58 protein-coding genes (1 of these 58 only partly in view) are annotated in these 54,726 nt (G+C 72.7%); 37 read left to right on the top strand and 21 right to left on the bottom strand.

Translation table 11 applies throughout. The annotated features are described in order from the left end of the window. The 3 genes from ABZ385_RS30340 to ABZ385_RS30330 all read right to left on the bottom strand — a co-directional run. A protein-coding gene (locus tag ABZ385_RS30340) for a COX15/CtaA family protein (protein WP_358583791.1) crosses the window boundary here: on the bottom strand, window positions 1–923 show its 5' portion. 100 nt of this gene lie to the left of the window's left edge; the window shows 923 of its 1,023 coding nt (coding positions 1–923); it begins with the start codon at window positions 921–923; the stop codon falls past the left edge of the window. Window positions 924–1,040: 117 nt separating this feature from the next. Further along, the gene (locus tag ABZ385_RS30335; protein ID WP_358583789.1) at window positions 1,041–1,811 is read right to left on the bottom strand and encodes an ABC transporter permease; all 771 of its coding nucleotides are present in this window, start codon (window positions 1,809–1,811) and stop codon (window positions 1,041–1,043) included. Next, the gene (locus tag ABZ385_RS30330) at window positions 1,808–2,731 is read right to left on the bottom strand and encodes an ABC transporter ATP-binding protein (RefSeq protein ID WP_358697623.1); all 924 of its coding nucleotides are present in this window, start codon (window positions 2,729–2,731) and stop codon (window positions 1,808–1,810) included. The genes ABZ385_RS30335 and ABZ385_RS30330 overlap by 4 nt, the downstream gene beginning before the upstream one ends. A 162-nt stretch (window positions 2,732–2,893) precedes the next feature. On the opposite strand from ABZ385_RS30330, the gene ABZ385_RS30325 reads away from it, so the two are divergent. From ABZ385_RS30325 to ABZ385_RS30290, 8 genes are all read left to right on the top strand, one after another. After that, window positions 2,894–3,634: a metalloregulator ArsR/SmtB family transcription factor gene (locus ABZ385_RS30325; RefSeq protein ID WP_358583785.1), complete on the top strand. Its 741-nt coding sequence runs from the start codon at window positions 2,894–2,896 to the stop codon at window positions 3,632–3,634. Beyond that, window positions 3,631–5,052: a Fe-S cluster assembly protein SufB gene (gene sufB / locus ABZ385_RS30320; protein ID WP_358583783.1), complete on the top strand. Its 1,422-nt coding sequence runs from the start codon at window positions 3,631–3,633 to the stop codon at window positions 5,050–5,052. Before ABZ385_RS30325 ends, sufB begins: the two co-directional genes overlap by 4 nt. A gap of 69 nt (window positions 5,053–5,121) precedes the next feature. Then, the gene (gene sufD / locus ABZ385_RS30315; RefSeq protein WP_358697625.1) at window positions 5,122–6,303 is read left to right on the top strand and encodes a Fe-S cluster assembly protein SufD; all 1,182 of its coding nucleotides are present in this window, start codon (window positions 5,122–5,124) and stop codon (window positions 6,301–6,303) included. Continuing rightward, a complete protein-coding gene (locus ABZ385_RS30310; protein ID WP_358583779.1) occupies window positions 6,300–6,617 on the top strand; it encodes a bifunctional 3-phenylpropionate/cinnamic acid dioxygenase ferredoxin subunit in 318 nt (105 codons plus the stop codon). Before sufD ends, ABZ385_RS30310 begins: the two co-directional genes overlap by 4 nt. A 7-nt stretch (window positions 6,618–6,624) precedes the next feature. Continuing rightward, on the top strand, window positions 6,625–7,389 hold the full coding sequence (gene sufC / locus ABZ385_RS30305) for a Fe-S cluster assembly ATPase SufC (protein ID WP_125512037.1): 765 nt from the start codon (window positions 6,625–6,627) through the stop codon (window positions 7,387–7,389). Further along, window positions 7,386–8,642: a cysteine desulfurase gene (locus ABZ385_RS30300; RefSeq protein WP_358583777.1), complete on the top strand. Its 1,257-nt coding sequence runs from the start codon at window positions 7,386–7,388 to the stop codon at window positions 8,640–8,642. The genes sufC and ABZ385_RS30300 overlap by 4 nt, the downstream gene beginning before the upstream one ends. A gap of 16 nt (window positions 8,643–8,658) precedes the next feature. After that, a complete protein-coding gene (sufU, locus tag ABZ385_RS30295; RefSeq protein WP_358583775.1) occupies window positions 8,659–9,150 on the top strand; it encodes a Fe-S cluster assembly sulfur transfer protein SufU in 492 nt (163 codons plus the stop codon). Continuing rightward, complete coding sequence (locus tag ABZ385_RS30290) at window positions 9,147–9,485, top strand: metal-sulfur cluster assembly factor (protein WP_030784222.1); 339 nt, start codon at window positions 9,147–9,149, stop codon at window positions 9,483–9,485. Before sufU ends, ABZ385_RS30290 begins: the two co-directional genes overlap by 4 nt. Before the next feature lie 52 nt (window positions 9,486–9,537). Here the strand turns inward: ABZ385_RS30290 and ABZ385_RS30285 are convergent, their stop codons facing one another. Continuing rightward, window positions 9,538–10,464 carry an oxidoreductase gene (locus tag ABZ385_RS30285; protein WP_358913917.1) on the bottom strand — a complete coding sequence of 309 codons (927 nt, stop codon included), beginning with the start codon at window positions 10,462–10,464 and terminating at the stop codon, window positions 9,538–9,540. A 345-nt stretch (window positions 10,465–10,809) separates the two neighbouring features. Here ABZ385_RS30285 and ABZ385_RS30280 point away from each other — a divergent pair, with 345 nt between their 5' ends. The 14 genes from ABZ385_RS30280 (at window position 10,810) to ABZ385_RS30215 (ending at window position 20,415) form a co-directional block, all read left to right on the top strand. Next, a complete protein-coding gene (locus ABZ385_RS30280) occupies window positions 10,810–11,130 on the top strand; it encodes a multidrug efflux SMR transporter (protein ID WP_358583771.1) in 321 nt (106 codons plus the stop codon). Further along, the gene (locus ABZ385_RS30275) at window positions 11,130–11,690 is read left to right on the top strand and encodes a TetR family transcriptional regulator (RefSeq protein ID WP_358913916.1); all 561 of its coding nucleotides are present in this window, start codon (window positions 11,130–11,132) and stop codon (window positions 11,688–11,690) included. Before ABZ385_RS30280 ends, ABZ385_RS30275 begins: the two co-directional genes overlap by 1 nt. A 43-nt stretch (window positions 11,691–11,733) precedes the next feature. Then, on the top strand, window positions 11,734–12,723 hold the full coding sequence (dapD, locus tag ABZ385_RS30270) for a 2,3,4,5-tetrahydropyridine-2,6-dicarboxylate N-succinyltransferase (protein WP_358583768.1): 990 nt from the start codon (window positions 11,734–11,736) through the stop codon (window positions 12,721–12,723). Between the two features lie 142 nt (window positions 12,724–12,865). Further along, complete coding sequence (locus ABZ385_RS30265) at window positions 12,866–13,474, top strand: hypothetical protein (protein WP_358913915.1); 609 nt, start codon at window positions 12,866–12,868, stop codon at window positions 13,472–13,474. Between the two features lie 139 nt (window positions 13,475–13,613). Continuing rightward, window positions 13,614–14,168 carry a SigE family RNA polymerase sigma factor gene (locus ABZ385_RS30260; RefSeq protein WP_358913923.1) on the top strand — a complete coding sequence of 185 codons (555 nt, stop codon included), beginning with the start codon at window positions 13,614–13,616 and terminating at the stop codon, window positions 14,166–14,168. Between the two features lie 2 nt (window positions 14,169–14,170). After that, entirely contained in the window at window positions 14,171–15,400 is a 1,230-nt protein-coding gene (locus tag ABZ385_RS30255; RefSeq protein WP_358913914.1) for a WD40 repeat domain-containing protein, read from the top strand. A gap of 108 nt (window positions 15,401–15,508) precedes the next feature. Beyond that, entirely contained in the window at window positions 15,509–15,685 is a 177-nt protein-coding gene (locus tag ABZ385_RS30250; protein ID WP_358913913.1) for a hypothetical protein, read from the top strand. After that, a complete protein-coding gene (locus ABZ385_RS30245) occupies window positions 15,682–16,359 on the top strand; it encodes a hypothetical protein (RefSeq protein WP_358913912.1) in 678 nt (225 codons plus the stop codon). The genes ABZ385_RS30250 and ABZ385_RS30245 overlap by 4 nt, the downstream gene beginning before the upstream one ends. 52 nt (window positions 16,360–16,411) lie before the next feature. Beyond that, window positions 16,412–16,834: a phage holin family protein gene (locus tag ABZ385_RS30240; protein WP_358586287.1), complete on the top strand. Its 423-nt coding sequence runs from the start codon at window positions 16,412–16,414 to the stop codon at window positions 16,832–16,834. Continuing rightward, window positions 16,831–17,466, top strand: coding sequence for a DUF3618 domain-containing protein (locus ABZ385_RS30235; protein WP_358586285.1), 636 nt, complete (start codon window positions 16,831–16,833; stop codon window positions 17,464–17,466). Before ABZ385_RS30240 ends, ABZ385_RS30235 begins: the two co-directional genes overlap by 4 nt. Next, a complete protein-coding gene (locus ABZ385_RS30230; RefSeq protein ID WP_358586283.1) occupies window positions 17,463–17,729 on the top strand; it encodes a DUF4235 domain-containing protein in 267 nt (88 codons plus the stop codon). The genes ABZ385_RS30235 and ABZ385_RS30230 overlap by 4 nt, the downstream gene beginning before the upstream one ends. Window positions 17,730–17,905: 176 nt before the next feature. After that, complete coding sequence (locus ABZ385_RS30225; RefSeq protein ID WP_358913911.1) at window positions 17,906–18,694, top strand: SGNH/GDSL hydrolase family protein; 789 nt, start codon at window positions 17,906–17,908, stop codon at window positions 18,692–18,694. A 105-nt stretch (window positions 18,695–18,799) separates the two neighbouring features. Further along, window positions 18,800–19,531: an antibiotic biosynthesis monooxygenase gene (locus ABZ385_RS30220; RefSeq protein WP_358586279.1), complete on the top strand. Its 732-nt coding sequence runs from the start codon at window positions 18,800–18,802 to the stop codon at window positions 19,529–19,531. Window positions 19,532–19,677: 146 nt separating this feature from the next. Continuing rightward, complete coding sequence (locus tag ABZ385_RS30215; RefSeq protein WP_358586277.1) at window positions 19,678–20,415, top strand: SRPBCC domain-containing protein; 738 nt, start codon at window positions 19,678–19,680, stop codon at window positions 20,413–20,415. 36 nt (window positions 20,416–20,451) lie between these two features. Here ABZ385_RS30215 and ABZ385_RS30210 read toward each other — a convergent pair whose 3' ends face one another. Beyond that, window positions 20,452–22,299, bottom strand: a complete 1,848-nt coding sequence (locus ABZ385_RS30210) for an endonuclease/exonuclease/phosphatase family protein (protein ID WP_358913910.1) — start codon at window positions 22,297–22,299, stop codon at window positions 20,452–20,454. A 282-nt stretch (window positions 22,300–22,581) separates the two neighbouring features. Here ABZ385_RS30210 and ABZ385_RS30205 point away from each other — a divergent pair, with 282 nt between their 5' ends. From ABZ385_RS30205 to ABZ385_RS30195, 3 genes are all read left to right on the top strand, one after another. Beyond that, window positions 22,582–24,048 (top strand): hypothetical protein, encoded by a 1,467-nt coding sequence (locus ABZ385_RS30205; protein ID WP_358586273.1) that lies wholly within the window; start codon window positions 22,582–22,584, stop codon window positions 24,046–24,048. A 171-nt stretch (window positions 24,049–24,219) separates the two neighbouring features. Then, on the top strand, window positions 24,220–25,698 hold the full coding sequence (locus tag ABZ385_RS30200; RefSeq protein WP_358913909.1) for an alkaline phosphatase PhoX: 1,479 nt from the start codon (window positions 24,220–24,222) through the stop codon (window positions 25,696–25,698). 406 nt (window positions 25,699–26,104) lie between these two features. Further along, entirely contained in the window at window positions 26,105–26,332 is a 228-nt protein-coding gene (locus tag ABZ385_RS30195; protein ID WP_358586269.1) for a CarD family transcriptional regulator, read from the top strand. Window positions 26,333–26,409: 77 nt separating this feature from the next. Here the strand turns inward: ABZ385_RS30195 and ABZ385_RS30190 are convergent, their stop codons facing one another. Next, window positions 26,410–27,618, bottom strand: a complete 1,209-nt coding sequence (locus ABZ385_RS30190) for a TerD family protein (RefSeq protein WP_358913922.1) — start codon at window positions 27,616–27,618, stop codon at window positions 26,410–26,412. Between the two features lie 88 nt (window positions 27,619–27,706). Continuing rightward, entirely contained in the window at window positions 27,707–28,516 is an 810-nt protein-coding gene (locus tag ABZ385_RS30185) for an NAD(P)-dependent oxidoreductase (RefSeq protein WP_358913908.1), read from the bottom strand. Window positions 28,517–28,803: 287 nt separating this feature from the next. Here ABZ385_RS30185 and ABZ385_RS30180 point away from each other — a divergent pair, with 287 nt between their 5' ends. Both ABZ385_RS30180 and ABZ385_RS30175 read left to right on the top strand, forming a co-directional pair. Next, window positions 28,804–29,769, top strand: coding sequence for a 5-dehydro-4-deoxyglucarate dehydratase (locus tag ABZ385_RS30180; RefSeq protein WP_358586265.1), 966 nt, complete (start codon window positions 28,804–28,806; stop codon window positions 29,767–29,769). Beyond that, complete coding sequence (locus ABZ385_RS30175; protein ID WP_358913907.1) at window positions 29,766–30,932, top strand: hypothetical protein; 1,167 nt, start codon at window positions 29,766–29,768, stop codon at window positions 30,930–30,932. Before ABZ385_RS30180 ends, ABZ385_RS30175 begins: the two co-directional genes overlap by 4 nt. 95 nt (window positions 30,933–31,027) lie before the next feature. On the opposite strand, the gene ABZ385_RS30170 is transcribed toward ABZ385_RS30175, so the two are convergent. Beyond that, window positions 31,028–32,230, bottom strand: coding sequence for an MFS transporter (locus tag ABZ385_RS30170; protein WP_358913906.1), 1,203 nt, complete (start codon window positions 32,228–32,230; stop codon window positions 31,028–31,030). A gap of 264 nt (window positions 32,231–32,494) precedes the next feature. Between ABZ385_RS30170 and ABZ385_RS30165 the strand changes: the two genes are divergently transcribed. Genes ABZ385_RS30165 through ABZ385_RS30155 form a run of 3 tightly spaced genes read left to right on the top strand, consistent with a single transcriptional unit; the run spans window position 32,495 to window position 34,379 of the window. Beyond that, complete coding sequence (locus tag ABZ385_RS30165) at window positions 32,495–33,226, top strand: CPBP family intramembrane glutamic endopeptidase (protein ID WP_358913905.1); 732 nt, start codon at window positions 32,495–32,497, stop codon at window positions 33,224–33,226. 35 nt (window positions 33,227–33,261) lie between these two features. Beyond that, complete coding sequence (locus ABZ385_RS30160; RefSeq protein WP_358913904.1) at window positions 33,262–33,603, top strand: PadR family transcriptional regulator; 342 nt, start codon at window positions 33,262–33,264, stop codon at window positions 33,601–33,603. After that, a complete protein-coding gene (locus ABZ385_RS30155) occupies window positions 33,600–34,379 on the top strand; it encodes a hypothetical protein (protein ID WP_358913903.1) in 780 nt (259 codons plus the stop codon). Before ABZ385_RS30160 ends, ABZ385_RS30155 begins: the two co-directional genes overlap by 4 nt. A gap of 275 nt (window positions 34,380–34,654) precedes the next feature. Here the strand turns inward: ABZ385_RS30155 and ABZ385_RS30150 are convergent, their stop codons facing one another. The 5 genes from ABZ385_RS30150 to ABZ385_RS30130 form a co-directional block, all read right to left on the bottom strand. Further along, the gene (locus ABZ385_RS30150; RefSeq protein ID WP_358913902.1) at window positions 34,655–36,103 is read right to left on the bottom strand and encodes a penicillin-binding transpeptidase domain-containing protein; all 1,449 of its coding nucleotides are present in this window, start codon (window positions 36,101–36,103) and stop codon (window positions 34,655–34,657) included. A 115-nt stretch (window positions 36,104–36,218) separates the two neighbouring features. Continuing rightward, window positions 36,219–36,890: a response regulator transcription factor gene (locus tag ABZ385_RS30145; protein ID WP_358913901.1), complete on the bottom strand. Its 672-nt coding sequence runs from the start codon at window positions 36,888–36,890 to the stop codon at window positions 36,219–36,221. Continuing rightward, window positions 36,887–38,143 (bottom strand): histidine kinase, encoded by a 1,257-nt coding sequence (locus ABZ385_RS30140; protein WP_358913900.1) that lies wholly within the window; start codon window positions 38,141–38,143, stop codon window positions 36,887–36,889. Before ABZ385_RS30140 ends, ABZ385_RS30145 begins: the two co-directional genes overlap by 4 nt. Beyond that, window positions 38,140–38,289: a hypothetical protein gene (locus ABZ385_RS30135; RefSeq protein WP_358913899.1), complete on the bottom strand. Its 150-nt coding sequence runs from the start codon at window positions 38,287–38,289 to the stop codon at window positions 38,140–38,142. The genes ABZ385_RS30140 and ABZ385_RS30135 overlap by 4 nt, the downstream gene beginning before the upstream one ends. Window positions 38,290–38,354: 65 nt before the next feature. Continuing rightward, window positions 38,355–39,128 (bottom strand): IclR family transcriptional regulator, encoded by a 774-nt coding sequence (locus tag ABZ385_RS30130; protein WP_358588126.1) that lies wholly within the window; start codon window positions 39,126–39,128, stop codon window positions 38,355–38,357. A 148-nt stretch (window positions 39,129–39,276) separates the two neighbouring features. Here ABZ385_RS30130 and ABZ385_RS30125 point away from each other — a divergent pair, with 148 nt between their 5' ends. Further along, on the top strand, window positions 39,277–40,809 hold the full coding sequence (locus ABZ385_RS30125) for an aldehyde dehydrogenase (NADP(+)) (RefSeq protein ID WP_358913898.1): 1,533 nt from the start codon (window positions 39,277–39,279) through the stop codon (window positions 40,807–40,809). Window positions 40,810–40,849: 40 nt separating this feature from the next. Here ABZ385_RS30125 and ABZ385_RS30120 read toward each other — a convergent pair whose 3' ends face one another. After that, window positions 40,850–42,016: a Gfo/Idh/MocA family oxidoreductase gene (locus ABZ385_RS30120; RefSeq protein ID WP_358913897.1), complete on the bottom strand. Its 1,167-nt coding sequence runs from the start codon at window positions 42,014–42,016 to the stop codon at window positions 40,850–40,852. A gap of 63 nt (window positions 42,017–42,079) precedes the next feature. Here ABZ385_RS30120 and ABZ385_RS30115 point away from each other — a divergent pair, with 63 nt between their 5' ends. From ABZ385_RS30115 to ABZ385_RS30105, 3 genes are all read left to right on the top strand, one after another. Beyond that, window positions 42,080–42,457, top strand: coding sequence for a helix-turn-helix domain-containing protein (locus ABZ385_RS30115; RefSeq protein WP_358913896.1), 378 nt, complete (start codon window positions 42,080–42,082; stop codon window positions 42,455–42,457). A gap of 102 nt (window positions 42,458–42,559) precedes the next feature. Continuing rightward, on the top strand, window positions 42,560–43,276 hold the full coding sequence (locus ABZ385_RS30110) for a DsbA family oxidoreductase (protein ID WP_358913895.1): 717 nt from the start codon (window positions 42,560–42,562) through the stop codon (window positions 43,274–43,276). A gap of 22 nt (window positions 43,277–43,298) precedes the next feature. After that, window positions 43,299–44,366, top strand: coding sequence for an aminotransferase class V-fold PLP-dependent enzyme (locus ABZ385_RS30105; protein WP_358913894.1), 1,068 nt, complete (start codon window positions 43,299–43,301; stop codon window positions 44,364–44,366). Window positions 44,367–44,896: 530 nt separating this feature from the next. Here ABZ385_RS30105 and ABZ385_RS30100 read toward each other — a convergent pair. Continuing rightward, entirely contained in the window at window positions 44,897–45,445 is a 549-nt protein-coding gene (locus ABZ385_RS30100; protein WP_358913893.1) for a MarR family winged helix-turn-helix transcriptional regulator, read from the bottom strand. Window positions 45,446–45,568: 123 nt separating this feature from the next. On the opposite strand from ABZ385_RS30100, the gene ABZ385_RS30095 reads away from it, so the two are divergent. Continuing rightward, a complete protein-coding gene (locus tag ABZ385_RS30095; RefSeq protein WP_358588143.1) occupies window positions 45,569–46,630 on the top strand; it encodes an alkene reductase in 1,062 nt (353 codons plus the stop codon). Between the two features lie 102 nt (window positions 46,631–46,732). Here the strand turns inward: ABZ385_RS30095 and thpD are convergent, their stop codons facing one another. The 6 genes from thpD to ABZ385_RS30065 form a co-directional block, all read right to left on the bottom strand. Continuing rightward, the gene (gene thpD, locus ABZ385_RS30090) at window positions 46,733–47,632 is read right to left on the bottom strand and encodes an ectoine hydroxylase (RefSeq protein ID WP_358588145.1); all 900 of its coding nucleotides are present in this window, start codon (window positions 47,630–47,632) and stop codon (window positions 46,733–46,735) included. A 73-nt stretch (window positions 47,633–47,705) separates the two neighbouring features. Continuing rightward, the gene (locus tag ABZ385_RS30085; protein ID WP_055536365.1) at window positions 47,706–48,110 is read right to left on the bottom strand and encodes an ectoine synthase; all 405 of its coding nucleotides are present in this window, start codon (window positions 48,108–48,110) and stop codon (window positions 47,706–47,708) included. Window positions 48,111–48,163: 53 nt separating this feature from the next. Further along, the gene (ectB, locus tag ABZ385_RS30080; RefSeq protein WP_358588148.1) at window positions 48,164–49,435 is read right to left on the bottom strand and encodes a diaminobutyrate--2-oxoglutarate transaminase; all 1,272 of its coding nucleotides are present in this window, start codon (window positions 49,433–49,435) and stop codon (window positions 48,164–48,166) included. Between the two features lie 80 nt (window positions 49,436–49,515). Continuing rightward, entirely contained in the window at window positions 49,516–50,067 is a 552-nt protein-coding gene (ectA, locus tag ABZ385_RS30075; protein WP_358588150.1) for a diaminobutyrate acetyltransferase, read from the bottom strand. A 353-nt stretch (window positions 50,068–50,420) separates the two neighbouring features. Further along, complete coding sequence (locus ABZ385_RS30070; protein ID WP_358913892.1) at window positions 50,421–50,945, bottom strand: DinB family protein; 525 nt, start codon at window positions 50,943–50,945, stop codon at window positions 50,421–50,423. A gap of 85 nt (window positions 50,946–51,030) precedes the next feature. Then, the gene (locus tag ABZ385_RS30065; RefSeq protein WP_358588157.1) at window positions 51,031–52,131 is read right to left on the bottom strand and encodes an aminotransferase class V-fold PLP-dependent enzyme; all 1,101 of its coding nucleotides are present in this window, start codon (window positions 52,129–52,131) and stop codon (window positions 51,031–51,033) included. A 133-nt stretch (window positions 52,132–52,264) separates the two neighbouring features. On the opposite strand from ABZ385_RS30065, the gene ABZ385_RS30060 reads away from it, so the two are divergent. Beyond that, window positions 52,265–53,359, top strand: a complete 1,095-nt coding sequence (locus tag ABZ385_RS30060) for an amidohydrolase family protein (RefSeq protein WP_358588155.1) — start codon at window positions 52,265–52,267, stop codon at window positions 53,357–53,359. A gap of 340 nt (window positions 53,360–53,699) precedes the next feature. Beyond that, entirely contained in the window at window positions 53,700–54,623 is a 924-nt protein-coding gene (locus ABZ385_RS30055; RefSeq protein ID WP_358913891.1) for an SCO1860 family LAETG-anchored protein, read from the top strand. Window positions 54,624–54,726: the final 103 nt, after the last annotated feature.

Raw genomic sequence — 54,726 nt, 5'->3', positions numbered from 1 at the left:
CACACCAGGCACGAGCCGAACATGTGCAGCCCGACGAGGATCTCCGGCAGGTCCGTGAAGTACTGGACGTAGCCGATGGCGCCCTGCGCGAGGAGGACCAGGAACAGGTCGCGGGTGCGGGCCAGCGGACCGTGCGGCGCGTCGACCGCCTTGAGGACGAACCACAGGGCGAACGTCAGCGTCACCACGATCCAGGCGAGGACCGCGTGCAGCTTGGTCACGCCCTCCCAGTCCAGGCCGACCGGGGCGAGGTTCATCCGCGGCACGTCGCTGGAGTCACCCGCGTGCGGCCCCGCGCCGGTCACGACCGTGCCGACCGCGATCAGCAGCACCGCCGCCGCCACCAGGAACCACACCAGCTGCGCCACGGCCTTGCCGACCAGCGGCCGCGGCTCGGTGTCGCCCTCGCGGGAGCGCTGCCACATGGTGGCGGCGACCGCGATCAGGGCGGTGGAGAGCAGGAAGTGCGCGGCGACCGTGTACGGGTTCAGGCCGACCAGGACGACGATGCCGCCGAGCACGGCGTTGCCCATGACCAGCCAGAACTGGGTCCAGCCGAGCAGGAGCAGGCCGCGCCGCACCGGCTTCTGCGCCCGGGCGGCGATGATCGCCCAGCCCACGGCCGCGCACAGCACGTACGTGAGCATGCGGTTGCCGAACTCGACGACGCCGTGGAAGCCCATCTCGCTGGTCGCGGTGAGGGAGTCCTGCGTGCACTTGGGCCAGGTGGGGCAGCCGAGCCCCGAGCCGGTCAGCCGGACGGCGCCGCCCGTGACCACGATGACGACGGTCATGGCGAGCGAGAGGAAGGCCGCCCGCTGGACGGTCCGCTGGGCGGGGGTCCAGCGCTCGGCGATGAAGGCGAGCGGGTTCCGCGCGGCTTGAGCGAGGTCGGCTCGGGTCACGTTTGGCACGCCCACCATCGTAGGGGGCCGCTTGTGCACGGCTTCACGAGGGGGACGTATCCGGCGTTCGGGCCGCGTGGCGCGCCGCTCCACGGGCTTTTCCCGCGTGCTGCCCCCGCGCGTTGCTCCCGTCCGCTACTCCCAGCGGAAGAACCTCGCCGCCGCGCCCAGACCGAGCACCGCCCACACCGCGAGGATCGCCAGGTCCGCCCACGGCAGGCCCGCGCCGTGCCGCAGCACGTCCCGCAGCCCGTCGGAGAGCGCCGCGATGGGCAGCAGCCCGAGCACCGTCTGGGCCGCGTCCGGGAACTTGTCGAGCGGCACGATCACCCCGCCGCCGACCAGCAGCAGCAGGAAGACGAGGTTCGCGGCGGCCAGCGTGGCCTCCGCCTTCAGGGTGCCCGCCATCAGCAGGCCGAGGCCCGAGAAGGCCGCCGTGCCGAACACCAGGAGCAGCAGCACCCACAGCGGGTTGCCGTGCGGCGACCAGCCGAGCGCGAAGGCGATGGCCGTGAGCAGCGCCACCTGGAGCACCTCGGTGACCAGCACGGAGAGCGTCTTGGCCGTCATCAGGCCCCAGCGGGGCAGCGGGGAGGCGCCGAGCCGCTTGAGCACGCCGTAGCGCCGCTCGAAGCCGGTCGCGATGGCCTGGCCGGTGAACGCCGTCGACATCACGGCGAGCGCGAGGATGCCGGGCGCGAGGAAGTCGACGGCCTCGCCGTCCCCCGTGTCCACGACGTCGACCGCGCTGAACAGCACGAGCAGCAGGGTCGGGATCACGACCGTCAGGAGCAGCTGCTCGCCGTTGCGCAGCAGCATCCTGGTCTCCAGCGCGGCCTGCGCGGCGATCATGCGCGGAAGCGGGGCACCGCCCGGCCTCGGCGTGTACGTTCCGGCGGCGCTCATCCGCGCAGCTCCTTACCCGTGAGCTCCAGGAAGACGTCTTCCAGGGTGTGGCGTTCGACCGAGATCCTGTCGGGCATCACCCCGTGCTGGGCGCACCAGGAGGTGACCGTGGCGAGCAGCTGCGGGTCGACCGTGCCGCTCACGCGGTAGGCGCCCGGGGTCAGCTCCGCCGCCGCCGAGTCCGGGGGCAGCGCCTTGAGGAGCGAGCCGACGTCGAGACCGGGGCGGCCGGTGAAGCGCAGGGTGTTCTCGGCGCCGCCCCGGCACAGCGCGTCGGGGCTGCCCTGCGCGATGACCCGGCCGGCGTCGATGATCGCGACGTCGTCGGAGAGCTCCTCGGCCTCGTCCATGTGGTGCGTGGTGAGGATGACGCTGACGCCGTCGCGGCGCAGATCGCGTACGAGGTCCCAGGTCGCCCGGCGGGCCTGCGGGTCGAGGCCCGCGGTCGGCTCGTCCAGGAAGACCAGGTCGGGCCGGCCGACGACGGCCATCGCGAGCGCGAGGCGCTGCTGCTGGCCGCCCGAGAGGCGCCGGTAGGTGGTGCGGCCGCACGAGCCGAGTCCCAGGCGCTCGATGAGGGCGTCCACGTCCAGGGGGTGGGCGTGCAGCTTGGCGACGTGGCGCAGCATCTCGTCGGCGCGGGCGCCGGAGTAGACGCCGCCCGACTGGAGCATCACGCCGAGGCGGGGCCGCAGCGCGGCGGCCTCGCGCACCGGGTCGAGGCCGAGGACGCGGACGGTTCCCGCGTCCGGCCTGCGGTATCCCTCGCACGTCTCGATCGTGGTGGTCTTGCCGGCGCCGTTGGGGCCGAGGACGGCGGTGATGCCCGCCCGGGCCGTCAGGTCGAGACCGTCGACCGCGGTCTTGGTTCCGTACCGCTTGACCAGACTCTCGATCTGGACGACGGGCTCTTCTCGCATGGTGGACCAGTCTAGGGACGGATCGCGGGCGGCGGGCGGGCGGGGCACCGGTCAGTGATCGTTTCCGCAGGTCAGCTTAGGTTTGCCTAAGTGATGCAGCGCACCACGCGGTGATCATGGCGCGGGTTGTCAGCCTCTGAGGAATTACGCAACAATGACGTTGTGAAAAACGTTGGCGAGGCTCCGCAGGAGGAACTCGCGACCGGTGAGCGGTCCACCCGCAACCGCGTCGCGCGCTCCATCCTGGACCACGGCCCCTCCACCGTCGCCGATCTCGCGAAGCGTCTCGGCCTGACCCAGGCCGCCGTCCGCAGGCACCTCGACGCCCTCGCCCATGAGAACGTCGTCGAGCCCCGTGAGCAGCGCGTCTACGGCGCCCGCACCCGCGGCCGCCCCGCCAAGGTCTTCGCGCTGACCGACTGCGGGCGCGACGCCTTCGACCAGTCGTACGACAAGCTGGCCGCGGACGCGCTCCGGTGGATCACCGAACAGCACGGCGAGGAAGCGGTCGTCGCGTTCGCCCGGGCGAGGATCACCGCCCAGGCCGAGACGTACCGGAACGCGATCGACGCCGCACCCGCCGAGCAGCGCACCGAGGCGCTGGCCAGGGCGCTGACCGCCGACGGGTACGCTGCCACGGCGCGCACCGCGCCGGTCGGCGAGCAGCTGTGCCAGCACCACTGCCCGGTCGCCCATGTCGCCGAGCAGTACCCGCAGCTGTGCGAGGCGGAGACAGAGATGTTCTCCGCGCTGCTCGGCACGCATGTGCAGCGCCTGGCCACCATCGCCCACGGGGACGGCGTCTGCACGACGTTCATCCCGCGCAGCGGCGGCAGCGGCGCCGGCACCACTCAGACCACCCCATCAGCATCAGCAAGTACGGCCGGGAGGAACCCCGCATGACGCTCCCCACGGAGACTGCCCACCCCGAACTCGAGGGTCTGGGCACGTATGAATACGGCTGGGCCGACTCCGACGTCGCCGGTGCCTCCGCCAGGCGCGGCATCAGCGAGGACGTCGTCCGGGACATCTCGGCCAAGAAGTCCGAGCCGGAGTGGATGACCAAGCTCCGCCTCAAGGGCCTGCGCCTGTTCGACAAGAAGCCCATGCCGAACTGGGGCTCGGACCTCTCGGGCATCGACTTCGACAACATCAAGTACTTCGTGCGCTCCACGGAGAAGCAGGCGGAGTCCTGGGAGGACCTGCCCGAGGACATCAAGAACACGTACGACAAGCTCGGCATCCCCGAGGCGGAGAAGCAGCGCCTCGTCTCCGGTGTCGCGGCCCAGTACGAGTCCGAGGTCGTCTACCACCAGATCCGTGAGGACCTGGAGGAGCAGGGCGTCATCTTCCTGGACACCGACACGGCGCTGAAGGAGCACCCGGAGCTCTTCAAGGAGTACTTCGGCACCGTCATCCCCGTCGGTGACAACAAGTTCGCGTCGCTGAACACCGCCGTGTGGTCCGGCGGCTCGTTCATCTACGTCCCCAAGGGCGTGCACGTCGACATCCCGCTCCAGGCCTACTTCCGCATCAACACGGAGAACATGGGCCAGTTCGAGCGGACGCTGATCATCGTCGACGAGGGTGCCTACGTCCACTACGTCGAGGGCTGCACCGCGCCGATCTACAAGTCGGACTCGCTGCACTCCGCCGTGGTCGAGATCATCGTGAAGAAGGGCGGCCGCTGCCGCTACACGACGATCCAGAACTGGTCGAACAACGTCTACAACCTGGTCACCAAGCGCGCCGTGGCCTACGAGGGCGCGACCATGGAGTGGATCGACGGCAACATCGGCTCCAAGGTGACGATGAAGTACCCGGCCGTCTACCTCATGGGCGAGCACGCCAAGGGCGAGACGCTGTCCATCGCCTTCGCGGGCGAGGGCCAGCACCAGGACGCCGGCTCCAAGATGGTCCACATGGCGCCGAACACGTCCTCCAACATCGTCTCCAAGTCGGTGGCGCGCGGCGGTGGCCGCACCTCGTACCGCGGTCTCGTGGAGATCGGTGAGGGCGCTCACGGCTCGAAGTCGAACGTGCTGTGCGACGCGCTGCTCGTCGACACGATCTCGCGCTCGGACACCTACCCCTACGTCGACGTCCGCGAGGACGACGTGTCGATGGGCCACGAGGCGACCGTCTCCAAGGTCTCCGACGACCAGCTCTTCTACCTGATGAGCCGCGGCCTGACGGAGTTCGAGGCCATGGCGATGATCGTGCGCGGCTTCGTCGAGCCGATCGCCAAGGAGCTGCCCATGGAGTACGCCCTGGAGCTCAACCGGCTGATCGAGCTGCAGATGGAAGGGTCGGTCGGCTGAGTCCGGCGACCATCCCCGCAGCGAGCAGACTTCTTACGCAGAGCGCAGAGAGAGAGCACGACGACAGCCATGGCTGAGGCCCAGAATTCCCCGGTGGGATCGACGACCGCCGGATCCATCGCGGTGGCCGCCGAGTCCACCGTCGCCACCCGCATGAGCGCCCCCCCGTCCTTCGACGTGGCGGACTTCCCGGTCCCCCACGGCCGCGAGGAGGAGTGGCGGTTCACGCCGCTGGAGCGGCTGCGCGGGCTGCACGACGGCACGGCGGTGGCCGACGGCGGTATCCGTGTCGAGGTGAGCGCCCCCGACGGCGTCACCCAGGAGACGGTGGGCCGGGACGACGCGCGCGTCGGCAGGGCGGGCACGCCCGTCGACCGCGTCGCCGCGCAGGCCTACTCCTCCTTCGAGAAGGCCTCGGTCGTGTCCGTCCCCAAGGAGACGGTGCTCACCGAGCCCATCCGGATCTCCGTGCACGGCGAGGGCGGCACCGCCTTCGCGCACCAGGTGATCGAGGTGGGCGCGTTCGCCGAGGCCCTCGTCGTCATCGACCACACCGGTGACGCCGTGCTCGCCGCCAACGTCGACTTCATCGTCGGCGACGGCGCCAAGCTCACCGTCGTCTCCGTCCAGGACTGGGACGACAAGGCGGTGCACGTCGCCCAGCACAACGCGCTGATCGGCCGCGACGCCTCCTTCAAGTCCGTCGTCGTCACCTTCGGCGGCGACCTGGTCCGCCTGCACCCGCGCGTCGCCTACGCGGGCACCGGCGGCGAGGCCGAGCTGTTCGGCCTGTACGTCACCGACGCGGGCCAGCACCAGGAGCACCGCCTCCTGGTCGACCACAACACCCCGCACTGCAAGTCGAACGTCGTCTACAAGGGCGCGCTCCAGGGCGACAGCGCCCACGCGGTGTGGATCGGCGACGTCCTCATCGAGGCCGCCGCCGAGGGCACGGACACCTACGAGCTGAACCGCAACCTCGTGCTGACCGACGGCGCCCGCGTGGACTCGGTCCCGAACCTGGAGATCGAGACCGGCGAGATCGTCGGCGCCGGCCACGCCTCGGCGACCGGCCGCTTCGACGACGAGCAGCTCTTCTACCTCCAGTCGCGCGGTATCTCGCAGGAGGACGCGCGCCGCCTGGTCGTGCGCGGCTTCTTCGCCGAGCTGGTCCAGCAGATCGGTTTGCCGGACATCGAGGAGCGCCTCCTCGCCAAGATCGAAGAGGAGCTGGAGGCGACGGTCGCATGACCTTCGTACGCGTCTGCGGACTGGGTGAGCTGACGGAGGACACCCCCAAGCGGGTGGAACTCGACGGCACGCCGGTCTCGGTCGTCCACACCGAGGGCGAGGTGTTCGCGATCCACGACATCTGCTCGCACGCGAACGTCTCCCTCTCCGAGGGCGAGGTGGAGGACTGCCAGATCGAGTGCTGGCTGCACGGCTCCGCGTTCGACCTCCGCACCGGCAAGCCGTCCGGTCTTCCCGCGACGCGCCCCGTCCCCGTATACCCCGTAAAGATCGAAGGGGACGACGTGCTCGTCTCCCTCTCCCAGGAGTCCTGAGGCACCCATGGCAACGCTTGAAATCAAGGACCTGCACGTCACCGTCGAGGCCGACAACTCCACCAAGGAGATCCTCAAGGGCGTCGACCTGACCGTGAAGCAGGGCGAGACCCACGCCATCATGGGCCCGAACGGCTCCGGCAAGTCGACCCTCGCCTACTCCATCGCGGGCCACCCCAAGTACACGATCACCCAGGGCAGCGTGACCCTCGACGGCGAGGACGTCCTGGAGATGTCCGTCGACGAGCGCGCCCGCGCCGGCATGTTCCTCGCCATGCAGTACCCGGTCGAGGTCCCCGGCGTCTCGGTCTCCAACTTCCTGCGTACGTCGGCGACGGCGATCCGCGGCGAGGCCCCCAAGCTGCGCACCTGGGTGAAGGAGGTCAAGTCCGCGATGGAGCAGCTCCAGATGGACCCGGCCTTCGCCGAGCGCAACGTGAACGAGGGCTTCTCCGGCGGTGAGAAGAAGCGCCACGAGATCCTCCAGATGGAGCTCCTCAAGCCGAAGATCGCGATCCTCGACGAGACGGACTCCGGTCTGGACGTCGACGCGCTGCGCCAGGTCTCGGACGGCGTCAACCGCGTCCGCGAGACCGGCGAGGTCGGCACCCTGCTGATCACGCACTACACGCGCATCCTGCGCTACATCAAGCCCGACTTCGTGCACGTCTTCGCGAACGGTCGCATCGCCGAGTCCGGCGGCGCCGAGCTCGCCGACAAGCTCGAGGCCGAGGGCTACGAGGCTTACACGAAGGGCGGCGCATCCGCGTGACACAGTTGCCGGGCCTCCTCGACACCGAGGCGATCCGCAAGGACTTCCCGATCCTGGATCGCACGATCCACGACGGCAAGAAGCTCGTGTACCTGGACAACGCGGCGACGTCCCAGACGCCGCGCCAGGTCCTCGACGTACTGAACGAGTACTACGAGCAGCACAACGCCAACGTCCACCGCGGCGTGCACGTCCTCGCCGAGGAGGCCACGGCGCTGTACGAGGGCGCCCGCGACAAGGTCGCGGCGTTCATCAACGCGCCCAGCCGCAACGAGGTGATCTTCACCAAGAACGCCTCCGAGTCGCTGAACCTCGTGGCCAACATGCTGGGCTGGGCCGATGAGCCCTACCGCGTGGACCACGAGACCGAGATCGTCATCACCGAGATGGAGCACCACTCCAACATCGTGCCGTGGCAGCTGCTCTCGCAGCGCACGGGCGCGAAGCTGAAGTGGTTCGGCCTCACCGACGACGGACGTCTCGACCTGTCGAACATCGACGAGATCATCACGGAGAAGACGAAGATCGTCTCCTTCGTGCTGGTGTCGAACATCCTGGGCACGCTCAACCCGGTCGAGGCGATCGTGCGCCGCGCCCAGGAGGTCGGCGCCCTCGTCCTCATCGACGCCTCGCAGGCCGCGCCGCACATGCCGCTGGACGTGCAGGCGCTCCAGGCCGACTTCGTGGCCTTCACCGGCCACAAGATGTGCGGGCCGACGGGCATCGGCGTGCTGTGGGGCCGCCAGGAGCTCCTGGAGGACCTGCCGCCGTTCCTCGGCGGCGGCGAGATGATCGAGACCGTGTCGATGAACTCGTCGACGTACGCTCCCGCGCCGCACAAGTTCGAGGCGGGCACGCCCCCGGTCTCCCAGGCCGTGGGCCTGGGCGCGGCCGTGGACTACCTCTCGGCCATCGGCATGGACAAGATCGCCGCGCATGAGCACGCGATCACCGAGTACGCGGTCAAGCGCCTCCTCGAGGTCCCGGACCTCAGGATCATCGGTCCGACGACGGCCGAGGACCGCGGCGCCGCGATCTCCTTCACGCTCGGCGACATCCACCCGCACGACGTGGGCCAGGTCCTGGACGAGGAAGGCATCGCGGTCCGCGTGGGCCACCACTGCGCCCGCCCCGTCTGCCTGCGCTACGGAATTCCCGCGACCACGCGAGCGTCGTTCTATCTGTACTCCACGCCCGGCGAGATCGACGCCCTCGTCGACGGCCTGGAGCACGTACGGAACTTCTTCGGCTGAGGGGCTGGCTGAGCACGTGAAGCTGGATTCGATGTACCAGGAAGTCATCCTGGACCACTACAAGCACCCGCACGGGCGTGGTCTGCGCGATGGCGACGCCGAGGTGCACCACGTCAACCCGACGTGCGGTGACGAGATCACCCTGCGCGTGAAGTACGACGGGTCGACGATCGCCGACGTGTCCTACGAGGGCCAGGGCTGCTCCATCAGCCAGGCCAGCGCGTCCGTCCTGAACGACCTGCTGGTCGGCAAGGAACTGGCCGAGGCGCAGAGGATCCAGGAAGTGTTCCTGGAGCTGATGCAGTCCAAGGGCAAGGTGGAGCCCGACGACGCCATGGAGGAGGTCCTGGAGGACGCGGTCGCGTTCGCCGGGGTCTCCAAGTACCCCGCGCGCGTCAAGTGCGCGCTGCTGAGCTGGATGGCGTGGAAGGACGCGACGGCGCAGGCGCTGGGCGAGAACGACGGTGCCGCCGCTTCGGGCGCCGCCGCTGAGAGGAAGACCGCATGAGCGAGAACGAGACCCTGACCACGAAGCCCGCTTCCGAGGAAGAGGTCCGCGAGGCGCTCTACGACGTCGTCGACCCCGAGCTGGGCATCGACGTCGTCAACCTCGGCCTGATCTACGGCATCCACGTCGACGACGCCAACATCGCCACGATCGACATGACGCTCACCTCGGCGGCCTGCCCGCTGACCGACGTCATCGAGGACCAGGCGAAGTCCGCGACGGAGGGCATCGTCAACGAGCTGCGGATCAACTGGGTCTGGATGCCGCCGTGGGGCCCGGACAAGATCACGGACGACGGCCGCGAGCAGCTGCGGGCGCTCGGCTTCAACGTCTGAGCCACGTACACCGCGAAGCCCCCCGGAGGATCTCCGGGGGGCTTCGTCGTGTTCATCGCGCCGCTGAGTCCAGCGCCTGGGCGAGGCCCTCCGTGCGGATGCGGCGGTCGATGTAGAGCAGGGTCGTCACCAGGGGGAGGAAGAGTGAGGCCAGGAGTTGGGTGAGGAGGCCGGCCGCCAGGCCCGCGAGGGCGTAGAGGCCGAACTGGCCGCGCAGTTGGTCGAAGAAGATCTCCGACGTGTCGCTGTCCGGGGTCACGACGGGCGGCTCCGGGGCGGCGAGCTGGAGGGGGAGCCGCAGCGCCAGGGACACGATCAGCACGATGAGCCCCGCGAGCAGTGAGATGCCGAACGTGCGCCACCGGGCGCCGCGTACGAGGCGGGCGGAGCGGCGGAGGGCCGTGTAGGGGCCCGCCGTCTCCAGGACCGCCGCGGCGGGGGCGAAGGCGAACGTGACGTACAGCCACGCCGACAGCGGGGTCACGAGGAGGAAGAGGAGGAAGATCAGGCCCAAGGGGGCGCTCGAATCGGTCATGACGGAGACGAAGAAGGCGACGAAGAGCACGGCGAGGACCACGAGCGGCAGCAGCAGGACGAGGGCGAGCAGCAGCGTCACGGCGGCCACCGACGGGGTGCGCGCCCACGCCCCGCGCCACACCGCCCGGAACGTCGCCCGGCGGCCGAGGACCGCCTCCTGCAGGGTCTGCGCGCACGCGGCCTGGAGGAAGGAGTTGACGGCGAGGCTGCCCAGCAGTCCCGTGAGCCAGACGGCGCCGAAGGCCAGCAGCAGCGGCCGGCCGTGCTCCCAGGAGAAGGTGGCGCCCGGCGCGTACATGGCCCGGAACTCGTCGCGGGTCACGGCGTGGGCCAGCAGCAGCGCGCCCGCCATCACCGCGGCCAGCAGGCCGTACGCCGCAGCCGCCGTGCCGAAGAGCGGCTTGGCGTGACGCCGCATCGTGGCGAAGGCGCCGCCGAACACGTGGTCGACGCCGAGCGGGGCGAGGGGGATGACGCCGGGCTTCGGCGGGGGAGGCGGCGGCGGGCCCCAGGGGTGCTGCTGCCAGCCGTACGGACCCCACCCGGGACCCGGCCCCGCCTGCGGCCCCTGTGGTTGTTGCGGTCCCTGCGGCCCCTGTGGTTGTTGCGGTCCCTGCGGCCCCTGCGATCCGTGTGGTCCCCACCCCGGCGTGTCCGGCATCGCTCTCGCGCTCCATGGTGTGCGTCGTGCGTCCTGTGGCCCCCCACAGAGATCGCGTCACCCTAACCGCTGCGAACGGAACGCCTTTACGTACAACCGTACATAACGATATGTACACTCGTACGCATGGGATACGCGCTGCTCGCCGGGGCCATCACCGCGGAGGTGGCGGCCACCACGGCCATGAAGTACAGCGAGGGGTTCAGCAGGCTGTGGCCCTCGCTGATCACGCTCGCCGGATATCTGATCGCCTTCACCCTCCTCGCGCAGACCCTCAAGACGCTCTCCGTGGGCACCGCCTACGCGATCTGGGCCGGGGTCGGCACCGCGGCCGTCGCCGCCATCGGCATGCTCTTCCTCGGGGAATCGGCCGGTCCGGTCAAGCTCGTCGGCCTCGCCCTCGTCATCGTCGGCGTCGTCGTGCTCAACCTCGGCGGGGCCCACTGATGCCCCGCCGCCACGACCCCGAGCGCCGCCAGCGGATCATCGACGCCGCGATCCGCGTCGTCGGCGCGAAGGGGATCGCCGGGCTCAGCCACCGCTCGGCCGCCGCCGAGGCCGACGTGCCGCTCGGCTCCACCACGTACCACTTCAAGACGCTCGACGAGCTGCTGGTCGCCGCGCTGCGGCAGGCCAACGAGGGCTTCGCGAAGGCGGTGGCCGCGAGCGGCGCCTTCGCGGACCCGCGCGCCGACCTCGCCGCGGAGCTCGCCCGGCTCCTCGGCGACTGGCTCGCGGGGGAGCGCACCGGCGTCGAGCTGGAGTACGAGCTCTATCTCGCCGCCCTGCGCAGACCCGCCCTGCGCCCCGTGGCCGCCGAGTGGTGCCGGGGCGTCAGCGACGTCCTCGCGCCCCGCACCGACCCCGTCACGGCGCGCGCCCTGGTCGCCCTGATGGACGGGATCTGCCTCCAGGTGCTGCTCACCGGCGGGACGTACGACGAGGCGTACGCGCGCGAGATGCTCGGCCGGCTGCTGGCGCCCGCGCGCGAGCGGCCCGGACCCTGAGACCGGTTCGCCCGCGCGAGGCCGCTCCGGTTAGGTTTCACCCATGACCGACACGAACGCACCCCGCACCACCGGCGCCATCGCCGCAGGCCTCGCCACCGTCACCGCCGACGGCACCGTCCTCGACACCTGGTTCCCCGCGCCCGAACTCGTCGCCGAGGCCGGCCCGGCCGGCAGCGAGCGGCTGAGCGCCGAGCGCGCCGTGGAGCTGCTCGGCGAGGGCGCCGCCAAGGCCATCGGGCCGGACGCCCGCCGTGGCGTGGAGATCATCGCCGTACGTACGGTCATCGCCTCCCTCGACGACAAGCCGCTGGACGCCCACGACGTCTACCTGCGCCTGCACCTGCTCTCGCACCGCCTGGTCAAGCCGCACGGCGTCAACCTCGACGGCCAGTTCGGCTTCCTCGCCAACGTCGCCTGGACCTCGCTCGGCCCGGTCGCCGTCGACGACGTCGAGAAGGTGCGGCTCAACGCCCGCGCCGAGGGGCTGCACCTCGCCGTGACGTCCGTCGACAAGTTCCCGCGCATGACGGACTACGTCGTGCCGAAGGGCGTCCGCATCGCCGACGCCGACCGGGTCCGGCTCGGCGCGCACCTCGCCGAGGGCACCACGGTCATGCACGAGGGCTTCGTGAACTTCAACGCGGGCACGCTCGGCACCTCCATGGTCGAGGGCCGCATCTCCGCCGGCGTCGTCATCGGCGACGGCTCGGACATCGGCGGCGGCGCCTCCACGATGGGCACCCTGTCCGGCGGCGGCAACGTCCGCATCGTCATCGGCGAGCGCTGCCTGATCGGCGCCGAGGCGGGCGTCGGCATCGCGCTGGGCGACGAGTGCGTCGTCGAGGCGGGCCTGTACGTCACGGCCGGCACCCGCGTGACCATGCCCGACGGACAGATCGTCAAGGCCCGCGAGCTGTCCGGCGCCTCGAACATCCTCTTCCGCCGCAACTCCGTCACCGGCACGGTCGAGGCCCGCCCGAACAACGCGGTCTGGGGCGGCCTGAACGAGATCCTGCACAGCCACAACTGACCCACGACGGGGCGGCCGAGCGCCCGCGGCCGCCCCGCCCCCCAGCGCGCCGGGCCGCCGCCGGCCCGCCGCGCCGGCCGACCTGCTACAACTGCGGGGTGGCCGCCGCTGGGCGCGGGGCCGGGCGACAGGGGGAAGTCCTATGCGTGGAACAGGTGTGCGGGCGCTGGCTCTGGGGGCCGTGACCGTGTGCGGGCTGCTGGTCGGGTGCGGGCAGAGCGCCGGGCAGGTCCAGGGGGACGGCCGGGGCGTCGAGCGGGAGGTCAGCCGGGCCGTGGCGGGCGACCACGGTTACCCGCTGCGCAAGAGCGACATCCCCTGGAGCGGGAGCCCGAGCCCCTTCAACGCCCAGGTCAAGCTCGCCGACGGGCGGCGCGTGGCCATGCACTACATGCGGGGCAAGGGACTCTTCGTACAGGACTACAGCCCCCGGGCCAGGGGCTGGTCCAAGCCCGCCGTGATCTACAAGACGAGGACCGACGCCTGCCAGGGCATCACCCTCAAGGCCAAGGACGGCACCGTCGCCGCCTTCGGGGACTTCGGTGTGTACTGCGCGGACGGCGAGCCGCCCACCGAGTCGGTCGCCACCGTGGCCACGGGCCGGCTGACCACCTGGGACAAGCACCTCACCAAAAACTTCGACGGCTGGGAGAAGATCGCCGTCGCCTCCGGGGGCAAGAAGGTCACCTTCAGCCGGGGCGGCACCACGCTGCGCTGGACCAAGGCGGCGGGCTTCCCCACCGCCAGCTGAACAACCTCTCCGCCCAAAGCGGCCACCCTCCGGGGCGGCCGCTTTTTTCTGTCTCGGTCAGCAGGCATAGCAGGGGGCGTCCGGACCCGTCCTCACTGGTACGGGAGGGCAACAGGCCCCCCAGGGAGCGAAGGTGACGATGGATGCCGAAGAGCAGGACAGTTTCCGGGAGTTCGTGGCGAGCAGATCGCCGGCGCTGCTGAAGACCGCGGTGCTGCTCAGCGGCGGCGACCGGCACGCGGGTGAGGACCTGCTGCAGAACGCGCTGGTCAAGGTGGCGGCCCGCTGGCGCCGGATCGACGAGCCGGAGGCGTACGTACGGCGCGTCCTCTACCGCCAGCAGGTCAGCCGGTGGCGGCTGAAGTGGCCGCGCCGCGAACTGGCCGTCGCCGACCCGCCGGAGAGCGCCGCCTCGGGGGACGGCGCGTCCGCCGCGGAGCTGCGGATCGTACTGCGCGGGGCGCTCGCCAAGCTCACCACACGCCAGCGGACCGTACTGGTGCTGCGTTACTTCGAGGACCTGCCGGAGGCGGACGTCGCCCGGCTCCTCGGCTGCTCCGTCGGCACGGTGCGCAGCACGACGCACCGCTCCCTCGCCCGGCTGCGCAGCCTCGCTCCCGACCTGGAGCGCCTCGACCGGCCGGACGGCGAACCCCGGCCGGCGTCCCGCGACTTCTCGCCCATGGAGGTATGACCGTGAACGTGGAAGAACTGGTGCGCGATTCGCTGCGGGAGCAGGCCGACCAGGGCGCGCCCCCGCCGGGTGACCTCGCCGACCGGGTGCTGGCCACACGGCGCCGCCGCAGGGCCCGGGCCTTCACCGGCGCGTCGCTCGCCGTCGTGACGGCCGCGGTGGTGGCCGTCGCGGTGCCGAGTCGCGACCCGGGGCCCCACGAGGCGCGCCCGGCCAGTGAGTTGCGGAGCGGTGACATCGTCGCGCATCCCGGGCAGACACCGCCCCGGGACCTGATCGCCGTCGGGAACACGGCGCTCGCCGCGTACAGCACGCGCAGCCGCGTCAAGCTGCCGGACGGCGACGAACTGGTCGAGCGCACCTACCACCTGCTCGACCAGCGGACGGGCACCTACCGCAAGGACGCCCGGTGGGCGTGGCTGGCCGTCGCCCCCGGCCTGCGCACCGCCGCCGTCGTCGAACGCGGGCTGCCCGCACAGCGGGTCGGCCTGCTGAACCTGCTGACCGGGGAGGTCGAGCGCTGGATCCCGGTGCGGCGGGGCGTCGCCGGGCTCGCGTTCTCGCCGGACGGCGGAAAACTCGTCGCCACGACCTACGCGAACAACCCGGACCGGCTCGACATGGACCGGCCGATCCACGAGGGCAACCACAAGCGGCCCGGTCCCGGCGAACCGAGCAGGACCGGCTTCTACGTCATCGACGTGGCGTCGGGCAAGGCCCACTGGAGCGCCGTGGAGATGAAGTCCGACAAGCCCGACGAGTTCGGGCTCTCCGGCATCAACGCCCGGGAGGACTTCGGGTTCAGCCGGGACGGCACCCTCGTCCTCTCCGGTCTCACCATCGCGCCCTACCAGCAGTACTACGACTTCGAGGGCCGTGAGCGGAGCGCCCCGCCGAAGGAGAAGCACCTGCGCCCGTACAACGAGGCCGGGCTCTCGCCGGACGGGAAGCTCGCCGCGGGCGACTTCGCGGGGAGCGCCGGAACCACCGCGTCCGAGGTCATCGACCCCGCGACCGGCAAGCGCGTCGCCAAGGTGCCCGGCCAGCAGCTGCTCGCCTGGGCCGACTCGCGGCGGCTCATCGCCTGGGACATCGAACCCGGCACGAGCGAATACCGGCAGCGGCTCGTCCTGGTCACCATCGGCGAGCGCAAGACCGTTCCGCTCAGCGGCTACCGCTCCGCGAAGGAGGACTCCGCCGGACGCTGGACGCCGGTCTTCGCCGAACGGTGAGGAGCGGTGCGGAACCGTGCGCGACGGTGAGGAGATGACGTACGCACTGGTGCCAACTCGGCCCTGTATGGGTCACCATGGCACGACAGTCGGTCCCTAGGAGGCGTCATGAGGCTCGGCAAGGCACTCGCGACCGGTATCGCCGAAGAACAGCCGCGACAGGAGGAGACGGCGCGCGCGGATGAGACGGCACGCGCGGACAGGGCGTCCGCGTCCCGTCCCGGCCCGAAGGCCCCGGAGTCGGTGCCGGAGCCCCGGGCCGTCGAGGCCGCGGTCACCCGATGAGGGCGCGGCTCCCCGAGGAACGCCCGACGGAGCCGCCGACCGGATACAAGATCGCCCGCCCGGTGCTGTCCCACGACGGCACCCGGGCCGCCTTCACCGGCGTCTCCCTCGGCGCGGGCCTGCCCTACGGAGTGCTCGACGAGGCGCGCTGCGTCTACGGCAGACGGCACAGCGCCCCCAGCCGCCGCTGTGACTGCGGTTTCCACTGCGTGCACGACCGCGCCACCGCCGAGGGGCTGCTGTGCACCGCCGAACACCGCGGGGCGGTGCTCCTCGAAGTGACGGTGCTCGGGGCGTACATCCGCTTCGAGCGCGGCTTCCGGTACGCCAGGCAGCGGGTGCGGGGCGCGACCGTGCCGCCGTGCGGCTGCGGCGCCCCCGCCTCGCTCCTGGCCGACGCCGGGTGGGGCCGGCCGGGGTGGCGGGTGCTCGAAGCGGCGTGCGGGCGGTGCCGGGGCGGGCGGCAGGCCGTGTCCGTCGCCGGGTTCGCGCGGCTCGCGGGCGAGGGGCTCACCGTCGTCGCGCCCGCCCCGCCCACCGCCCCGGACGGGCCCGCGGGCCCGCTCACGGGGGTCGGGATGCCCGAACTGATGGCCGAGGCCGCGCTTCTCCAGGCACGCCTGGACTGGTTCCAGGCCGAGTTGTCCCGGCTGGCCGGGGATCAGCGGGGATAGCGCGGCCGGGCGCGGGTACTCGGGCCTCCCAGCCAGAAGGGAGGCGGCACCCGTGACCGGGACCATGGACGAGCAGCCGACGCGCGAGAACGCGCAGCACTCGGTGGGTCAACTCGTCGAGCAGGCCACCACACAGCTTTCGGAGCTCGTGCGCCAGGAGATGCGGCTCGCCGCACAGGAGATGGCCGAGAAGGGCAAACGCGCGGGCCGCGGCGGCGGGCTCATCGGCGCGGCCGGCGCGATCTCGTACGTAGGGCTCATGGCCCTGTCCGCCACGGCGATCGCGGCGCTCTCGCTCGCCCTGCCCGTCTGGGCGGCGGCTCTGATCGTCACCGGCGTCCTCTTCGTCGTGGCCGGGGTACTGGCCGTGATGGGACGCGGTCAGCTGGCCCGCGCGGTTCCGCCCGTGCCGCAGGAGGCCATCGACAGCGTCAAGGCGGACGTCGAGGAGATCAAGGAAAGGGCGCACCGATGACGAATACGCCGAAGGATTCCGAGAAGACGGGCGTGAAGGGTCCGGACGAGCTGCGCCGGCAGATCGAGGAGACCCGCGGCCGACTCGGCGAGACCGTCGAGGAGCTGGCCGCCAAGGCGGATGTGAAGACCCGCGCCCGGCAGCGCGCCGAGGCGGTCAAGGGCCAGGTACGAGGAACGGCGGCACAGGTGAAGGAAAAGATGACGGAGCAGGCGGCGCGCGTGAAGAGCAAGGCGACGGACGAGGCGGGGCACGCGCAGAGCGCGACCGCCGAGGGGACGGCGCAGGCCAAGGGCAAGGCGATCGAGGGCGCGGCCCAGGTGAAGGGCAAGGCGATCGAGGGCGCCGCTCTGGCCAAGGGCAAGGCGATCGAGGGCGCCGCCCAGGTGAAGGGCGCCGTGCTCGGGGCCAAGGCGCGTGCGGAGGAGCACCAGGCCGTGGCCCAGGCCGAGGAGAAGGTCGCCGAGGCGGCCCGGCTCGTGCAGGAGAACACCCCCGAGCAGGTCAAGGCCGTGGCGAACGGCGTCGTACGGGCCGGCAGCCGGCGCCCCGGCGCGTTCGTCGCGGCGGGAGCGGGCGTGCTGCTCGCGTACGTGCTGCTGCGCGGCCGGAAGCGGGGTGGGCGCCGATGAGCAAGGCCACGGTGCTGTACAAGCCGCTCGGCATGGCCTTCGGCATGCTCGGCGGCATGGTCGCGAGCTCCCTGTTCGCCCGTACGTGGAAGGCGGTGGCGGGCGAGGACGACGCCCCGGACGCCCACGACGAGGACCGGAACCTGCGCGAGATCCTCGCCGCCGCCGCGCTCCAGGGCGCGATCTTCGCCGTGGTCAAGGCGGCGGTGGAGCGCGGCGGCGCGGTCGGCGTACGCCGTGTGACGGGCCGCTGGCCCGGCTGAAACGCCCTTCGCGGGGCCCCCGGCCCGGGGCGGGCGCCTTGTGGCGCACCCCGGGCCGGGGGCCCTTCGTGGGTTGTGGGCCTTCGGCGAGAGGGCGCCGGGGCGGGTCGCCGGTGGGCCGGGAAGGGCTGTGAGGGCGCGTTGACGGGGTCCGGTGGGCGGAGGAAGCTCGGCCCATGACCACCACGCAGCACCATCCGTACGCACGCTACGTCGCGCTGGGGGACAGCCAGACCGAAGGCCTCGGGGACGGCGACGAGACGTACGGCTACCGGGGCTGGGCCGACCGGCTCGCCGAGATACTCGCCGCCGCCAACCCCGATCTCACCTACGCCAATCTCGCCGTGCGCGGCCGGCTGACGGCGGGGATCAAGGCGGAGCAGCTGGGCCCCGCCCTCGCGCTGAAGCCCGATCTGGTGACCGTCATGGCGGGCATGAACGACCTGGTGCGGCCGGGCTTCGACGCGGCGCGCGTCGCCGCCGACATCGAGGAGATGTTCACCGAACTGACCGCGGCGGGCGCGCACGTCGCCACCGTGACCTTCCCCGACCTCGGGCGCATCTCCCCACTCGCGCGGCGCGCGCTGCCCCGCGTCCTGGACCTGAACGCCCGGATCCGGGCGGCCGCAGACCGGCACGGCGTGACCGTGCTCGACACGTTCCCGCACCGGATCACCACCGACCCGCGCCTGTGGAGCGGCGACCGCATGCACGCGAGCCCGCTGGGCCACGCGAGGATCGCCGCCGGGATGGCGGACGCCCTCGGCCTGCCGGGGCACCGGAGCTGGCTGACCGCGCTGCCGCCGCTCGCCCGGGCGTCGGTGTTCGCGCAGGTGACGGCGGAGGCACGCTGGTTCGCGGGGTTCATGGGGCCGTGGCTGTGGCGGCGGATGCGGGGGCGCTCGTCGGGGGACGGCCGGCAGGCCAAGCGCCCCGTCCTCGGCGCGGTGCACACCGGAGCGTGAACGGGCTTGACCTGAACCGCGCTTGAGGTCGGAGCGTGGTGCGTGCACCGGAGCCGGACCCCACCGGCACCGCGACGACACGCACCGACGGACGGATGGACAGTCATGTCTGCGACCAGGACCCTCAGCACCGCCACCCTGCCCGACCCGGACCACCCGGACGCGGGCCTCACCTTCTTCAGCACGTGGGACACCGGCTCGCCCGAACGGCGGCAGGCCACCTTGGACGCCATCGCGCGGGCCTGGGAGAGCCGTCCCTGGCCGCACGCGGGGCTGCTGTCGTACACGGTGTACGCGGGCGGTGACGGCACCACGCTCCTGCACCACTCCCAGTGGCGCGACGAGGAGGCCTACCAGGACTTCTTCGCGAGCCCGGCGAACGGCAGGGACGCCCGCAACGCCGACATCGACGCGGCCGTGCCGGGCATCGCCCGCCTCTCCCTCTCCAAGACGCGGCTCCACCGAGGCTGGTACGCCGACGCGGGCCGCGACGACCGGCCGGCCGGCGCGATCGTGGTCGTACAGGTCGACTTCGACGGGCCCGACGCCGACCGGCAGCGCGCCTGGATCGACGGCGTGCTGACGGCACTGGACAGCGACCCGGTCCAGGACAAGGGGCTGATCTCGGCGCACTTCCACACCACCACGGACGGCACCAGGGTCGTCAACTACGCGCGGTGGGAGACCGAGCAGGCCCACATCGACGCGCTCGCCGCGGCGGGCGAGGGCGTCGGCTCGCCGACACCGCAGTGGCGGCGGGTGCGCGACTTCCCCGGCGTCGCCTCCGGCGGATCGGTCGCCCGGTACCGCTTCGCGTACCGCCTCATACCGAGCTGAGCGTAGATCCCGGGCCGCCTGCCGCCGCTCGCCGCGCCCGCCTGGACAGCCGGGGCCGGCGGCGGGACGGTGGCGGGACGGTGGAAGGCTGCGGACGGTGCCGCTCGGTGGCGTCCGGAGTCGACGGGGACCCCGAGGGAGTCGGTATGAGCGGCGGCGGCAAGGAGTTCGAGATAGCCCGCGAGTTCGAGGTCGAGGGCTCGCCGGCCGAGGTCTGGGCCGCCCTCACCACCGGCACCGGCGGCTGGCTGTGGCCCATGCGCTACGAACCGCGTGAGGGCGGCGCCGCCCCCTTCGGCGGCACCGTCACCCGCTGGGACCCGCCGCACCGCCTCACTGCCCGGGTCGAGGACCCCGACGGCGTGCGCGGCCAGGGCCTCGACCGGCTGGACCACACCATCGAGCCCCGGGACGGCGGCCGCCGCTCCTGGCTGCGCTACGTCCACAGCGGTGTCTTCACCGAGCACGGGCACGACCAGTACGAGGACGCCGCGAAGCGCGTCGACTTCCATCTGCACACCCTGCGCCAGTACCTGGCCTACTTCGGGGGCCGCGCCGCCGTCTTCTGCGCCCTCAACGGCCCGCCCGGCTCGGCCGGACCGGACGCCTTCGCGCGCCTGGCCCGCGCCCTCGGCCTGCCCGACGACGCGAGCGAGGGGGCCCGCGTCCGCGTGGAGGCGCCGGGCGCGGAACTGGACGCCGTGATCGACTTCCGCAGCCGGTACTTCATCGGCCTGCGGACGGACGACACCCTGCACCGCTTCTTCGGCCGCAACCACTTCGGCGCGCCGGTGGCCGTCCGCGTGCACGACTTCGGCCCGCATGCGGACGCCAAGCGCACCGAACTGGCTTGGCAGGACTGGCTCCACCACCTCTACGGCTGAACCGGCCCCGCCGCCCGCCCGTTACGGCCTGAAGTGCTACGGCTTGAAGCGCAGCACCTGCGGGTCGTGGTCGCTGTTCTGGTCGGCGAACTCCGCGTTGATGTGCACGCTGTCGTAGGAGAAGCCGTCGCCGACGCCGGGGCTGGTCAGGATCTGGTCGAGGACCTGCGAGTTGCCCTGGTAGACGTACGAGTAACGCTCGCTCCTCGGCAGCGACTTGACGGCCGCGTACAGGGCGCCGCCGTCCTGGAGGGCCTTGGCGGTCGCCGAGAACTCGAAGTCGTTGATGTCGCCGAGCACGACGACGTCCGCGTCGCGCTGGACCTCGCGGATGTCCTTCACGAAGCCGTTCACCGCCTGCGCCTGCTTGAGGCGCTGCGTCTCCGAGGAGCGCACCGGCGGCTGGTGGTGCGAGGTGAGGCCCTCGTCGCCGCCCTTGGAGCTGAAGTGGTTGGCGATCACGAGGACCGTGCGGCCACGGAAGGTGAACTCCCCGGCCAGCGGCTTGCGGCTGTTGGTCCACGCCTCGTTCTGCGGGTCGATCCGGCCGGGGGAGTGGCTCAGCGCGGCCCGCTTGCCCGCGCGGACGACCTCGGTCGCCGTCGTCGCGTCCCCGCCCGCGCGCTCGGTGAAGGAGACCCGCTCGGGGTTGAAGAGGAACACCTGGCGGATGTTGCCGCCCGGCTCGCCGCCGTCCTTGTTGTTCACGGGGTCGATGGAGCGCCACTCGTAGCGCGGCCCGCCCGCGGCGGCGATCGCGTCCGTGAACTTGCGCAGGGTCGCGGCCGCGGTGACCGTGCCGTCGTTCTTCGCGCCGTTGTCGTCCTGGATCTCCTCCAGGGCGACGACGTCGGGCGAGGCGAGGTTCGTCACGACCGCCCCGGCGAGCGCGTCGAACTTCTCCTGCGGGTCCGTGGGGTCGAGGTTCTCGACGTTGTACGTGGCCACGGCCAGCTCACCCTTGGCCTGGCGCCGCGTCTTCTCCCGCACGAGGCCCTTGTCGCGGACGTCGCCCAGCTCGCGGGCGGCGAGGGTGTAGCCGCCGAACTGGTTGAAGTCCAGGGGGCCGGCCGCGCCGCCGGTCAGCACGTCGCCGACGTTCGCCTTCGGGAAGGGGTGCTCGGAGACCGGCGCGAGCTGCTGGATCTGGAGCCGGCCGCCGTTCTGCGCGTCGTAGGAGCCGTACACGGTGCCGCCGCGCCGGTCGCGGTGCTCGTGCGGCTTCACCGTCACCCACAGCTCGTTGTACGGGTCGCTCGCCCCGACCACCCGCGAGGTGCCGATGCTGACGTTCATGCCCTCCAGGGACTCGTACAGGTCCAGGGCGTACGTACGGGGCTTCAGCGGCAGCCCGTTGACGCTGCTGCCCTGCGCCGGGTCACCGGCGGGCGCGTAGCGGGCGGGCACCGCTCGTGCGTCGATCCGCACCGGCGCGGGCAGCGCGTTGCCGGAGGACTCCACCGCCACCGTCGGTTTGGTGATCTGCGTCAGCGACTGGTTGCCGGAGCCGGTGCCCCCGGGGACGTACTCCCCGACCGTGCCGGAGACCCGCACGGCGTCGCCCGGCTTGACGGTGAGCGGCGCCGAGCCGGTGAAGACGAAGACGCCCTCGCTGGTGGCCGGGTCCGCGTCGGCCTGCGCGGACTGGAGCCAGAAGCCCTTGGAGCCGTAGGTCCGCACGCCGGTGACGATGCCGGGGACGTCGGTGACCTGCTGCCCGGCCAGCGGGGAGACGCGGGTGGTGCCCTGGATGTCGTGGACGCCGACCCCGTCGGCCGAGGCGGCGGAGGAGGAGGCGGCGAGCAGGCCGGCCGCCAGGGCGGTGGCGACGACAGCACTGACGGCGGCCGTTCTGGAGGTGCGGGGCGTCGGTATCTGCGGCATGAGGGGCTCCGGATGAGGGTGAGGGAAAACGGTGCGGCGGTGCGGCGTCGCACGGGGCCGAGCGGGGCCCCGCGGGTGCTCTACGCGCGTCAATCTCTTGCCTGACCAGGGCAGTTGTCAAGGTTGTACGGGCATTCCCGCACCCCGCGTCTTCTGACAGGGACATGAACCGGGCGGCATGGGGCCAAATCCGTCTAGGCTTGCGCCCTGCCCGACCCTTCCCCGCGCTCCGGACGCCGTTCGAGCTGGGGAACCCCCCATCCGCCGGAGGAGAACCAGCCGATGTCCGTAAGCCCCGCCACCCTGCCGCCGGTGCTGCTGCACTCCGAAGGGGAGCTCGCGCGGGCCGCGCTCGCCACCCCGCTGCTCTCCCGCGCCGTCCGGCTCGCCCGCTGGACCGGCCCGGGGACCCGGGTCGGCGCGGGTGGCGAGCTGGTCGAGGACCAGCTCCCGGCGGCCGCCGCCGAACTGGGTCTCGCGGTGGACGACCCGGACGCGGCCGCGCTCGCGAGCGAGGCCTGGCGGATCGCCGTGGACACCGGCCTGGTCGACGTCACGGACGCCGAGGAGGAGGGCGCGCAGGGCACCGCCGCCCAGGGCGAGGAGCTGGCCCTGCTCTCCGCCGGCGGCCCGCAGGACGTCCTCGGCATCTGGCTCGGTGCCCTGGACACCGTGTACGCGGACGCCACCGTGCCCGACATGGAGAACCTCCTGGACGTCCTGGAGGAGAACGGCGAGGTGAACTTCGACGAGCTGGGCTGGGACCCGCAGGCGGAGGCCGACTTCCTCGACGGCGTGCTCGGCAACCTCTACCTGCTCACCGTGGGCGACGCCGCGGCCGGCGGGGGCCCGGTCCCGCTGCCCGCGCTCGCCGCCTCGATGATCGTCCCCGACGACATGGGCGAGCCCACGGACGACGTCCTGGAGCAGGTGTCGGACGCGATGATGAGGCTCGACGACCAGTTCCGCCTCTTCGAACCGCTCGGCCTGGTCGAGTACCAGCCGGTCGACGAGGCCCTCATGGCCGAGATCGACGACGACGGCGACGAGGAGGTGCGGGAGCCCGCCCCGGTGGACGACGAGGACGTCACCCGCTACGGCATGGTCCGGCTCACCCCCCTCGGCCTGTACGGCGTCCGCGCCCGCATGCTGGAGGCCGGCGTCGACGCGCCCGCCGTCGGCGACCTCGCGGACAAGGGCGCCGACGCGCTCCTGGCGGGCACCTCCGGCTTCCCGCAGGCCGCCGCGCAGGCGGAGATCGAGCAGTGGCTCGCCCGGCACGAGCCGCTCGGCGCGGCGCGCGAGCTGCTGGCCGCCGCCCGCGGCGGCGACGAGGGCGCGCCGCTGCGCAGGCTCCGCTGCCAGCAGGCGCTCTCCCTGGTCGGCGGCGAGGCGGAGCCCGCTCTGCGGGAGGTGCTCGACGACCCGGAGCTCGGCGGGCTCGCCCGGGTGTGGCTCGCCGAGCAGGGCGCCGCGGACGTGCCCGCGCCGTCGGAGGCGCTCATCTTCTGGCTCACCATCGACACGCTGGCCGCGCAGCTCGCCGCCGAGGGCAACTCCGACGAGCTGCAGGGCCTGGTCGAGGGACTCGCACAGCAGCACAGCGGCTTCTTCGCCCAGGCCTGGCGGGTGGAGCACCCCGCGACGGCGGACGTCCTGGACGCGATGGGCCGGCTGCACCCCGACAAGAAGGTGGCCAAGGAGGCGCGCAAGGCGGCCTTCAAGGCGAGGTCGCAGCAGGGGCTGTGACCGGGCGGACCGCAGGGTGGGCGCGCATCGCCCCGCCCACCCGGCGGTCAGGTTCACGCAAGGTGGCCCTTCGGCGTCGAGCGGCGTTCAACCGCCGTTCAAGCGCGGGCGGGACGGTTTCGCCGACGGCAGCCGGTCGTACGCATCCGCCTTCGCGCCTCAGGAGAAACCATGTCGCTCGCCCGCAGGGACCTCACCAGACGCTCCGCGCTCTCCGGGGCGGGGGTCGCCCTGGCCGGCAGCGTCGGCGCGCTCGCCACCGCACCCGGCGCGCTCGCCGCCACCGAGACCGACACCGGCCACGGCACCGACCCCGGCGAGGTGGGCGCGGACGCGGAAGCGCGGGGCCACGGACACCACGACCCCGGCTACGGCCCGCTGCTCCCCGACCCGAAGGGCCTGCTGGCCCTGCCCGCCGGGTTCTCCTACCGCGTCCTGACCCACAGCGGGAAGACGAGACTGGAGAGCGGCGAGTACACCCCCTCGCACCACGACGGCACCGCCGCCTTCGCGGGCCCGCGCGGCACCACCCTCCTCGTCAACAACCACGAGCTGGGCGGCCCGCGCGGCAAGTGGGAGCATCCCGTCCCGCTCACCGAGGGGCTGGTGTACGACCCGGCCGCGTCCGGCGGCTGCACCGTGGTCGAGGTCCACCGCGACGGCCGGGTCGCCGAATGGGTCGCCCTCGCGGGCACCGCCACCAACTGCGCCGGCGGCAGCACTCCCTGGGGCACCTGGCTGACCTGCGAGGAGACCGAGGACAAGGCCGGCCGCAACGGCATGACGAAGGACCACGGCTACGTCTTCGAGGTCGACCCCGTGGACCGGCGCGCCAACCGCGCCCCCAAGCCCGTCAAGGCGCTCGGCCGCTTCGCCCACGAGGCCGTCGTGGTCGACCCGAGGCGCGGGCACCTCTACCTCACCGAGGACGCCTCCGGGCCCAACGGCCTGCTCTACCGCTGGAGCCCGCCGCACGGCTTCGAGCACGGCCGCGGCAGGCTGCGCACCCTCGCCGACGACGCGGGTGTCCTGCAGGCCCCCAAGTGCTTCGACTCCGGCGGCCGCTTCATCGACGACCTGTCCCGCGCCACGCGGATCGGCACGGTGTACGGCGTGGACTGGGTGGAGGTCCCCGACCGCGACGCGCGGACCGTGCCGGTGCGCCAGCAGTTCGACGACGGCGACATCACGCGCGCCCGCAAGCTGGAGGGCATGTGGTGGGGCGACGGCGGCGTCTACGTCGTGTCCTCCTTCGCCCGCGGCGAGAGCCCCGAACAGCACGACGGGCAGGTGTGGTTCTACCACCCGGGCCGCCGCACCCTGACCCTGAAGGTGCTGCTCGGCGTGAACCCCGACCCGGGCCGGGACGGCGCCTTCGACGGCCCCGACAACATCACCGTCTCGCCCTACGGCGGTCTGGTCGTCGCCGAGGACGGCGACGGCGTCCAGCACCTGTTCGGCGCCACGGAGCGCGGCCGGACGTACCCCATCGCGCGGAACGAACTGAACCTCGGCACGGAGGACGACCCGGAGTACAGCGAGTTCACCGGCGTCACCTTCTCGCCCGACGGCCGGACGCTGTTCGCCAACATCCAGAAGCCCGGCATCCTGCTGGCCATCACCGGTCCGTGGAAGCGGCAGCGGCGCTGAATCGCCTGTCCGGGCGTGAGAGGTGTCACGATTTCGTCGCTTCCGGCGGCCCGCCGACGCGGCCTGCCGGCTCCCCAGGACCCGGGCGTGGAGCGATGCCGGTGATCCGTGCCTCCGGCACCTTCTTCGCCGGCGGACTCACCGCCGAGGCCCTGGCACCCCTGGCGTCTGGCGCGACAAACCGCGCGGTTACTGGCCATACCGGCGTCGTCCGCGGCTCCGAACGCGGGTGGCGGCGGGTGCGGTCTCACCCGATACGGCGAGATCGCCCCTCCGGACAGGGGGCGAACCGATCATGGAAAACACCCCCTGCACCAGCCGCTTGTGTGTCTGTTCCATACCGATGTGAAAGCGGTGTGAACTCGGAGCATGGTGCGGGGGGTGTCCGGGGGCGCATACTTCGAATATGACGAGGCCCGCCGGCTCGCGCCGCCACCTGCCGAACAGTCCCTTCAACGTGCCCGCTCCGCCCGCACCACCCGTAGAGCAGTTCGCCGTGGGCGACCGGGTCTCCCACGACCAGTACGGACTCGGGAGGATCGTCGGCGTCGAGGGAGAGGACGCGGTCGTCATCGACTTCCAGGGACGCCAGGGACGCTTCCTGAGCCCCTACTCGAAGCTGTCCAAGCTCTGACGCCCGACCGCTGACCTGACACACGTGAGGGGCGGTGGACCGCATGCCGCGGTCCGCCGCCCCTCACGCATGTCCGGCTACAGCGCCTGGGCCGCCGGCTTCACCATGCCGCGGACCGTGCGCGACTTGACGAACTGGCCCATGCCGGTCATTTCCCACTCGCCGGTGAACTGCTTGATCAGCTTGGCCATCATGACGCCTGTCTGCGCCTCCGCGTTCGTCAGGTCGAAGCGGACCAGCTCCTCGCCGGACGCCGCGTCGATCAGGCGGCAGTACGCCTTCGCGACCTCGGTGAACTTCTGGCCGGAGAAGGAGTTCACCGTGAAGACCAGGCCCGTGACGTCCTGGGGGAGGCGGCCGAGGTCCACGACGATCACCTCGTCGTCACCGCCGCCCTCGCCCGTGAGGTTGTCGCCGGAGTGCTTGATCGCGCCGTTCACGATCGACAGCTTGCCGAAGTAGCAGCTGTCCACGTGGTTGCGGTTCGGGCCGTAGGCGATGACGGAGGCGTCCAGGTCGATGTCCTTGCCGCGGAAGGCGGGCTCCCAGCCGAGGCCCATCTTGACCTGGGAGAGCAACGGCTTGCCGCCCTTGACCAGGGACACCGTCTGGTTCTTCTGCAGGCTGACCCGGCCCTTGTCCAGGTTGATCTTCCCGGCGCGGGGGGCGGGCGCGGCGGGGGCCGGGGGAGCGGCGGGCGCGCTCGGCGCGGCCTGACGCGGGTCGGCGACCGGCGGGGGCGGGCCCTGGACCGGCTGCCCCACGGGGGGCGCCATCGGGGCGGCGGGCGCGGGCTCCTCGACCGAGACGCCGAAGTCCGTCGCGATGCCCGCGAGGCCGTTGGCGTACCCCTGGCCGACCGCGCGGGCCTTCCACGCGCCGTTGCGCAGGTAGATCTCGACGATCACCAGGGCCGTCTCGGAGCCGAGCCGCGGCGGGGTGAAGGTGGCGAGGACGGAGCCGCTGTCCGCGTCGCGGATGGTGGCGGTGGGCTCGATGCCCTGGAAGGTCTGGCCCGCCGCGTCCGGGCTCGCGGTCACGACGATCTTCTCGATGCCGGCCGGCACGGCGGCCGTGTCCACGATGACCTTGTCGGGGGTCGTACCGCCACCCGACTGATAGGTCACCCCGGGGCCCGAGGGCTGGTTGAAGAAGATGAAGTCGTCGTCGGAGCGCACCTTGCCGTCGGCGGTGAGCAGCAGGCCCGATACGTCGAGCCGCACCGGGGCGGCGACGTCCACCGCCACGCGGGCGGCGGTCAGCGGGATGTTCGAGCCGGGGGTCATAGCTGTCATGCCAGAGGTAACGAACGACCCCGCTTTACCGTTCCCTTACTCGCAGCAGCTTTTTTCGCGGGGGTATCGGATTACGGGGTCAGTGCGGCCACACCGGCGGGTCGGTGCAGAAGTGGCCGCCGAGGTGGGCGTGGGCGGGGTTGGCGGGGTCCAGTTCGCCCTGCTCGGCGACGAGCTTCGCGGCGTACGGCTCGGAGTCGTCCCGCGGGTCGTAGCCGAGCGCCCGCGCGGAGGAGAGGTCCCACCACAGGCGGGTGTTGGCGGACGAGCCGTGGACGACGGTGTGCCCGACGTCCTCGGCGGTGAGCGCCGCGTGGAAGAGCCGGGCGCCGTCGGCGGGGCTCATCCAGACGGACAGCATCCGTACGTTCGTCGGCTCGGGGAAGCAGGAGCCGATGCGCACGGAGACCGTCTCGATGCCGTGCTTGTCCCAGTAGAACTGGGCGAGGTCCTCGCCGAAGCACTTCGACAGGCCGTAGAACGTGTCGGGGCGGTGCGGGGTGTCGACCGGGATCAGCGGGTCGTCCCCTCGGGGGCGCGGCGTGAAGCCCACCGCGTGGTTGGAGGAGGCGAGAACCACCCGCCGCACACCTTCCGCGCGGGCCGCCTCGTACAGGTTGTACGTCCCTTCGATGTTGGCCTTGAGGATCTTGTCGAAGGTGGACTCCAGGGAGATGCCCGCGAGATGGAGGACCGCGTCGACCCCCCGTACGGCCGCACGCAGCGCCTCCTTGTCGGCGAGGTCGGCGACGATCGCGTCCGGCTCGTCCTCGATGGCACGCACGTCGAGCAGGCGCAGGTCGTGCCCATGGGCCGGCAGGAGGTCGCGCATCAGCGTGCCGAGGCCGCCGGCGGCGCCGGTGAGCAGGACGGTGCGGGCAGCGGGCATGCGGGTCTCCTCGGGCGGCCGTATGCGGGCGCGTAGCCGTACGGACGGACGTGACGGTTCTTATCGACGTACAGGATTCACATCCGTAGACAAGCTAGGGATCGCGGTCGCGCCGCGTCAAGTGTCTTCGGGCGGCTTCCCGGAGTCTCCCGCAGTCTCCCGGAGGCGCTGAATCCGCTCTTCCGCGGGGGGTTCGTCCGCTTGACCTCGGCCGACGGGGCGCCTTAGCGTGACCGTGTTCAGGGATATGGACGCCAATCATGAACGTGCACGCCTAGGGAGAGTCCGTGACGCCAGCCCCTCTCGCTTCCCGACTTCGCGTCCCCAGCGGGCCGCTGTTCTTCCCGGTCACCGCGTACGGCCCGGACGGCTCCGTGGACCTGGACGCCTTCCGCGCCCATGTGCGCGCCGGTGTCGACGCGGGCGCCGCGGCCGTCTTCGCCTGCTGCGGCACGGGCGAGTTCCACGCCCTGACGCCCGAGGAGTTCCAGAGCTGCGTCGCCGCGGCCGTCCAGGAGACGGCGGGGCGCGTGCCGGTCGTCGCGGGCACCGGGTACGGCACCGCGCTCGCCGTGCGGTACGCGCGTCTGGCCGAGGAGGCGGGCGCCGACGGGCTGCTCGCCCTGCCGCCCTACCTCGTCGTCGCCGGGCAGGAAGGCCTTGTACGGCACTACAGCGAGCTGGCGGGGGCCACCTCCCTGGACGTCATCGTCTACCAGCGCGACAACGCCGTCTTCACCCCCAGGACCGTCGTCGAACTCGCCCGCGCCGACGGGATCATCGGCTTCAAGGACGGCCTCGGCGACATGGACCTGATGCAGCGCGTCGTGAGCGCCGTGCGCGGCGAGGTGCCGGGGGACTTCCTCTACTTCAACGGACTGCCGACCGCCGAGCTGACCGGCCTCGCCTACCGGGGCATCGGCGTGCGGCTGTACTCCTCGGCCGTCTTCTGCTTCGCGCCCGACATCGCGCTCGCCTTCCACCGCGCGTTCAACGCGGGCACCCCGGAGGGCGACGCCACCGTCAACCGCCTCCTCGACGGCTTCTACCGGCCCTTCGTGGAGCTGCGCGCGCTCGGCCGCGGCTATGCCGTCTCCCTCGTCAAGGCGGGCGTACGGCTCGGCGGCCTCGACGTGGGCCCCGTGCGGCCGCCGCTGCACGAACCGGCCGGCGAACACGTCAAGCGGCTGGCCGAACTCATCGAACGCGGCCGGGAGTCGCTCGGGCACGCCCACCCCGGGGCCGACGCGTGAGGGCCGCCGCGTTCCTCTATCCGTGGGACGTCATCGGCGACCCCGACGCGCCCGCCCGCCTCCTCGGTCTCGGCATCCGCCAGGTCACCCTCGCCGCCGCCTACCACTCCACGCGCGCCCTGACCCCGCGCCACCCCCGCCACCGCATCGTCACGGCCGCGCACGCCGCCGTGCTCTACCCGCCGGGCGACCGGTGGCAGGGCCGTGCGCTGCGGCCGTACCCCGCCGGGGAGTGGGCGCCCGGCGACGCCTACGGAGCGGCCGCCGACGCGCTCGCGGCCGCCGGTATCGACGTACGCAGTTGGGTCGTCCTCGCCCACAACTCCCGGATGGGCGAGGAGCACCCGGCCACCTCCGTCGTCAACGCCTACGGGGACCGCTACCCGTGGGCGCCGTGCATCGCGCGGCCCGCCACGCGCGCGTACCTCGTCGATCTCGCCGCCGAGGCCGCCGTGCGTCCCGGAGCGCGCGGCACCGAACTGGAGTCGTGCGGCTGGTACGGCCTCGCGCATCTGCACGCCCACGACAAGACCGCGGGCGTCGGCCTCGGCGAGGCGGGGCAGTACCTGATGTCCCTGTGCTTCTGCTCCTCCTGCCGCGCGGGGTACGCGGGAGCCGGCCTCGACCCGGACGCGCTGGCGGCCGCCGTCCGGCGCGGCCTGGAGCCCGTATGGCGCGGCGAGGCGGACGACACGGGTTGGGCGTCCGTCGAGACGCTCATCGGCACCGACCTGGCGGCGGCCACGCGCGCGTGGCGCGAGAAAACCGCCCGCACGCTCCAGGAGGCCGCCGTCGCCGCCGTACGCGCGGCCGCCCCGCCGGACTTCCAGGTGCTGCTGCACGCCGACCCGGTGCCCTACCACTGCGGCGCGAACGCGGGCGTGGACCCGGCGCACATCCTCTCCGTGGCCGACGGTGTCGTCGTGCCGTGCACGGGCGGCGCCGAGGCCCTGACGCCGTTCACCGCCCACGCCGGGCCCGCCACCGTCCTGGCCGCCAACCTCACCGTGGTGGGCGCCATGGGCGGCCGCCCCGGCACGCTCGCCGCCGACGCGGCCCGCGCGGCGGGGCTCGGCGCGACGGAACTGCGGCTTTATCACGCGGGGTTGGCGTCGGACGACGACCTCGCGCAGGTCGGCAGGGCCCTGTCGACCCCGGAGTGAACGCCCCCACGATCCGGGCACCACAGTCGGGCGCCGGGAGCTTCTCAAGCTGCCCGAGGCCTGCCCGACCGCACAGGCGCCGACCGTCGCGACGATCAAGCGCCGGGCGCACGTGCAGCAGCCGGGCGCCGCAGAAGCAGGGGCGCGGCGATCAGCAGCCGCGCCCCCGCGAGCACCGGCAGCAGGACGCGCAGGTCCACGCACTCCACGAGGGTCGCGCCCGCCGCGATGCCGAGCGCGGTCGGCGTGAACATCACCGTGTTGGCGGTCGCCGCCACCCGGCCGAGCAGCGCGCCGGGCGTCTCGCGCTGCACCGCCGTCAGGCCCGCGATCAGCACACAGGGCAGTCCGACGCCGTTCGCGAAGCTCCCCGCGAGGGCCGCCGCGTCGCTCGGCAGCGCGCTCAGGGCCGCCGCCGCGCCGGTCAGCGCGATGCCCGTCCCGCCGAACCGCCGCGCCCCGAACCGCCGCAGCAGCGCCCCCGACGCCACGCCCACCGCGACGGACCCCGCCCCCTGCACGGCGTACAGCACCCCCGAGTACGCGGGCGCGTGGCCGAGCCGCTCCACGATCGCGTAGATGGCCGCGCCGCCGACCCCTGACGAGAGCATCGTCAGACCGCCCGCCACCACCAGCGGCCGCAGCCGCGCGTGGCCCCACAGGTACCGTGCCCCCTCGGCGGTACGGGCCCACAGGGAGGCACGCTCACGCACCGGGGCGGCCTCACGCACCCGCAGCAGCGCGTACATGCCGGCGGCGAGCACGAAGGTGACGGCGTCCAGGAGCGCCACCCCGGCGCCCCCGCAGGCGGCGAACAGGCCGGCGCCCGCGAGGGGCGCCACCAGTTTCATGCCCTCGTTCGCGGACATCCGCAGGCCGTTGAGGTCGCCCAGCACTTCCTTGCCGACGGCTATCGGGACCAGAGCGGCCTCCGCCGCGTCCGTGACGACGCCGCACGCCCCGTACAGCAGGAGGACGGCGAAGAGGACCCACAGCCCTCCCGTGCCGTCCACGGCGAACAGGGACAGGAGCAGCACCCCGAGCGCGAGGTTCACGGCCACCAGGAGCGGTCTGCGGCGCACGCGGTCGGCGAGGGTGCCGAGCGGCGGGCCGATGAGGGTGGGCGCCCACAGGGCGAACTGGCAGAGCGCGGCGAGCCCGTCGGAGCCGGTCAGCTCCTTCACCCAGATGCCGCAGGCCAGCCAGAGCGCGGAGGTCCCGAAGCCCGAGACCACCACCGCGCCCAGGTAAAGGTGGGCGTCGCGGTCCCGCAGGACGCGCCCGATCGTCGATGTCATGCCAGGTGATGCTGGCTTCTAAGGCCCCCGGCACGGAATCGGGCTGTTTCCCCAACCGCCGGCCGGTGAGTCCGGGCCCCGGGCCGGCCACCAGAGGAGACACACCGAGGCCGCCGCCTTAGCGGAGGCGGTTCTGGTGACGGCACCGCGATATAGGTTGCAATCCTGACTAGGTCGCCATACGGTCTAGGTAGTTCAGACGCTCAGGGGTCGCACGGCAGGCGCAGACATGCGCCGCGCGGCCCCCTCGGGAAGGGGGATCCCATGACCATCTCGCCGGACTTCTCGGTCGCCTCGACGGCCGTCACGGCCGCGCTCGCCGCCTATCTGCTGCTCGGTGAGCCCTGGGCCGGCCGCCGGATGTACGCCTCGCTGGCCCGCCGCAGGGACACCGAACCCCGCGCGCTCGTCCGCTACTTCGGCCACACGCTCGCCCTGTGGGGCGTCCTCGCCGCCGGCGCCGTGGCGGCGCTGCTGCTCTCGCCCGGCGTCGACGCCGCCGACCTCGGTCTCGTCCTGCCGGAACGGCCCGGATACACCGTGGCCCTGATGCTCGTCTTCGTCGCGGTCGCCGTGGCGTCGGGGCGCAACTTCCGCGGCATGGCCGAGCGGGGCAGGCACGTGCCCGGACTCGCCTCCATCGAGGCGATGCTGCCGCGCACGGCCGAGGAGCGGCGGCTGGCGATCGCCGTCGCCGTGACCGACGGCATCGGCGCCAACCTCCTGTACCGCGGCCTCCTCATCGCCTTCGGCGTCGGCGCGCTCGGCCTCGACCTCACGGTGGCCGCGGCCCTCTCGGTCCTCGTCTACGCGCTCGCCGGCGCCTACCAGGGCCGCCAGGGCATCCTGGTCTTCGCCGTGTTCGGCGCCGTCATGACCGGCCTCTACTTCGCGACGGGCAGCCTGCTGCTCCCCGTGGTGGCGCACGCCGCGCTGAGCGTCCGCGACCTGACGCTGCCCGCGCCGGACGGGCCGCGCGCCCCGTCCGCCGCCTGACGAGGGGAACCCGTGCCGAAGAAGGGCCTGACACCATGACCGACCGCCGCGCCAGCTGGTTCAAGGGCGTACTCGACCTCCTCGTGCTCGCCAGCCTCACCGACGACGAGAGCTACGGCTACGAGATCGCCAAGCTGCTCTCGGCCGCGGGCTTCGGGCAGATCAAGGGCGGCACGCTCTACCCCGTCCTCAACCGGCTGGAGGAGGCGGGCCTGGTCGCCGCCGAGTTCCGCGCCACCGAGAAGGGGCCCGGCCGGCGCTACTACCGGCTCACCGACGCGGGCCGGGAGACCCTCGGCGAGCAGGGCGGGTTGTGGCTGGCCTTCGACACGTCCGTGCGCGAGGTCCTGGGCAGGGCGGGAGTGACGCCACGATGAACGGAGCGGACGCGGTGAACACCCGGTACGAGCAGGACGGTTACCTCATCGACCTCGCCGAGCGGCTGCGGGCGCGCGGGCTGCCCGCCGACCGGATCGAGGCGACCGTCGAGGAGCTGGCCGCGCACCTGGAGGAGTCGGGAGCCGACCCGCTGGAGGAGTTCGGGCCGGCCGACGAGTTCGCCGGGCAGTTGGTGCCCGCCACGGGGGAGCGGGCACCGACCACCCCGGCCGCCCACGGCGAGACGTGGCGCTGGACCGCCGACACCTACGTCGACGAGGAGCTGCTGAACCGTTTCGGCGACGAGGGCTGGGAGGTGGAGCGGGTCGACGCGCTCGGCCGCTTCGTCTGCCGCCGGGACGCGGAGCGGCCGCAGCGCTGGGAGTACCGGCGCGAGCTGGTCCCGCGCGGCCGCGAGGGCCTGGACGGGCGGCTCGCCCCCGACGGCTGGGAGGCCTGCGGCACCTGGCTGGTGCACGCCTGGTTCAAGCGGCCGAAGGCGGCGAGCCTCGGCCCCGGCGCGGAGATCGCGTCGCCGCCGCCCGTGCCGGAGCGCAGCAACTTCCTGAGCCGGAAGTTCTACGCCCTGGTGGCCGTCGTCATCGCCGCCGTGGCCGTCTCGGGCGTCTCGACCGCCCTCGACGACGGCGCGAGCACCGGGCTCGGCTACGCGACGGGCCTGCTGGCCGGCGCCTGCGCACCGTTCCTGCTGATCGTGCTCGGCCGGACCTGGCGCGAGGGCCGCGAGCGGAAACGGGCCCGGGGCCGGGAGTGAGACCGGGTCGGGCCGACGCGGGTGAGGGCTGAGGCGGACGGGCGTTGTGACCGGGCCGAGTGAGGCAGGCCCAGCCGGGCCGAAGCGGGGCAGGGGCTGGGGCCGGGGGCGGGAGCCTCGGGGCGGCGGGGTGCCGCAGCGGCGGGGCGGGCCACCGTGGCGGCAGGCCGCCGTCGTGGCGGAGTGTCGGGCCACCGCGGCGGCGGGGCGTCGAGGGGAGGGCCACCGTCGCGGCGAGGTGCCGCGGTGGCGGCGTGGGATGGTGGCGGGCCCGCTCAGCGGGTCAGCGCCGCCTTCATCATCGCCTTGGCGATCGGCGCCGCCAGGCCGTTGCCGCTGACCTCGTCGCGGGCCGCGCTCGACGACTCGATCATCACCGCGACCGCCACCTCCCGGCCGTCATCGCCCTCGGCGTACGACGTGAACCACGCGTACGGCGTCTTGCTGTTGTTCTCGCCGTGCTGTGCCGTACCCGTCTTGCCGCCCACCGTCGCGCCGTCGATCCGCGCGTTCGAACCGGTGCCCTTCTCCACGACCGTCCGCATCGCCGACCGCAGGCCCTCGGCGACGGACTCGCTCATCACGCGCCGGGAGCCCCCGTCGCCGTACTTCTCCAGGGTGTTGCCGTCGGCGTCGGTGATCTGCGAGACCATGTGCGGCCGGACCAGCTCGCCGCCGTTCGCGATCGCCGCCGACACCATCGACATCTGGAGCGGCGTCGCCGTCACGTCGAACTGGCCGATGCCCGACAGACCCGTCTGCGCCTTGTCCATGCCGGCGGGGTACACGCTCTTCGCCGCGCGCACCGGCACGTCGAGCTTGTCCGTGTTGAAGCCCATCTTCTCCGCCATCGCCGCGACCTTGTCCTGCCCCAGGTCGACGGCCATCTTCGCGAAGACGTTGTTGCAGGAGTACCGCAGGCCGGTGCGGATCGTCGCGTTCTCGCAGGGCGCCGACGCGTTCTCGTTGCGCAGGACCGTCGCCGTGCCCGGCAGCGTGTACGGGTTCGGGCTGTCGGTGCGCGCGTCCACCGAGGAGTACAGGCCGTCCTCGAGGGCCGCCGCCGCGACGACCAGCTTGAACGTCGAACCGGGCGGCAGCGGCTGGCGCATCGCGCGGTTCACCATCGGCTTCTCCTTGTCGGAGGTCAGCTCCCGCCACTGCGCGGAGTCGGTGGAGCCGCTGATCCTCGACGGGTCGTACGACGGCGTCGAGACCATGCCGAGGATCTCGCCGCTCTTCGGGTCGAGGGCGACCGCCGCGCCCTTGGTGTCGCCGAGCGCCTTGTACCCGGCCTTCTGCACCGCCGGGTCGATGGTCGTGACCACGTCACCGCCCTCGGCGCGCTTGCCGGTGAGCGTGTCGAGCGGGTTCCTCAGCCGGCTGTCGGTGCCGTCGAGGAGGTCCTGGTAGATGCCTTCGAGCTGCGTGGCGCCGTACACCTGCGAGCTGTAGCCCGTGACGGGCGCGTAGAGGGCACCGTTCTTGTACGTGCGCTTGTACGCGAGGTCTCCTCCCTTCGTCCGCGCGGAGCCGGTGACGGCCTCACCGCCCACGATGATGTCGCCCAGCGGGTTCGCGTACTGCTCGATCGCCTTGCGCCGGTTGTGCTTGTCGTCCGCGAGCGCCTTCGAGTCGTGGAACTGCACCCACGTCGCCCGCACCAGCAGGGCGAGCACGAGCAGCAGTGCGAAGACCGAGGCGCGCCTGATCGTCTTGTTCATCCCACGGAAGGACGAGCGGACTGGAGGGTTTCGTTCCCTTCTGGTCCGCTTGCGACCGTTTTCTCAGAAAGTCCTCATGATCCCGGGGCGCCCCGACCGTCCGGGCGGACCGGGCTCAGCCCCGGTCCACGAAGCCCGCCTCGTACGCGGCGATCACCGCCTGCGTGCGGTCCCGCGCGCCCGTCTTGGCGAGCACGGACGCCACGTGCGTCTTCACCGTCGCCGCGCCCACCCCCATCCGTCCGGCGATCTCCGCGTTGGTCAGCCCCGCCGCCATCAGCCGCAGCACCTCGCTCTCCCGGCCGGTCAGCCGCGCCACCCACGCGGGCGGCGCCGGCCGCGCCCGCCCGTACTCGGCGGCCAGGGCGCGCACCGCCGCGGGGAACAGCAGCGAGTCGCCGTGCGCCACCACGCGCACCGCCTGGACGAGCGCGTCCGCGTCCGCCCGCTTGAGCAGGAAGCCGGCGGCGCCCGCGCGCAGCGCCTCGTACACGTACGCGTCGTTCTCGAAGGTCGTCACGACCACGATCCGCGGCGGCTCCGACATCGTCCGGAGTATCTGCTCGGTGGCGCGGATGCCGTCGATCTCCGGCATCCGCACGTCCATCAGGACGACGTCGGGCCGCAGCTGCCGCACGACCGACACGGCCTCGGCGCCGGTCGCCGCCTCGCCGACGACCTCGATGCCCGCCTCCGCGGAGAGGATCGCGCGCAGGGCGGTGCGCACCATGCGCTCGTCGTCGGCGAGGACGATCCGGATGGCGGTGGGGGTGGGGGTGGTCGTCATGCGTGTCCCTTCAGCGGAAGTCGTACGTCCAGTCGCCAGGCGCCGTCCGCCGGGCCCGCCGCGGCCGTGCCGCCGAGCAGCCGGGCCCGGTCCGCGATGCCGCGCAGGCCGTGGCCGCCGCCGGGGCGGGTGGCGGGGGAGCGGGGCGGCAGCGGGTTCTCGGCCGTGACGGCCAGGTCGGGGCCGTCCAGGGCGATGCGCAGGCTCACCCGGGCGTCCCCGCCGCCGTGCCGCAGGGCGTTGCCGAGCGCCTCCTGCACGATGCGGTAGGCCTCGCGGGAGACCAGCGGGGGCAGGGTGTCCGGCTCCAGGGCGACGGTGGCGCCGACCCGCAGACCGCTCGCCCTGGTGCGGCGCAGCAGTCCGTCCAGGTCGGTGGCGAGGGTCGGCGCGGGCGCCGTGGAGCGGGCGTCGTCGGCCTCCCGCAACACACCGAGCACGGCGTCGAGTTCGCCGACCGTGCGGCGCGTGGTGTCCTCGATGGCGGCCAGCGCCTCCCGGACGAACTCCGGGTCGTGGTCCAGGACGCGGCGGGCCGCGCTCGCCTGGAGGGTGACGGCGCTCAGCGCGTGGCCCACCGAGTCGTGCAGTTCGCGTGCCAGGCGGTTGCGCACCGCGAGGTCGGCGGCGCGCTGCTCGGCGGCCGCGAGCCGGTCGGCGGGCGTCGGCCCGAGCAGCGCCGGGGCCCAGCGCGCGAGGAGTCCGCCGGACGCGGCCGCGCAGGCGGCGAGCGCCACCAGCGAGGCGCAGCCGACGACCGGCGAGAGCGCCACCAGCCAGGGCTCGCCGAAGACTTCGGGCAGGCCGATGCGGCTGTCGCGGAACACGGCGAAGAACGGCACCGCCAGCAGGACGCACGCGAACGGCGGCAGCGCCAGCGACATGCCGCTGACGAGCCCGCCGAGGCCCAGGTGCAGGGTGAACCACGCGGCGGTCCGCCCGCGTGCCACCCGCCCCCGCGCGGGTCCCTCGGCGAGAGCGCCCTCGGGCACCCCGCACAGGGCGCGGACGGCGGCCACCGACATCGGGCGGGTCAGCGAGAACAGCGCGGTGATCGCGGCCAGCGGCAACCCGGCGGCGAAGGAGGCGAGTTGAGAGGTGAGCGAGCCGAAGAAGCGGTCGTCGTTCAGGAGCGGTCCGACGATCACCGAGCCGACGAAGACGTACGGCATGGCGAGCGCGCCGCCGAGGATCAGATGGACCCACCGGCGGCGCGCCCGGCGCCCGAACAGCGCGATGCCGAGGCCCCTCACGCCGAAGCCCCGCACGCCGGGGAACCCGCCCGCTCCGTGAGGAAGCGCACCCCGACGGCGGCCACGAGCGTTCCGGTGATCATCTGCACAGCGTAGGCGAGGACCGTGACGCCGGGGGGCCGCCTCGTGGCGTCACCGAGACTCATGAGCGAACCGAACAGCAGCCGGCCGCCCCAGAGCCCAGGACCGCGGCGAACCGGCGTTGTCCGCCTCAGAGTCGGCGAGTCGCCAGGGTCAGCCGGTCGCGCGCGTCGAACAGGGCGTCCTTGACCATCTGCTCGTGCGCGGGCGTGAGGCGGGCCACCGGCACCGAGCAGCTGATCGCGTCCCGGGCCGGGGTGCGGTAGGGGATGGCGACACCGAAGCAGCGCAGGCCGAGCGTGTTCTCCTCGCGGTCCACCGCGAAGCCCTGCTCGCGGACCGTGTGCAGCTCCTCGATGAGCTTCTCGCGGTCGGTGATGGTGTGCTCGGTGAGCGCGGGCAGCGCCTGGGGGAGCAGCGCGCGGACCTGCTCGTCGGTGAAGGTGGCGAGCAGCGCCTTGCCGAGCGAGGTGGAGTGCGCGGGCAGCCTGCGGCCGACGCGGGTGAAGGGCCGCAGATAGTGCTGCGACTGGCGGGTGGCCAGATAGACGACGTTCGTGCCGTCGAGCCGCGCCAGGTGGATGGTCTCGGTGGTGTCGTCGGAGAGCCGGTCCAGGGTCGGCCGCGCGGCGGCCACCACCTCGTCGCCGTCGATGTAGGAGGTGCCCACCAGCAGGGCGCGCACGCCGATGCCGTACCGCGTGCCGGTCGCGTCCGTCTCCACCCAGCCCAGCTCGACCAGGGTGCGCAGCAGCATGTAGAGGCTCGACTTGGGGTATCCGACCGCCTCCTGGACGGCCGCCAGGGAGTGCATTCCGGGACGGCCCGCGAAGTACTCGAGGAGTTCCACCGTCCGCACCGCGGACTTGACCTGCGCCCCGCCTCCGGTCTCGCCAGCCGACATCGCCCTTGACCCCTTAGATCGCCGAGAAATACGCTCCGAGTCCCTGCCCGTTCATCAGCGGAGACGTTGTTCAGCATATCGAACAGCGCTGGTGAGCGGCAGACCTCGGCCAGAACGACCGGCATCACCTTTGGAAAGGGAATTCGCGGTGGCAGCAGCACCAGTCTGGAGTGTCGACCCCCGAACCGGGAAGCAGCGCGAGCAGGTTGCGGTGGAAGCCACGGCCGAGGAGGTCGACGGCGCGGTCCGCGCGGCCCGGGACGCGGCGCCCGCCCTCGCCGACCGCGTGGTCCGCGCCGCCTTCCTGCGCACCGCCGCCGAACTGCTCGACGAGGCGAAGGACCACCTCGTGGAGGTCGCCGACGCGGAGACCGCGCTCGGCCCGGTCCGGCTCACCGGTGAACTCGCGCGCACCTGCTACCAGTTGCGGGCCTTCGCGGACCTGGTCGACGAGGGCGCCTTCCTCGGCGTCGTCATCGACCACCCGGACGCCTCGGCGACCCCGCCCATCCCGGACCTGCGGCGCTACAAGCTCCCGCTCGGCGTCGTCGCGGTCTACTCCGCGTCCAACTTCCCCTTCGCCTTCTCCGTGCCCGGCGGCGACACCGCGAGCGCGCTCGCCGCGGGCTGCCCCGTCGTCGTCAAGGCCCACCCCGACCACCCGGGCACCTCCGAGCTGGTCGCCTCCGTGCTGCGCAGGGCGGCGGCCAGGCACGACATCCCCGAGGGCGTCCTCGGCCTGGTGCACGGCTTCGACGCGGGCGTCGAGCTGGTCAAGCACCCGCTGATCGCCGGCGCCGGGTTCACCGGTTCCATCCGCGGCGGGCGCGCCCTGTTCGACGCGGCCGCCGCCCGGCCGGTGCCGATCCCCTTCCACGGCGAGCTGGGCTCCCTCAACCCCGTCGTGGTCACCGAGGCCGCCGCCGCCGAGCGCGGCGAGCAGATCGGCACCGGACTCGCCGGTTCGATGACGCTCGGCGTCGGCCAGTTCTGCGTCAAGCCGGGTCTCGTCCTCGCCCCCGAGGGCGCGGCCGGCGACCGGTTCGTGAAGTCGCTGACCGAGGCGGTCGCCGACACCGAGGCCGGGGTGCTCCTGGACCACCGGATGCGCGACAACTTCGTCGCCGGGGTACACGAGCGCGCCGCGCTCCCCGACGTCCAGGCCCCGGTGACCCCGGGCGCCGGCGGCGAGCACACCGTCAGCGCCGGCTTCCTCACGGTCCCGGCCGCGCGCCTGGCGGGCGAAGGGCCGCACGACCTGCTCCTGGAGGAGTGCTTCGGCCCGGTCACCGTCGTCGCGCGCTACACCGACGACGCGGAGATCACCGCCGTCCTCTCGCGCCTGCCCGGCAACCTCACCGCGACGGTGCAGCTCTCCACCGACGAGGCGGCGGGCGTGAGCGCGCGCGGCGCCGAGCTCCTGGCCGAGGTGACCCCGCTCGCCGGGCGCGTGCTCGTGGACGGCTGGCCCACCGGCGTCGCCGTCGCGCCCGCCCAGCACCACGGCGGGCCCTACCCCGCCACCACGTCCACGTCGACGTCCGTGGGCGGCACGGCCATCGAGCGCTGGCTGCGCCCGGTCGCGTACCAGAACACCCCCGAGGCCCTGCTCCCGCCGGAGCTGCGCGACGCCAACCCGCTGGGGCTGCCGAGGAGGGTGGACGGGCGGCTGGAGCACTGACCCGCGGCGGGCCCGGGGCGGGGCCCGGCCGTCCCGGGCCTCACACCGTCACCCGGGTCCCGGTGGCCGCCGCCCGCCCGATCGCGTCCAGCAGCCGGTGGCGCCGCACTGCGTGCGCGAAGTCCGGCGTGTGGGCGGTGCCCTCCGTCAGGTCGCCGAGGATCCGGGCGTACTGCGCCCCCACGTTGTAGGCCACTTCGTACGACGGCACGGCGCGCAGCTCGTCCAGTTCCGGCACGGCGAAGTGGCGTGCGGGCACCGGGAGTGCGGTGAGGCCCCGCTCCGTGCCGCGTCCGCCGCGCACGGTCACCGCCGCCTGCTGGAGGTGGCCGGATTCGCCGGTGACGACGAGGTCCCCGTCCGTGCCGTTGATCTCCCAGTGGAAGTTCGTGCCCCGGGACAGGCCGGAGCGGAAGTGCGCCGAGACGACCGCGCCCGAGGCGAGCCGCCCCGACATCGCCACCTGGTCGGCGGCCGTCATCGGGGCGGCGCGTCCGGTGCCCGCCTCGCGTACGACGGGACGCCGCGTCGCCAGCGTCGCGGAGACCTCGGTGAACTCCCCGAGGGCCATGGTGAGCGCGTCGACGGTGTGCCCGAAGGGGATCGTCAGCATCGTGGCGCCGTTCCGCTCGTCCAGCAGATAGGCGCCGCTCGGCTCGAACGTGGGCCCCCACCCGCGCCCCGAGGCCACCAGGCTCGTCGACAGGACCTCGCCCACCCGGCCCTCGGCTACCAGTTCCCGTACGTACCGCACCGGAGGCGCCGAACGGGCCTGGAGCCCGACGAACGTCCGCACCCCGGCCCGGTCCGCGGCCGCCGCCAGTTCCTCGGCCTCGGCGAGGCCGTTGCCGAGCGGCCACTCGCACAGGACCGCCTTGCCCGCGTCGAGCGCGGCGAGGACCGCCTCGCGGTGCAGCGGCACCCGCACGCTCACCACGACGAGGTCGACCTCGTCGCTGCGGACGAGTTCCCCGGTCGACCCGAAGGCCAGCGGCACCCCGTACTTCTCGCCCGCCGCCCGCGCGGACGCCTCGCTCGACGCGGACAGGGCGCGCAGCTCGTACCCCTTGAGGCGCGAGAGCGCCGGCAGATGGGAGCGGGACGCCCAGCCGCCCCGGGCCGACAGGCCGACGAGGCCGACCCGCACGGGCGAGGAGGGGGAGAGGCGGGAGAGGGGGGAGACGGAGGAGAAGCCGGGAGAAGTCATGAGCGGGACCGTAGGGCGGACCGCCCGGTCACCCGCAAGGGACCCAACTATATTGGGGGAACCATGACTGGTCAGACCCCTGATGAGCGCCCCGGCGCGGCCGCTCGGCCGCACGACATCTACGGCCTGCTCTGCCCCGGCCGCGAGGTCTTCGAGCTGCTCGTCCACAAGTGGACGGGGCTCGCCATCACCGCCCTGGAGGACGGCCCGCGCCGCTTCGGCGAACTGCGCCGCAAGCTGGAGGGCGTCAGCCCCAAGGCGCTCACCCAGACCCTGCGCCGCCTGGAGGAGAAAGGCCTGGTCACGCGCACCGTGTACGCCGAGGTCCCGCCCCGCGTCGAGTACGAGCTGACCGGCCTCGGCCGCGGCGCCCTGGAGCCGCTCGCCCACCTGCGGACCTGGGTCAGGGCGAACGCGGGAAAGTTCGCGGCGGGGGAATGAGCCGCTTTGCCCGTGCGTTGACGCCCTGAGCGGAGGCTCCCTCCGCACCGACCGCCGCGTACCGCCGCGGCCGCGTACCGCACGACCCGGAAAGAGCCACACATGCGCGTCGAGATCTGGAGCGACATCGCCTGCCCCTGGTGCTACGTGGGCAAGGCCCGCTTCGAGAGGGCCCTCGCCGCCTTCCCGCACCGCGACGGCGTCGAGGTCGTGCACCGCTCCTTCGAGCTGGACCCCACCCGCGCCAAGGGTGACAGCGGCCCGGTGATCCCGATGCTCATGCGCAAGTACGGCATGAGCGAGGACCAGGCCCGCGAGGGCGAGCGCCGGCTCGGCGAGAACGCCGCGGCGGAGGGCCTGGAGTACCGCACCGAGGGCCGCGACCACGGCAGCACCTTCGACATGCACCGCGTCCTGCACCTCGCCAAGGAGCGCGGCAGGCAGGACGAGCTGATCGGCCTGCTCTACCGCGCCAACTTCGCCGAGGAGCGGTCCGTCTTCGAGGACGACGAGCGCGTCGTGGCGGCCGCCGTCGAGGCCGGCCTGGACGCCGACGAGGTGCGTGCCGTGCTCGCCGACCCCGCGAAGTACGCCGACGACGTGCGCGCCGACGAGCGCGAGGCCGCCGAACTGGGCGCGACCGGCGTGCCGTTCTTCGTCCTCGACCGCACCTACGGCGTCTCCGGGGCCCAGCCCGCCGAGGTCTTCGCGCAGGCCCTGGAGCAGGCGTGGGGCAACCGCTCGCCGCTGACCACCCTCGCGGACAGCGACGGCGGCGAGGCGTGCGGGCCGGACGGATGTGCGGTTCCGCAGGGCTGACCGCTCACGTAGGTTGATCTTCATGACACTCATGGGGATCAGCGACGGCACCGGCCTCGCGGGGGAGTTCGCCCCGACGACGACCTACCTCAACACCGCGAGCTACGGCCTGCTGCCGCGCCGCGCCGCCGAGGCCGTCGGGGCCCTGACGGCGGAGATCGCCTCCGGCGGGCGCGTCGGCTCCGGCGACTTCGCCACGGTCGACGCGGCGCGCCGGTCCTTCGCGCGTCTGGTCGGCGTGGACCCCTCGCGGGTGGCGACGGGCGGTTCGGTGGCCGTGCACGTCGGTTTGATCGCCGCGTCGCTCCCGGCGGGCGCCGAAGTGCTCTTCCCCGAGGGCGACTTCTCGTCCCTGATCAACCCCTTCGTGCTCCGGGGAGATCTCGAGCCGAGGTTCGCGCCGCTGGCGGAACTCGCCGACGCGGTCGGCCCCCGGACCGCGCTGGTGGCGTTCTCCACCGTCCAGTCGGCCGACGGCAGGACGGCGGACTGCGCCGCGATACGCGAGGCGGCGGCCGCCCACGGCGCGCGCACCCTCGCCGACGCCACCCAGTCGGTGGGCTGGCTGCCGTTCGACGCCGGGGCGTACGACTACACCGTCACCGGCGCCTTCAAGTGGCTGCTCTGCCCGCGCGGCACGTCCTTCCTCACGGTGGGCGAGGCGGCGCAGGAGTCCCTGGTGCCGCTGCACGGCGGCTGGCTCGCGGCGGCCGACGGCTGGGAGTCGACGTACGGCCCGATCGGTGAAGTGGCCCCGGACGTCCGCAGGTTCGACGAACCGCCGGCCTTCCTCGCCTACCACGGGGCCGCGGCGGCGCTCTCGCTCGTCGAGGAGGTGGGCGTCGCGGCGATCCACGCGCACGACGTGGCGCTCGCCGAGCGCTACCGCGCGGGGCTCGCGGAACTGGGCCACACCCCGGTGCCGGGCACCGCGGCGATCGTCTCGGTCCCCGGCCTCGCCGACCGCGAGCCGGAACTGGCCCGCGCGGGCATCATCGCCTCCGCCCGGGCCGGCCACCTGCGCGCCACCTTCCACCTCTACAACACCGAGGCGGACGTGGACCGCCTCCTCGACGCGCTGTCGAACTGAGCCCCCCGGCGCCGCCGTCCCCCACGCCGACCCAACCGCCCCGCCGACGGCCCCCGCGGCGGAATGGCCGTCCGGTCGACCGCCCGCGCGGCAGGCCGACCGCCTGGCAGCAGGACTGTACGGCCACCGGCCCGCCCGGCGGCACGGCCGCCCGGCACGGAATGGCCGCCCGGCCGACGGTCCGCGCGGCGGAATGGCCGTCCGGTCGACCGCCCGCGCGGCAGGCCGACCGTCTGGCGGCAGGGTTGTACGGCCGCCGGCCCGCGCGGCGGTACGGCCCGCGCGGCAGGCCGACCGTCTGGCGGCAGGGCTGTACGGTCGTTGGCCCGCCCGGCGCGGAATGGCCGTCCGGCCGACGGCTCGCCCGGTGGAACGCCCGCCCGGCCGATGGCCCGCCCGGTGGAACGCCCGCCCGGCTGACGGCCCCCGCGGCGGAACTGCCGTCCGCCCGACGGACCGTCCGCCCGACGGAACTGCCGTCCGCCCGACGGCCCCCGCGGCCGGCAGAAAGGGCCCCGCCAGGCGTCGGCTCAGCGGCGCGACGCCCGCTCCCGTGTCGCCTCCTCCGCCCGGCGCTCGGGGCAGTCCGCCGTCTCCGTGCAGAGGTTCGTCTCCACCCGGGTGAGCAGCCGCAGCAGCTCCCCGCGCTCGGCCTCGTCCAGGCCGGCCAGCGTGTGCCCCTCCAGCTCGCCCCAGGCCCGCTCCACCTGCGCGAGCAGCCCGCAGCTCGCGTCGCTGGCCTCGACGAGCACCGCCCGGCGGTCGGCCGGGTCGGGGCGCCGGCGCACGTGCCCCGACTGCTCCAGGCGCTGGAGCATCTTGGTGACCGTCGACGGGTCGAGGTCCACGGCCTTGATCAGCTCGGACTGCCGCACCGGACCGGCGTCCCACAGGTGCATCATCACGAACTCCTGGCCCGGGTAGAGGCCGACCCCCTTCAGGACCTTGCCCGCGGCGATGCGGTGCAGCCGCGCCACCCGGCTGAGCGCGTGACTGACGGGGCCCGCCCCGGCCACCTGGGGGAGCCCGGGGGGACAGGCGGGGTCGGCCGCTTCGGTCGGTGCGGGGTCGGCCTTCATCACGTGCTCCTGCGGGTCATCGGACGTCTTCCGAAAAGTTTACCTTGGTCGGCCAAGGAATGGGTTACAGTGCAGTCCGGCGCGTTACTTGGCCGACCACATAAATCTTGTCAGGGAGTTCTGATGACCACCGCGTTCGACCCGATCGACCTGTCCGGAACCTCGCTCGCCAACCGCATCGCCATGGCCCCCATGACACGAAGCCGCGCAGGCCAGGGCGGTGTGGTCACGGACCTGACCGTCGAGTACTACGCCCAGCGCGCCTCCGCCGGCCTGATCATCACCGAGGGCATCCAGCCTTCTGTGGTCGGCCAGGGATATCCCGATACGCCGGGCCTGCACAGCCCCGAGCAGATCGCCGGCTGGCGCAAGGTAACCGACGCCGTCCACGCGGCGGGCGGCACGATCTTCGCCCAGCTCATGCACGTCGGCCGTATCGGCCACCCGGTCCTGCTCCCCGAGGGCGAGGTCAACGTCGCGCCCTCCGCGGTCGCCGCCACGGGCCAGGTCTACACCGCCGAGGGCCCCAAGGACTTCGTCACCCCGCGCGAGCTGACCGACGCCGAGATCCGCGCCACCATCGCCGACTTCGCCGCCGCCGCGCGGGGCGCGATCGACGCGGGCTTCGACGGGGTGGAACTGCACGGCGCCAACGGCTACCTCATCCACCAGTTCCTCGCGCCCAACACCAACCTGCGCACCGACGCGTGGGGCGGCTCCGTGGAGAACCGCCTGCGCTTCGCCGTCGAGGTCGCCAAGGCGGTCAGCGCGGAGATCGGTGCCGCCCGCACCGGCATCCGCCTCTCGCCCGGCAACCCCTTCAACGACATCGCCGAGCCCGACCCGGAGCCGACGTACACCGCGCTGGTCAAGGAGCTGGCGGCGCTGGACCTCGCGTACCTGCACATCCTGGAGGCGGGCGAGATCCGCGAGCTGACCGACCGGCTGCGCCGGGACTTCGGCGGGACGCTCATCCTGAACCCGCGGACCGAGGGCCCCACCGGCCAGGACGCCCTCGCCCTCGTCGAGGACGGCACCGCGGACATCATCGCGTTCGGCGCGCTCTTCCTCGCCAACCCCGACCTGCCGGCCCGCCTGCAGGCCGGCGGCCCGTACAACACACCCGACCCGGCGACCTTCTACGGCGGCGCGGAGAAGGGATACACGGACTACCCGGCGCTGTAACACCGACAAAGCTGTGACACCGACAAAGCTGTAGCACCGACTAAAAGGCCGGTGGTCCGGCACCCACGGGGGGTGCCGGACCACCGGCCCGTCTGCGCCAGGTCACCCCACCGGGGTGAAGTCCCGCGCCCCGATGAACTCGGGCCTGCGCACCGGCGCCGCGAACGGCTCGACGGCGGTGTTCTCCACGCTGTTGAAGACGATGAAGACGTTCGACCGCGGGTAGGGCGTGATGTTGTCCCCGGAGCCGTGCATGGCGTTGCAGTCGAACCAGGTGGCCGAGCCGGCCTCGCCGGTGAAGAGGCGGATGCCGTGCTCGGACGCGAGGTGCGTCAGCGTCTCGTTCGACGGGATGCCCGCGTCCTGCATCTGGAGCGAGCGCTTGTAGTTGTCCTTCGGCGTGGCGCCCGCGCAGCCGAGGAACGTCTTGTGCGACCCCGGCATGATCATGAGACCGCCGTTGGTGTCGTGGTTCTTCGTCAGCGCGATCGACACCGAGACGGTGCGCATGTTGGGCAGGCCGTCCTCGGCGTGCCAGGTCTCGAAGTCCGAGTGCCAGTAGAACCCGGAGGCCCCGAACCCCGGCTTCACGTTGATCCGCGACTGGTGGACGTACACGTCGGAGCCGAGGATCTGCCGGGCCCGGCCCACCACGCGCGGGTCGGCCGCCAGCTTGCCGAACAGCTCGCTGATCTTGTGCACCTCGAAGATCGAGCGGATCTCCTGCGAGCGCGGCTCGACGATGGAACGCTCGTCCGCGCGCATCGCGGGATCGTGCATGAGCCGTTCCAACTCGGCGTGGTACGTGGCCACTTCGTCCGAGGTGATCAGCTGGTCGATGGCCAGGAAGCCGTCCCGCTCGAACCCCGCGAGATCCCCGGCCGCGATCGGCCCCCGCGTACCCGGCTCGGACCACACCACCGGGTCCTTGCGTTCGATGAGCACCTCTTCGGCGCCTCGGGTCGGGTACAGGTCAATGGTGCGTTCGGGTGCGGTGGTCATGGTGTTGCCTGCCTCTCCTCTCGTACGGCCCTGTGCGGGATGTCGGCCGACTCGGCCGACCGGCGCGCGGCACTCAGCCCTCGTCGTCCTCCGTCAGCAGCGGGTACACGCCGTTCTCGTCGTGGTCCTCACGGCCGGTGACGGGCGGGTTGAAGACACACAGGCAGTGGAAGTCCTCCTTGATCCGCATGGTGTGCTTCTCGTGCCCGTCGAGCAGGTACATCGTGCCGGGCGTGATCGTGTACTTCTCGCCGGTCGTGTCGTCGGTCAGCTCGGCCTCGCCCTTGGTGCAGACGACGGCCTCGATGTGGTTGGCGTACCACATCGACGTCTCCGTGCCCGCGTACAGGATGGTCTCGTGCAGGGAGAACCCGACACGCTCCTTGGCGAGGACGATGCGCTTGCTCTCCCAGGTACCCGACTTGGCCTTCACATGCCGGTCGGTGCCTTCAATGTCCTTGAACGAACGGACGATCACGGTGTGGTGTTTCCTTTTCTCTTACGTCGTGCGGGGCTCGGACTCTCGCTCGCTCAGGCGGTCTCGCGGACCGCCCGGGCCAGCGTGCGCAGCCCCTCGTCCAGCTCGTCGGGGGTGATCGTCAGCGCCGGGAGGAGCTTGACGACCTCGCCCTCGGGGCCGGAGGTCTCGATGAGCAGGCCCAGTTCGAAGGCCCGCTTCGCCACGGCGCTCGCGCGGTCCTTGTCCAGGAACTCGATGCCCCAGACCAGGCCGCGGCCGCGGAACTCCTTGATCTCGGTCCGGTTCTCCTCGACGATGGCGGCCAGCGCCTGCTCGACCTGCTCGCCGCGGGCGCGGGTCTGCTTCTCCATGGCCGAACCGTCGGTCCAGTACGTCTCGAGGGCGGCGGCGGCGGTGACGAACGCCGGGTTGTTGCCGCGGAAGGTGCCGTTGTGCTCGCCCGGCTCCCAGACGTCCAGCTCCGGCTTGAACAGGCACAGCGACATCGGCATGCCGTAGCCGCTGATGGACTTCGACACCGTCACGATGTCCGGCGTGATGCCCGCCTCCTCGAAGGAGAAGAAGGCGCCGGTGCGGCCGCAGCCCATCTGGATGTCGTCGACGATCAGGAGCATGTCCCAGCGCTCGCACACGTCGGCGAGCTTGCGCAGCCACTCGGCGCGGGCGACGTTGATGCCGCCCTCGCCCTGCACCGTCTCCACGATGACGGCGGCGGGCTGGTTGAGGCCCGAGCCCTGGTCCTCAAGGAGCCGCTCGAACCAGATGAAGTCGGGGGTCTGGCCGTCGAGGTAGTTGTCGAACGGCATCGGCGTGCCGTGCACCAGCGGTATGCCGGCGCCCGCCCGCTTGAAGGCGTTGCCGGTCACCGCGAGCGAGCCGAGCGACATGCCGTGGAAGGCGTTCGTGAACGACACGATCGACTCGCGGCCCTTGACCTTGCGGGCCAGCTTCAGCGCCGACTCCACGGCGTTGGTGCCCGTCGGGCCCGGGAACATGACCTTGTACGGCAGGTCGCGCGGGCGCAGGATGATGTTCTGGAACGACTCCAGGAAGTTGCGCTTCGCGCTCGTCGACATGTCGAGGCCGTGCACGACGCCGTCGCGCTCCAGGTAGTCGATCAGCGCGCGTTTGAGCACCGGGTTGTTGTGCCCGTAGTTGAGCGAGCCGGCCCCGGCGAAGAAGTCGAGGTACTCATGGCCGTCCTCGTCGTACATGCGGCTGCCCTGCGCGCGGTCGAAAACCGTAGGCCAACCGCGGCAGTAGCTGCGCACCTCCGACTCCAGGGTCTCGAAGACGCTCAGGTCGGGCTGGGTGATGGTCACAGCGGATCTCCTGGGAGATGGAAAGTCGTGGGAGTGGGGGGTATGGACGTGCGGGGGGAGGGCAGCGAGGGCGCCGGGGCTCAGTGGCCGATCGGGCCGATGCGGTAGAGCACCTCTGACTCGTGCCCGTCATCAGGGAAAAGACCCGCGTCGAAGAGGACCTTCCGCTCGACCGACGCGCCGTGCCGTCGCGCGTAGGAGAGGAAGAGCCGCTCGGACGCCGTGTTGTCCGGCGTGATGGTCGTCTCGATCGTGGTCAGCCGGCGTTCGGCGGCGACCTTCGCGGTCAGCCCGTCGAGCAGGGCCCCGGCGAGGCCGCGGCCGCGCTGCTCGTGGTCGACGGCCACCTGCCAGACCAGCAGGGTGTCCGGGCGCTCGGGCCGGATGTAGCCGGTGACGAAACCGGCCGGCTCGCCGTCGGCGCCCCGGGCCACCACCGAGGTCGCCGCGAAGTCGCGGCACCACAGCAGGTAGCTGTACGAAGAGTTGAGGTCCAGCACCTTGGAGTCGCGGGCGATCCGCCAGATGGCGGCGCCGTCGGCGACAGCGGGGGTGTCGAGTCGCAGCCCCTCCGGCATTTCCAGGAATTTCGCTCGCAGGTCGGTCGGTAGATCGGCTTGTGCAGCGGTCATGCGAAGTGAATTTACCGAGCAATTTCTTGAATTGCATCGGGGGGAGGGGTTACGCCAGCGCTTGTCATGTGTTATCGCGCGTAGGTGTGCGCACACATGAGGAGTTCACGATATGGCCCGATTTGACCTGGACATACAGGGATGAAAAGGGTGCGATGTGGAGTGTGTCACACGAGGGAAACCTCCTCGTGATGCGCTCGAATCACGCCGTTCGGCCCTGACGAAACCTTAGTGTTTAGGGTCGTGGAAATCGGGCAGGAGGAGACTGCAAGCTGTGCTGTTAAAGAATTCGTGAGAATGCGCGGGGGAATTGCGGGACGATGCTCGGTGAGAGCTTTGCGGGAACGCCCGATTCATGTTCCCGTCACGCCGTCGATGCGTTCCCGCAAGAGATCCGCGTGGCCGTTGTGCCGCGCGTACTCCTCGATGAGGTGGACCAGGATCCAGCGGAGGCTGACCGCCTCCGCGCCGCCCAGGACGGCCGCCTCCTGAGGCCCGAGCCGCCCCGTGTCGTCCAGCGAACGCCCCGCGCAGATCTCGCGGTTCACGGCGACCTCGCCCTCCCACACCGCGAGCACCTCGGCGAACGTCCGGGACCGGTCCGGGGTGAAGCCGCTCGGGTCCCGGTGGAGCGGCGGCGCCTCGCGCCGGGCGAACACCCGCTGGATCCAGTTCCGTTCGACCTCGGCCAGGTGCTGCACCAGGCCGAACAGCGAGAGGGTGGACGGCTCGACCGGCGTACGCAGCGTCTGCTCGTCGTCGAGGCCCGCGCACTTCAGGGCGAGCGTCGCGCGGTGCATGTCGAGCCAACCCGCCAGCATGGCGGGCTCGTCGGCGGTCGGGGGCGGGATGCGGCGGCCGTCCGGAAGCGTGGTCATGCCCCGCACGCTGCCATGCGAGGACCCCGCGGGGGAAGAGCCGCCCGCGGGGCTCCCGGCAGCGACTCGGACGGCCGGGGGCCGCTCAGCGCCAGGCGTCGGTCACCGCGCGCCGGGCCGCCTCCAGGTCGACCGTGAGACCGGCCTCACCCATCGCGGCGCCGAGGGCCGCCAGACAGGCGTGCACGACACCGCGCGTCGCGTCCGGCCCGTAGTGGTTGACCCGGATCATCTCCCTGGCCAGCGCCCCGCCCCCGGCGACCAGCGGCAGCACCGGGTCGGCGGCCAGCGCCTTGGCGACCAGCTCCGAGGCGTCGGTGCCGGCGGGAGTGCGCAGGGTGGTGGCGACCGGCGCCGCGTCCACGGCCTCGCGCACATAGGGCGCGAGGCCGCCGCCGAGCGCGAGCGCGCCCGCGCGGGTGGCGGCGGCAGCGGTGGCGTGCCGCGCCGTCACGGCGGCCAGGCCCTCGGTCTCGATACGCTCCACGCAGGCCTCCAGGGCCAGCATCTCCAGCTGCGCGGGCGCGTGCAGCAGGGCCTTGCGGCCGGCGTCGATCCAGCGCTCCTTCCAGTCCAGGAGGGAGAGGTAGGAGCGGCGGGGCGCCCGCGGGTTGGCGGCGATGCGCTGCCAGGCCCGCTCGCTCACCGACACCGCGGAGACACCCGCGGGGCCGCCCATCGCCTTCTGCGCGCCGATCACGCACAGGTCCACGCCCCACGCGTCGGGCAGCAGCGGCTCGGCGGCCACCGAGGCGACCGCGTCCAGCATGAACAGGGCGCCGTGCGCGCGCACGACCTCACCGATCTCCGCGACCGGGTTGGTGTTGCCGGTGGCGGCCTCGGCGTGCACCAGCGACACGAAGTCGATCTCCGGGTGCTCGGCGAGGGCCCGGCGCACCTGGTCGGCGGTGACGGCCGTGTGGAACGGCACGGCGAGATCGACGACCGTGGCACCGCAGTCCCGCAGCCAGTCGCCGAAGGTCTGCCCGTAGGGGCCGGTGATCACGTTCAGCGCGGTCGTGCCGGGTCCCGCGACGCCCCGGATGCATCCCTCCAGGGGCAGCAGGGCCTCACCCTGCATGATCACGACGTCCTGCCCGGTGTCGAGCAGCCGGGCCACCCGCGCCTCGATGGCGGCGAAGTGCTGGGCGCTCAGCGGCGCCAGATCCAAAAAGGGGTGCGTCACAGTACTGCTCACGTCACTGCTCACTTCGCTCACGAGTTCGTCCGGGCTGCGGTACGAGCGTACCGACCGGCCCGTGCGGCGGCGTTCCCAGCGCCCCGTACCGCCCGCCCGGAGCGCCTCCTAAGCTGCTGCCATGAGTGATCACGCGGTGCTGCACGTGAAGGGGCGGGTGCTCGTCGGGCCCGAGGACGTACGGGACGAACTGTGGGTCGTCGGGGGCAGGGTGACCTATCAGCGGCCCGTCGCCCCGGCCGCCGAGACGGTCACCGTCGAGGGCTGGGCACTGCCCGGCCTGGTCGACGCGCACTGCCACGTCGGCCTGGACGCGCACGGCCCCGTCGACGCCGACACGGCCGAGAAGCAGGCGCTGACCGACCGCGGGATCGGCGCCCTGCTCCTGCGGGACGCGGGCTCGCCCTCCGACACCCGCTGGATCGACGACCGCGAGGACCTGCCGAAGATCATCCGGGCGGGCCGGCACATCGCCCGCACGCGCCGCTACATCCGCAACTACGCCCACGAGATCGAGCCCGAGGAGCTCGTCGCGTACGTCGCCCAGGAGGCCCGGCGCGGCGACGGCTGGGTCAAGCTCGTCGGCGACTGGATCGACCGCGAGGCCGGCGACCTGACGGCCTGCTGGCCGCGCGACGCGGTCCGGGCGGCGATCGCCGAGGCGCACCGGCTCGGCGCCCGCGTCACCGCCCACTGCTTCGCCGAGGACTCCCTGCGGGACCTGGTCGAGGCGGGCATCGACTGCGTCGAGCACGCCACGGGCCTGACGGAGGACACCATCCCGCTCTTCGCCGAGCGGGGGGTCGCGATCGTGCCGACCCTCGTCAACATCGCCACCTTCCCCGACCTGGCCGCGGGCGGCGAGAAGAAGTTCCCCCGCTGGTCGGCCCACATGCGCAGGCTGCACGCCCGCCGCTACGACACGGTGCGCGCCGCCCACGACGCCGGCATCCCCGTCTTCACCGGCACCGACGCGGGCGGCTCCCTGCCGCACGGCCTGGTCGCCGCCGAGGTCGCCGAGCTGACCCGCGCCGGCATCCCGCCCCTGGCCGCGCTCTCCGCGACGACCTGGTCCGCCCGCGCCTGGCTCGGCCGCCCCGGCCTCACCGAGGGCGCCCCGGCCGACCTCGTGGTCTACGAGTCGGACCCCCGCCAGGACGTACGGGTCCTCGCGGCACCGCGGCGGGTGGTCCTGAACGGCAGAGTGGTGAGCTAGCCGGAACCCCTCGACGGAGGCGGCAGGTTGACCGGGCGTTACGCGAGAGCCGCGCCCCTCGTTTGTCCGGGCTGATTCGGGGGCGTTGGACAGCCGCCGTACCGGAAGCGGGTGAGCAACGGGTGGTTCCGGGGAACGCACGTGCCGGAAGATTCGAAAGCAAGGTCGGAAACCGCCCTTTGGAGTGAACTCACGTCTCGTTGCTGACTGTTCACTCTGAGTGCGTAAAGATTCCCGCGTCGCCCCCGTCGATGGCGGGCGACGCCCTCGGCGCGCACGTGATGTCCCCATGTGGCGTGCGCCGCCGACGGCCCATGTCTCCCGTGGGGGTTCCACCACCTTGAACAGCAACACCTTCCGCATGCCCGCCCGCCGCCGTCTCGCCGTCGTGGCCACCGCCACCGCCCTCGCCGCCGGTCCCGCGGCGCTCACGGGCGCCGGGACCGCGCAGGCGACCGGCGGCGACCACGACCGCGGCGGCCGCGCCGACGCCGTCGTCCTGCGGACCGGGCTCGACGTCTCCTTGCTCGACAAGACCGTGCGCGTCCCGCTCCGGGTCTCCCTCAACGAAGTGCAGGCCCCCGCCTCCGCCGACAAGACGGCGCTCACCGCCCGCCTGGACGGCATCGACGGCGGACGGCCGTTCACCGTGCTGCGCGCGGACGTCGCCACGGCCAAGGCGACCGTCGAGGGCGGCCGGGCCGAGGGCCGCAGCAGCGTCGTGCGGGCCAAGATGCACGTGCCGGGGCTGCCGCTGCTCTCCCTCGTCGAGGTCGACCAGGTCACCGCCAAGGCCGTCTGCGAGACGGGCAAGCGGCCCGTCGCCGAGGCGAACGTCCTGGGCGGGGTGACCGTGCTCGGCAAGAAGGTCACGCTGAGCGCCGGACAGGCGACGGAGGTCAAGGTCCCCGGGGTCGGGGAGGTGCGGCTCGACCTGTCGAAGACGCACACGACGTCGCGTACGGCGGCGGCGTCCGCGCTGGAGCTCAAGGTGTCGGTGAACCCGCTGAAGCTGAACGTCGCCGAGGTCGAGGGAACGGTGAAACTGGCGGGGGCCGGCTGCGAGGCGCCGGAGCCGGCGCGGCGGCCGGGCGGCGCGAAGCCGCAGGGCGAACCGGCGAAGCCGGCCGCGCCGAAGGCCCCCGAGGCGAACCTCGCCGAGACCGGCGGCAGCTCGGCCACGCCATACGTGGCGGGCGGCGCGGTCCTGCTCCTCCTCACAGGCGCCGGCGGCCTGGCCCTGACCCGCCGTGGCCGGAACTGACACCACTCCCTGGCCCCTACGCCAGCCGCCCCACGTGGGGCAATCGGGTGGGTGGGCGGGAAACATCCGCCGCGCAGCGGCGGCACAGCCAGGCCCCTACGCC

It is taken from the genome of Streptomyces sp. NPDC005898, assembly GCF_040629635.1.
Lineage (GTDB): Bacteria > Actinomycetota > Actinomycetes > Streptomycetales > Streptomycetaceae > Streptomyces.
The sequence above is the reverse complement of the archived record's forward strand: the minus strand, read 5'-3'. Positions and strand labels throughout refer to the sequence as shown.

Bases quoted from the DNA above. Each gene is read 5' to 3' on its own strand.
- ABZ385_RS30165 (WP_358913905.1), top strand. From the start codon at position 32,495: ATGACCATCTCGCCGGACTTCTCGGTCGCCTCGACGGCCGTCACGGCC.
- ectA (WP_358588150.1), bottom strand. From the start codon at position 50,067: ATGACCGCTGCACAAGCCGATCTACCGACCGACCTGCGAGCGAAATTC.
- ABZ385_RS30150 (WP_358913902.1), bottom strand. From the start codon at position 36,103: ATGAACAAGACGATCAGGCGCGCCTCGGTCTTCGCACTGCTGCTCGTG.
- ABZ385_RS30335 (WP_358583789.1), bottom strand. From the start codon at position 1,811: ATGAGCGCCGCCGGAACGTACACGCCGAGGCCGGGCGGTGCCCCGCTT.
- ABZ385_RS30135 (WP_358913899.1), bottom strand. From the start codon at position 38,289: ATGAGTCTCGGTGACGCCACGAGGCGGCCCCCCGGCGTCACGGTCCTC.
- ABZ385_RS30190 (WP_358913922.1), bottom strand. From the start codon at position 27,618: ATGACCCCCGGCTCGAACATCCCGCTGACCGCCGCCCGCGTGGCGGTG.
- ABZ385_RS30185 (WP_358913908.1), bottom strand. From the start codon at position 28,516: ATGCCCGCTGCCCGCACCGTCCTGCTCACCGGCGCCGCCGGCGGCCTC.
- ABZ385_RS30110 (WP_358913895.1), top strand. From the start codon at position 42,560: ATGCGCGTCGAGATCTGGAGCGACATCGCCTGCCCCTGGTGCTACGTG.
- ABZ385_RS30215 (WP_358586277.1), top strand. From the start codon at position 19,678: ATGAGCGGCGGCGGCAAGGAGTTCGAGATAGCCCGCGAGTTCGAGGTC.
- ABZ385_RS30170 (WP_358913906.1), bottom strand. From the start codon at position 32,230: ATGACATCGACGATCGGGCGCGTCCTGCGGGACCGCGACGCCCACCTT.
- ABZ385_RS30145 (WP_358913901.1), bottom strand. From the start codon at position 36,890: ATGACGACCACCCCCACCCCCACCGCCATCCGGATCGTCCTCGCCGAC.
- ABZ385_RS30310 (WP_358583779.1), top strand. From the start codon at position 6,300: ATGACCTTCGTACGCGTCTGCGGACTGGGTGAGCTGACGGAGGACACC.
- ABZ385_RS30245 (WP_358913912.1), top strand. From the start codon at position 15,682: ATGAGGGCGCGGCTCCCCGAGGAACGCCCGACGGAGCCGCCGACCGGA.
- ABZ385_RS30070 (WP_358913892.1), bottom strand. From the start codon at position 50,945: ATGACCACGCTTCCGGACGGCCGCCGCATCCCGCCCCCGACCGCCGAC.
- ABZ385_RS30225 (WP_358913911.1), top strand. From the start codon at position 17,906: ATGACCACCACGCAGCACCATCCGTACGCACGCTACGTCGCGCTGGGG.
- ABZ385_RS30120 (WP_358913897.1), bottom strand. From the start codon at position 42,016: ATGACTTCTCCCGGCTTCTCCTCCGTCTCCCCCCTCTCCCGCCTCTCC.
- ABZ385_RS30275 (WP_358913916.1), top strand. From the start codon at position 11,130: ATGCCCCGCCGCCACGACCCCGAGCGCCGCCAGCGGATCATCGACGCC.
- ABZ385_RS30105 (WP_358913894.1), top strand. From the start codon at position 43,299: ATGACACTCATGGGGATCAGCGACGGCACCGGCCTCGCGGGGGAGTTC.
- sufB (WP_358583783.1), top strand. From the start codon at position 3,631: ATGACGCTCCCCACGGAGACTGCCCACCCCGAACTCGAGGGTCTGGGC.
- ABZ385_RS30155 (WP_358913903.1), top strand. From the start codon at position 33,600: ATGAACGGAGCGGACGCGGTGAACACCCGGTACGAGCAGGACGGTTAC.
- ABZ385_RS30250 (WP_358913913.1), top strand. From the start codon at position 15,509: ATGAGGCTCGGCAAGGCACTCGCGACCGGTATCGCCGAAGAACAGCCG.
- ABZ385_RS30330 (WP_358697623.1), bottom strand. From the start codon at position 2,731: ATGCGAGAAGAGCCCGTCGTCCAGATCGAGAGTCTGGTCAAGCGGTAC.
- sufD (WP_358697625.1), top strand. From the start codon at position 5,122: ATGGCTGAGGCCCAGAATTCCCCGGTGGGATCGACGACCGCCGGATCC.
- ABZ385_RS30290 (WP_030784222.1), top strand. From the start codon at position 9,147: ATGAGCGAGAACGAGACCCTGACCACGAAGCCCGCTTCCGAGGAAGAG.
- ABZ385_RS30205 (WP_358586273.1), top strand. From the start codon at position 22,582: ATGTCCGTAAGCCCCGCCACCCTGCCGCCGGTGCTGCTGCACTCCGAA.
- ABZ385_RS30100 (WP_358913893.1), bottom strand. From the start codon at position 45,445: ATGAAGGCCGACCCCGCACCGACCGAAGCGGCCGACCCCGCCTGTCCC.
- dapD (WP_358583768.1), top strand. From the start codon at position 11,734: ATGACCGACACGAACGCACCCCGCACCACCGGCGCCATCGCCGCAGGC.
- ABZ385_RS30160 (WP_358913904.1), top strand. From the start codon at position 33,262: ATGACCGACCGCCGCGCCAGCTGGTTCAAGGGCGTACTCGACCTCCTC.
- ABZ385_RS30095 (WP_358588143.1), top strand. From the start codon at position 45,569: ATGACCACCGCGTTCGACCCGATCGACCTGTCCGGAACCTCGCTCGCC.
- ABZ385_RS30195 (WP_358586269.1), top strand. From the start codon at position 26,105: ATGACGAGGCCCGCCGGCTCGCGCCGCCACCTGCCGAACAGTCCCTTC.
- ABZ385_RS30130 (WP_358588126.1), bottom strand. From the start codon at position 39,128: ATGTCGGCTGGCGAGACCGGAGGCGGGGCGCAGGTCAAGTCCGCGGTG.
- ABZ385_RS30260 (WP_358913923.1), top strand. From the start codon at position 13,614: ATGGATGCCGAAGAGCAGGACAGTTTCCGGGAGTTCGTGGCGAGCAGA.
- ABZ385_RS30115 (WP_358913896.1), top strand. From the start codon at position 42,080: ATGACTGGTCAGACCCCTGATGAGCGCCCCGGCGCGGCCGCTCGGCCG.
- ABZ385_RS30060 (WP_358588155.1), top strand. From the start codon at position 52,265: ATGAGTGATCACGCGGTGCTGCACGTGAAGGGGCGGGTGCTCGTCGGG.
- ABZ385_RS30200 (WP_358913909.1), top strand. From the start codon at position 24,220: ATGTCGCTCGCCCGCAGGGACCTCACCAGACGCTCCGCGCTCTCCGGG.
- ABZ385_RS30265 (WP_358913915.1), top strand. From the start codon at position 12,866: ATGCGTGGAACAGGTGTGCGGGCGCTGGCTCTGGGGGCCGTGACCGTG.
- ABZ385_RS30230 (WP_358586283.1), top strand. From the start codon at position 17,463: ATGAGCAAGGCCACGGTGCTGTACAAGCCGCTCGGCATGGCCTTCGGC.
- ABZ385_RS30235 (WP_358586285.1), top strand. From the start codon at position 16,831: ATGACGAATACGCCGAAGGATTCCGAGAAGACGGGCGTGAAGGGTCCG.
- ABZ385_RS30210 (WP_358913910.1), bottom strand. From the start codon at position 22,299: ATGCCGCAGATACCGACGCCCCGCACCTCCAGAACGGCCGCCGTCAGT.
- sufC (WP_125512037.1), top strand. From the start codon at position 6,625: ATGGCAACGCTTGAAATCAAGGACCTGCACGTCACCGTCGAGGCCGAC.
- thpD (WP_358588145.1), bottom strand. From the start codon at position 47,632: ATGACCACCGCACCCGAACGCACCATTGACCTGTACCCGACCCGAGGC.
- ABZ385_RS30280 (WP_358583771.1), top strand. From the start codon at position 10,810: ATGGGATACGCGCTGCTCGCCGGGGCCATCACCGCGGAGGTGGCGGCC.
- ABZ385_RS30220 (WP_358586279.1), top strand. From the start codon at position 18,800: ATGTCTGCGACCAGGACCCTCAGCACCGCCACCCTGCCCGACCCGGAC.